Annotated in this window: 37 protein-coding genes and 1 pseudogene (1 of these 38 cut by a window edge); 17 read left to right on the plus strand and 21 right to left on the minus strand. The window is 42.1% G+C overall.

The genetic code is table 11. The features are described 5' to 3' along the window. Positions 1-36 precede the first annotated feature (36 nt). Positions 37-1094: pseudogene (locus tag BSCG_RS13710) on the plus strand (glycosyltransferase family 9 protein). Here the strand turns inward: BSCG_RS13710 and BSCG_RS13705 are convergent. Genes BSCG_RS13705 through BSCG_RS13695 form a run of 3 tightly spaced genes read right to left on the minus strand, consistent with a single transcriptional unit; the run spans position 1077 to position 3851 of the window. Continuing rightward, complete coding sequence (locus tag BSCG_RS13705) at positions 1077-2153, minus strand: glycosyltransferase family 4 protein (RefSeq protein WP_008776084.1); 1077 nt, start codon at positions 2151-2153, stop codon at positions 1077-1079. The pseudogene BSCG_RS13710 and the gene BSCG_RS13705 sit on opposite strands and share 18 nt — an antisense overlap. Positions 2154-2210: 57 nt before the next feature. Beyond that, positions 2211-3242, minus strand: coding sequence for a glycosyltransferase family 9 protein (locus BSCG_RS13700; protein ID WP_004308020.1), 1032 nt, complete (start codon positions 3240-3242; stop codon positions 2211-2213). 3 nt (positions 3243-3245) lie between these two features. Further along, positions 3246-3851 (minus strand): DUF4254 domain-containing protein, encoded by a 606-nt coding sequence (locus BSCG_RS13695; RefSeq protein ID WP_004307438.1) that lies wholly within the window; start codon positions 3849-3851, stop codon positions 3246-3248. 117 nt (positions 3852-3968) lie between these two features. On the opposite strand from BSCG_RS13695, the gene pdxB reads away from it, so the two are divergent. Further along, entirely contained in the window at positions 3969-5009 is a 1041-nt protein-coding gene (gene pdxB / locus BSCG_RS13690; RefSeq protein ID WP_004308015.1) for a 4-phosphoerythronate dehydrogenase PdxB, read from the plus strand. Positions 5010-5115: 106 nt separating this feature from the next. Here the strand turns inward: pdxB and purN are convergent, their stop codons facing one another. After that, a complete protein-coding gene (gene purN, locus BSCG_RS13685; protein WP_004324324.1) occupies positions 5116-5742 on the minus strand; it encodes a phosphoribosylglycinamide formyltransferase in 627 nt (208 codons plus the stop codon). 98 nt (positions 5743-5840) lie between these two features. Between purN and BSCG_RS13680 the strand changes: the two genes are divergently transcribed. From BSCG_RS13680 to rnc, 3 genes are read left to right on the plus strand one after another with little or no spacing between them, the layout of a single operon-like run. Continuing rightward, on the plus strand, positions 5841-6077 hold the full coding sequence (locus tag BSCG_RS13680; RefSeq protein ID WP_004291965.1) for an acyl carrier protein: 237 nt from the start codon (positions 5841-5843) through the stop codon (positions 6075-6077). 15 nt (positions 6078-6092) lie between these two features. Continuing rightward, a complete protein-coding gene (fabF, locus tag BSCG_RS13675; protein WP_004307441.1) occupies positions 6093-7355 on the plus strand; it encodes a beta-ketoacyl-ACP synthase II in 1263 nt (420 codons plus the stop codon). Further along, positions 7321-8379, plus strand: coding sequence for a ribonuclease III (gene rnc, locus BSCG_RS13670; RefSeq protein ID WP_004298308.1), 1059 nt, complete (start codon positions 7321-7323; stop codon positions 8377-8379). Before fabF ends, rnc begins: the two co-directional genes overlap by 35 nt. Here rnc and BSCG_RS13665 read toward each other — a convergent pair. Beyond that, positions 8321-9331: an ATP-dependent 6-phosphofructokinase gene (locus BSCG_RS13665; RefSeq protein WP_004298309.1), complete on the minus strand. Its 1011-nt coding sequence runs from the start codon at positions 9329-9331 to the stop codon at positions 8321-8323. The genes rnc and BSCG_RS13665 overlap by 59 nt on opposite strands. A 137-nt stretch (positions 9332-9468) precedes the next feature. Here BSCG_RS13665 and BSCG_RS13660 point away from each other — a divergent pair, with 137 nt between their 5' ends. Then, the gene (locus tag BSCG_RS13660) at positions 9469-10995 is read left to right on the plus strand and encodes a GH3 auxin-responsive promoter family protein (RefSeq protein WP_004308011.1); all 1527 of its coding nucleotides are present in this window, start codon (positions 9469-9471) and stop codon (positions 10993-10995) included. A 180-nt stretch (positions 10996-11175) separates the two neighbouring features. On the opposite strand, the gene mnmA is transcribed toward BSCG_RS13660, so the two are convergent. Then, complete coding sequence (gene mnmA, locus BSCG_RS13655) at positions 11176-12333, minus strand: tRNA 2-thiouridine(34) synthase MnmA (RefSeq protein ID WP_004308010.1); 1158 nt, start codon at positions 12331-12333, stop codon at positions 11176-11178. A 53-nt stretch (positions 12334-12386) separates the two neighbouring features. Between mnmA and BSCG_RS13650 the strand changes: the two genes are divergently transcribed. The 5 genes from BSCG_RS13650 (at position 12387) to cysS (ending at position 22690) form a co-directional block, all read left to right on the plus strand. Continuing rightward, positions 12387-15227 carry a DEAD/DEAH box helicase gene (locus BSCG_RS13650; protein ID WP_008776087.1) on the plus strand — a complete coding sequence of 947 codons (2841 nt, stop codon included), beginning with the start codon at positions 12387-12389 and terminating at the stop codon, positions 15225-15227. A 145-nt stretch (positions 15228-15372) separates the two neighbouring features. After that, positions 15373-17976, plus strand: a complete 2604-nt coding sequence (locus BSCG_RS13645; RefSeq protein WP_004308007.1) for a DUF4955 domain-containing protein — start codon at positions 15373-15375, stop codon at positions 17974-17976. A 21-nt stretch (positions 17977-17997) separates the two neighbouring features. Further along, on the plus strand, positions 17998-20001 hold the full coding sequence (locus BSCG_RS13640; protein WP_004307448.1) for a PL29 family lyase N-terminal domain-containing protein: 2004 nt from the start codon (positions 17998-18000) through the stop codon (positions 19999-20001). Positions 20002-20164: 163 nt separating this feature from the next. Continuing rightward, the gene (locus BSCG_RS13635; protein ID WP_008776090.1) at positions 20165-20977 is read left to right on the plus strand and encodes a Cof-type HAD-IIB family hydrolase; all 813 of its coding nucleotides are present in this window, start codon (positions 20165-20167) and stop codon (positions 20975-20977) included. 231 nt (positions 20978-21208) lie between these two features. Then, positions 21209-22690, plus strand: a complete 1482-nt coding sequence (cysS, locus tag BSCG_RS13630) for a cysteine--tRNA ligase (protein ID WP_008776091.1) — start codon at positions 21209-21211, stop codon at positions 22688-22690. 139 nt (positions 22691-22829) lie between these two features. Here cysS and BSCG_RS13625 read toward each other — a convergent pair whose 3' ends face one another. From BSCG_RS13625 to BSCG_RS13585, 9 genes are all read right to left on the minus strand, one after another. After that, positions 22830-25691 carry a chondroitinase family polysaccharide lyase gene (locus BSCG_RS13625; protein ID WP_008776092.1) on the minus strand — a complete coding sequence of 954 codons (2862 nt, stop codon included), beginning with the start codon at positions 25689-25691 and terminating at the stop codon, positions 22830-22832. Positions 25692-25804: 113 nt separating this feature from the next. Then, on the minus strand, positions 25805-27355 hold the full coding sequence (locus BSCG_RS13620; protein WP_004298319.1) for a sulfatase: 1551 nt from the start codon (positions 27353-27355) through the stop codon (positions 25805-25807). Positions 27356-27506: 151 nt separating this feature from the next. Then, positions 27507-28709: a glycoside hydrolase family 88 protein gene (locus BSCG_RS13615; RefSeq protein ID WP_004298320.1), complete on the minus strand. Its 1203-nt coding sequence runs from the start codon at positions 28707-28709 to the stop codon at positions 27507-27509. Positions 28710-28991: 282 nt separating this feature from the next. Beyond that, entirely contained in the window at positions 28992-30800 is a 1809-nt protein-coding gene (locus BSCG_RS13610; protein WP_008776093.1) for a glycoside hydrolase family 2 protein, read from the minus strand. A gap of 39 nt (positions 30801-30839) precedes the next feature. After that, a complete protein-coding gene (locus tag BSCG_RS13605) occupies positions 30840-31916 on the minus strand; it encodes a metallophosphoesterase (protein WP_008641764.1) in 1077 nt (358 codons plus the stop codon). 3 nt (positions 31917-31919) lie between these two features. After that, a complete protein-coding gene (locus BSCG_RS13600) occupies positions 31920-33005 on the minus strand; it encodes a family 43 glycosylhydrolase (protein WP_004307466.1) in 1086 nt (361 codons plus the stop codon). 26 nt (positions 33006-33031) lie between these two features. Further along, positions 33032-34864 (minus strand): RagB/SusD family nutrient uptake outer membrane protein, encoded by a 1833-nt coding sequence (locus BSCG_RS13595; RefSeq protein ID WP_008776094.1) that lies wholly within the window; start codon positions 34862-34864, stop codon positions 33032-33034. A 20-nt stretch (positions 34865-34884) separates the two neighbouring features. After that, positions 34885-38385, minus strand: a complete 3501-nt coding sequence (locus tag BSCG_RS13590) for a TonB-dependent receptor (protein WP_004307468.1) — start codon at positions 38383-38385, stop codon at positions 34885-34887. Positions 38386-38442: 57 nt separating this feature from the next. Beyond that, positions 38443-40167 (minus strand): hypothetical protein, encoded by a 1725-nt coding sequence (locus tag BSCG_RS13585; protein WP_008776096.1) that lies wholly within the window; start codon positions 40165-40167, stop codon positions 38443-38445. A gap of 405 nt (positions 40168-40572) precedes the next feature. On the opposite strand from BSCG_RS13585, the gene BSCG_RS13580 reads away from it, so the two are divergent. The 3 genes from BSCG_RS13580 (at position 40573) to BSCG_RS13570 (ending at position 42706) form a co-directional block, all read left to right on the plus strand. After that, positions 40573-41169: an RNA polymerase sigma-70 factor gene (locus BSCG_RS13580; RefSeq protein ID WP_004310927.1), complete on the plus strand. Its 597-nt coding sequence runs from the start codon at positions 40573-40575 to the stop codon at positions 41167-41169. 101 nt (positions 41170-41270) lie between these two features. Further along, a complete protein-coding gene (locus BSCG_RS13575) occupies positions 41271-42263 on the plus strand; it encodes a FecR family protein (RefSeq protein WP_004310926.1) in 993 nt (330 codons plus the stop codon). Positions 42264-42295: 32 nt separating this feature from the next. Continuing rightward, entirely contained in the window at positions 42296-42706 is a 411-nt protein-coding gene (locus BSCG_RS13570) for a PaaI family thioesterase (RefSeq protein ID WP_004298330.1), read from the plus strand. Between the two features lie 169 nt (positions 42707-42875). Here BSCG_RS13570 and BSCG_RS13565 read toward each other — a convergent pair whose 3' ends face one another. Then, the gene (locus tag BSCG_RS13565) at positions 42876-43751 is read right to left on the minus strand and encodes a DUF3108 domain-containing protein (protein ID WP_008641759.1); all 876 of its coding nucleotides are present in this window, start codon (positions 43749-43751) and stop codon (positions 42876-42878) included. Beyond that, entirely contained in the window at positions 43696-45612 is a 1917-nt protein-coding gene (locus tag BSCG_RS13560; RefSeq protein ID WP_004298332.1) for an Ig-like domain-containing protein, read from the minus strand. The genes BSCG_RS13565 and BSCG_RS13560 overlap by 56 nt, the downstream gene beginning before the upstream one ends. Positions 45613-45949: 337 nt before the next feature. On the opposite strand from BSCG_RS13560, the gene BSCG_RS13555 reads away from it, so the two are divergent. The 3 genes from BSCG_RS13555 to BSCG_RS13540 all read left to right on the plus strand — a co-directional run bounded on the left by BSCG_RS13555 (position 45950) and on the right by BSCG_RS13540 (position 48195). Beyond that, positions 45950-46561 carry a DsbA family protein gene (locus tag BSCG_RS13555; RefSeq protein WP_004307474.1) on the plus strand — a complete coding sequence of 204 codons (612 nt, stop codon included), beginning with the start codon at positions 45950-45952 and terminating at the stop codon, positions 46559-46561. Between the two features lie 477 nt (positions 46562-47038). Next, positions 47039-47383 (plus strand): hypothetical protein, encoded by a 345-nt coding sequence (locus BSCG_RS13550; protein WP_004307475.1) that lies wholly within the window; start codon positions 47039-47041, stop codon positions 47381-47383. A 335-nt stretch (positions 47384-47718) separates the two neighbouring features. Next, positions 47719-48195 carry an HU family DNA-binding protein gene (locus BSCG_RS13540; RefSeq protein ID WP_004310403.1) on the plus strand — a complete coding sequence of 159 codons (477 nt, stop codon included), beginning with the start codon at positions 47719-47721 and terminating at the stop codon, positions 48193-48195. Positions 48196-48291: 96 nt separating this feature from the next. On the opposite strand, the gene BSCG_RS13535 is transcribed toward BSCG_RS13540, so the two are convergent. The 4 genes in view from BSCG_RS13535 to BSCG_RS13520 are tightly spaced (at most 27 nt apart) and all read right to left on the minus strand, a layout consistent with a single transcriptional unit that may run on beyond the window. Further along, positions 48292-49947 carry a RagB/SusD family nutrient uptake outer membrane protein gene (locus tag BSCG_RS13535; RefSeq protein ID WP_004310401.1) on the minus strand — a complete coding sequence of 552 codons (1656 nt, stop codon included), beginning with the start codon at positions 49945-49947 and terminating at the stop codon, positions 48292-48294. Positions 49948-49955: 8 nt separating this feature from the next. Further along, entirely contained in the window at positions 49956-52727 is a 2772-nt protein-coding gene (locus BSCG_RS13530; protein ID WP_008776099.1) for a SusC/RagA family TonB-linked outer membrane protein, read from the minus strand. 27 nt (positions 52728-52754) lie between these two features. Beyond that, positions 52755-54551: a RagB/SusD family nutrient uptake outer membrane protein gene (locus BSCG_RS13525; protein WP_008776100.1), complete on the minus strand. Its 1797-nt coding sequence runs from the start codon at positions 54549-54551 to the stop codon at positions 52755-52757. A gap of 11 nt (positions 54552-54562) precedes the next feature. After that, positions 54563-57671, minus strand: the 3' portion of a protein-coding gene (locus tag BSCG_RS13520; RefSeq protein ID WP_008776101.1) for a SusC/RagA family TonB-linked outer membrane protein. The gene runs 17 nt beyond the window's last position; 3109 of the gene's 3126 nt are visible here — the last part of the coding sequence; the start codon falls outside the window, past its right edge — the gene reads right to left on this strand; its stop codon occupies positions 54563-54565.

Raw genomic sequence — 57671 nt, forward strand, 5'->3', positions numbered from 1 at the left:
ATGTTTGCACGATAAAAAGCATAAGGAAGTTTAAGCATGAAACCAATCAAAAGAATTCTAATTATTCGATTTAGACAAATAGGCGACTCAATTCTGGCTGTTGCATTGTGCAGCACGCTGAAAAAAGTTTTCCCGATGCAGAGATACACTTCGTGCTTAATAAAAATATTGCTCCACTCTATGAGGGGCATCCGGATATAGATAAAGTCATTACATTTGACAAGAATGAGAATAAACCATTCACTGCTTATATAAAAAAAGTATGGCAGGTAATGCATAAAAACAGATACGATGTAATCATCGATATGCGCTCTACTATCCGGACCCTTTTTTTCTCTCTTTTTTCATTAAGAACTCCTTTCCGGATAGGACGCATTAAAGGATATACACATTTTCTACTGAACTACCGGACAGACACTTACAGTAAGAATCTGACAACTGACATGGTACAACGCAATCTATTGCTTGCAGCACCATTAGAAAAGATCAGACCTATTCAATACACAAAAGAATTCAAGTTATATCTGACTGACCGGGAAAAAGAAGATTTCCGATATTATATGGAAAAGGAAGGGATTGATTTTGCACGCCCTGTGTTATTAATAGGAGTCACAACCAAACTCATCCATAAAAAATGGAATACGGAGTTCATGGCAGCCACACTGAAAAGAATATTAGAGGAATACAAGGACATACAAATGATCTTCAACTACGCGCCGGGGTACGAAGAAGAAGATGCCAGAAATATCTACAAGGAATTAGGATGTCCGGAACGTATCAAGATCGATATACAAGCTTCTTCATTACGACAACTGGCAGCACTTTGTGCCAACTGTTCATTTTACTTCGGGAACGAAGGAGGAGCCAGACACATCGCCCAAGCTCTTGGAGTTCCTTCATTTGCCATTTATTCACCAAGTGCGTCAAAGTCAATGTGGTTACCCGCCAATTCCGTACTCGCCGAAGGAATTAGTCCTGACGACATTCTTCCACCGGAACAACAGGCGACATTACCCTATGAGGAGCGTTTTGCATTAATTACTCCCGAAAAGGTATACGAGCAATTGATTCCAATACTAAGGCAATTGAGCTAACTCCCGATATAAATCAAGGTAGGCTTGTATATGCTTCTCGTAACTGAATGAAGCGGCATGTCCCTTGATTTTCTCCAAGCGTTCCTTATCTTTATAAAAATCAGGTAGATGCTCCCGGATACTTTCCACCATAGATTCTGTATCCAAATGTTCCCACATGATAGCGTGTCCATTACAAACTTCCGGCAAACTAGTGCGATTAGCAGCAAATACAGCCTTCCCAAATTGCATAGCTTCCACCACCGGCAATCCAAAGCCTTCTCCCTCACTAGGAAACAGGAATGCCTCACAGTTCCGATATAACCAGATCTTCTCGCTTTGAGAAATAACATCCGTCAAAAAGACATTAGTGAGCTGATTCTCACGGATCAGATTGCGCACTTCTTCAGCATAAGCAAAATGAGCATCGCCACAAATATATAGATCATATTCCGGGAAATGACGCATTACGTCAACCAAGAGATGGAAGTTCTTTTTTCTACGGATTTGTCCAATCGTAAAAAAGAAAGGACGCCCTGTAGCAAACGACGGCTTTATTCCTTCCAATGTATCGATTCTCTCCACTCCATTATAGATGACCCGGATCTCCTTCCCTTTCAAATCTACATGCTGCCGAATGACATCTGCCACATAATGAGAGATCGTAGTCACGACCGCTGCCTTATTGACCTTATTCTGCATCCGGCGAAGATACATTTTTGCCTTCCAGGGCTTTTTCTCTGTTAAAAAATTAAAGTCGTGTATAGTAAAGATAAACTTTGTCCCACCGGCAATACGCAACAGCTTGCGCTGTTGATTCACCGCATGCCATACATCTACCTTGGGAAGGGTAAAAGGAAAAAACTTATTGATACGACGTACCGGAACAGAGGTCACATTCGGGCCAAATTCCTGCATATATTTCTGCCGCAATAAATATACAAAATGAAGATCATCTACCAGCATAGACGAAAAGGCGGTTGCATAGTTGGCCGCAATCTGCCCGAAGCCGGCTGTGAGACTACCATAATTCGTAAGATCTATCAGTACCTTTTTCTTTCGTTGTATCTCTTTCATCATTATTTGATTCTACGCTCTTTCGGCTCAATAAACAGCTAATTTGAACTTCAGCAAGGATTAATCTACAAACCCTTCTATTTTCGCAATGACCTGCTCCGGCTTTATATCCCTCAAACAGGCATAATCACCTCGCCAGCAAGGCTTCTGACCATATACAGAACAGGGACGGCATGACAAATCGAGTTGCACGGTATTGACCGGCAATTGTTTCCAACCCATAAAACCGGCATAAGGATGGGTGGCTCCCCAAATAGAGACAACCGGAATATTGACCAGGGATGCCAAATGCATATTGGCAGAATCCATTGAAAGCATCACGTCCAGATGGCTCATCAGATTCAGTTCGGTACGCATATTCAGTTTACCGATCATTGAAACGACAGAAGGATATTTAGCAATCCATGCATCAAATACGTCCTGCTCGCTTTTACCGCCTCCAAAGAGGAAAACCTTTACTTTGGGATTGGCAGCAAAATGTGCTATAACTTGCTCCTGCAGTTCTAACGGATAAATCTTACCTGCATGTTTGGCAAAAGGAGCTATACCAATCCACTTTTGATCTTCTTTAGGCCCTGTGACTGGTTCTATTTCCGCAAAGTCTCCTTTTCCTTCGCCATAAATAGAAGAGAAATTTAATAGTACCGGTAAACCTAGCTTCTCAAGTACATCGGCATAACGACGAAAAGAACTCTTCTGATTTTCCATCACCTTATCATGACGGCGAACCAGCTTCTTTTTGCCTGCCCTTCCTTTACAAATGGAAGCTACCGGTTTATTGGCAAGACGGAATCGCAAACATAAATACTTAGAACGAAGTACATGATGAAAATCAGCAATGTAATCAAAATGCATCGCTTTCAATTCCGAATAAAGGCTATTCAAGCCCCAAAGCCCCTTGTGCTTGCCTGTTAAATCAGCTCCGACAAAACCCACATTGGCAGGCAACCCCTGAAAGAGTGGCTGCCATACAGCACGACTTAACACTGTTATTTCGTGCTGCGGGTATTGCACAGCCAGCGAATGTATTACCGGGATTGTCATGGCTACATCGCCAAGAGCTGAAAAACGAATAATGAGAATACGCGCCATTCGTTATTTTTTCGCATAAAGCACCGGATTTAATGCCGGGTCATTATACATCTTCATCTGTTTATATACTTTCATATATTTTCTTCCGGCTTCGATATCAGCCAACAGCTGTTCAATAGCCGTAGAAAGGTCTTTGCGTTGTTCCAGCAGGATATTCAACTTAGCCTGGCATTGAGCACGGTGTTCCTCGGTAGTGTCCGTACGTTCCACCTCCTGCTGCATGTGGTAAATTTTCAATGCAAGAATTGACAAGCGGTCAATTGCCCATGCAGGGCTTTCCGTATTAATCGTTGCGTCAGAGAGAGGTTTTACCTCTTTGTATTTGTCTAAAAAGTAGCTATCAATTAATTCCACCAGGTCTGTACGGTCCTGATTTGATTTATCAATTCTTCTTTTCAAGGCCAATGCTTCTACCGGATCAATCTGCGGGTCACGGATAATATCCTCAAAATGCCATTGCACAGCATCAATCCAGTTCTTTAGATATAAATAATACTCAATAGTTTTCAACTCGTAAGGATTGTTCATCGGAGCATCCACACTATCCGTTACATGGTAATCTGTTGTCGATTTCCAAAAAATCTCGTTGCAAAGGTTACTAAATGTCATAATCTTAACTAGCTAATAGATATATAATAGGGCAAATCTATGTAATATTTTTCAGACAAGCAACCGTTTCTTACTTTTTTATTTGTTACCTTTGTGGGTATAAAAGATGAATTGTATATGAAAATTATTATCGACAATAAAATACCTTATATAAAAGAAGCGGTGCAGAGAATAGCCGATGAGGTAGTTTATGCACCGGGGAAAGATTTCACTCCGGAGCTCGTACGGGATGCGGACGCACTTATTGTCCGTACCCGCACACATTGCAACCGGGATTTATTGGAAGGTAGTCGAGTGAAATTCATAGCGACGGCAACCATAGGTTTCGACCATATTGATACGGAGTATTGCAAACAGGCCGGTATCGAATGGACGAATGCACCGGGATGTAATTCGGCTTCTGTCGCCCAATATATACAGTCATCGCTTCTTGTATGGAAGTCCGTCAGGAATAAAAGACTGAATGAACTGACGATTGGAATCATAGGAGTAGGAAATGTCGGGAGTAAGGTAGCTAAAGTTGCCCAGGATTTTGGCATGCGTGTTTTATTGAATGATTTGCCACGGGAAGAAAAAGAAGGTGCAGAACGATTCTCTTCACTGGAGAAAATAGCGGAAGAGTGTGACATCATCACTTTTCACGTACCTTTATATAAGGAAGGAAAGTATAAAACGTTCCACTTGGCGGATGAAGTTTTCTTTCAGTCACTCAAACGGAAGCCTGTTATCATCAATACCTCACGAGGAGAAGTCATCCAGACTGATGCTCTTTTAAAAGCCTTGAACAGCCAGATGATTTCGGATGCCATCATCGACGTATGGGAGCATGAACCGGAAATCAACCGTGATCTATTGGAAAAGACATTTATCGGAACTCCTCACATTGCAGGTTACTCTGCAGATGGAAAAGCAAACGCCACACGTATGTCATTGGATGCCATCTGCAAATTTTTCCAAATAAAAGGGGATTATGAAATTAACGCACCCGCACCTGTCTCCCCCATTATTCATGCAAAAAACCACGAAGAAGCAGTCCTCCAAATGTATAATCCAACCGAAGACAGCAACCGGCTAAAAAATCAACCGGAGCTATTCGAAACCCTACGCGGAGATTATCCTTTGCGGAGAGAAGAGAAAGCATACATTATTAAGTATTAGGTATTAAGTTTCAAGTAAGTATCAAACATTAATCGCATTGACCGAAAAATTTAATAAAATTCTGTCAAAGGATTATCTGTACGACGTAATACTTAATACCTGATACTTAATTCTTATTATTTAGTACTTGTTCTATGATTTGAGGGAAGTGTTCATATTCCAAAGCATGCACCTTCTTAGCTACATCATCCGGAGAATCAGTCGAAAGAACAGGGCAAGTAGCTTGAAAAATCGTATTTCCTTCGTCGTAATGCTCATTTATATAATGTATAGTAATGCCGCTTTCTTTCTCACCGGCAGCCACTACCGCTTCATGTACCCGGTCACCATACATTCCTTTGCCTCCGTACTTCGGCAGAAGAGCAGGATGTATATTTATAATTTTATCGGGATAAGCATGCAAAAGCAAATCCGGCACGCGAACTAAGAAGCCGGCCAACACGACAAAATCAATGCGGTACTCCTGCAAAATAGCCAAAATTTCATCTCCGGCTATCCAATCCTCCTTTGGAAACACGTTAGAAGGCACTCCCAAGCGATGCGCACGTTCCAAAACATAGGCGTCACTTTTATTAGAAAGCACCAACGAAACCTGAACGGAATCGTTTTTTTGGAAATACCGGATAATATTCTCGGCATTTGAACCGGAACCGGAAGCGAAAATTGCGATGTTTTTCTTCATAACTCTCAAATTCGATGCACAAAACAGTGAAAAATGTGCAAAACATTGCATTTATTTAGTCAAATATTTGCGCAAAACGATAAATATTCATTCCTTTGCACCGCAAATTTAAAGAAATAAAACTAATTATTAATTAAAAACTTAAAGTTATGTCTGAAATTGCATCAAGAGTAAAAGCGATTATCGTTGATAAATTAGGCGTAGAAGAATCAGAAGTTACTAACGAAGCAAGCTTCACTAACGACCTGGGAGCAGATTCTCTTGACACTGTAGAACTTATCATGGAATTCGAAAAAGAATTCGGTATCTCTATTCCTGATGACCAAGCAGAAAAGATTGGTACTGTAGGTGATGCTGTATCTTATATCGAAGAACACGCTAAGTAATTCGATTTCATCAATATGGAATTAAAAAGAGTGGTAGTAACAGGCCTTGGCGCCATTACTCCCGTTGGCAACAGCGTTCCCGAATTTTGGGAAAACATTGTGAACGGGGTTAGTGGAGCAGGGCCTATTACTCATTTTGATGCGTCGTTATTCAAGACCCAATTCGCATGCGAAGTGAAAGACTTCGATGCAACGAAATACATAGACCGCAAAGAAGCAAGAAAGATGGACCTGTATACTCAATATGCCATCGCTGTTGCTAAAGAAGCGGTGAGTGATTCCGGTCTTGACGTCGAGAAAGAAGACTTGAACAAAATCGGTGTTATTTTCGGCGCCGGTATTGGTGGTATACATACATTTGAAGAAGAGGTAGGCAACTACTACACTCGTCAGGAAATGGGTCCGAAGTTTAATCCGTTCTTCATTCCAAAGATGATTTCGGATATTGCAGCCGGACAGATTTCTATCATGTATGGTTTCCATGGTCCTAACTACGCGACTTGTTCAGCATGTGCTACTTCAACCAACGCTATTGCAGATGCCTTCAACCTGATTCGTTTGGGTAAAGCAAATGTAATTGTATCCGGTGGTTCCGAAGCAGCAATCTTCCCGGCAGGTGTAGGTGGTTTCAACGCTATGCACGCCTTGTCAACACGCAACGACGAAGCTTCTAAAGCTTCACGTCCGTTTAGCGCAAGCCGCGATGGTTTCGTTATGGGCGAAGGTGGCGGTTGCTTGATCCTGGAAGAACTGGAACACGCTAAAGCTCGTGGTGCAAAAATCTATGCAGAAGTTGCCGGTGTAGGTATGTCTGCAGATGCACATCACTTGACTGCTTCTCATCCGGAAGGTCTGGGAGCGAAACTGGTGATGATGAATGCACTGGAAGATGCGGAAATGGATCCGAAAGAAGTAGACTATATCAATGTACACGGTACATCTACTCCGGTTGGTGATATTTCAGAAGCAAAAGCAATCAAGGAAGTATTCGGTGATCATGCGTTCGAGTTGAACATCAGTTCAACCAAATCAATGACAGGTCACTTGCTGGGAGCTGCCGGTGCGGTAGAATCTATTGCAAGCATCCTTGCCATTAAGAACGGCATTGTTCCTCCGACTATCAACCACGAAGAAGGTGACGACGACGAGAACATCGACTACAACCTTAATTTCACGTTCAATAAAGCACAGAAACGCGAAGTTAATGTTGCCTTGTCCAATACATTTGGATTTGGTGGTCACAATGCGTGCGTTATCTTCAAGAAATACGCAGAGTAATATCGTGTTACGTAACGAAATAGATAAGATAAGGCTCTTGTTCCGCAAGGATAGAGAGTCTTATCTTTGTTTTTACCGGATACTCGGGTTCTACCCGCGCAATATCCAGCTTTATGAGCAGGCTCTCCTGCACAAATCGACTTCTGTCCGCTCCGACAAGGGACGTCCTCTCAACAATGAACGGCTGGAGTTTTTAGGTGACGCCATCCTCGACGCCATCGTGGGAGATATTGTCTACAAACGTTTCGAAGGGAAACGGGAAGGTTTCCTGACCAATACACGTTCCAAGATCGTACAACGAGAGACGTTGAACAAGTTGGCCGTTGAAATCGGCCTGGATAAGCTCATCAAGTATTCTACCCGCTCCTCTTCTCACAACAGCTACATGTATGGAAATGCTTTTGAGGCGTTCATCGGAGCTATTTATCTGGATCAGGGATATGAACGCTGCAAACTGTTTATGGAACAACGGATCATTAACCGTTATATCGATCTGGATAAAATATCCCGAAAAGAGGTTAACTTCAAATCCAAGCTTATCGAATGGAGCCAAAAGAACAAAATGGAGGTTTCCTTTGAATTAATCGAGCAGTTTCTCGATCATGACAGTAACCCTGTATTCCAAACTGAAGTACGTATTGAAGGACTTCCGGCAGGAACAGGTACGGGGTATTCCAAGAAGGAATCTCAACAGAATGCCGCCCAGATGGCTATAAAGAAAGTAAAGGAACCGACATTTATGTCAACCATCGAGGAGATTAAAATACAACATTCGGCAACTGAAACGGAAACAGAAATGGAAGTTGAACTTGCGACAGGTTCTGATACTGAATTGGCAACCGAGCTTGAGAATGAACTCGAAACCGAACTGAATGCAAATCCCGAGATAAAACCAGAGAATGTTTCAGAAGAAAACATCCTCGTCGATGAGATTTCCACAGTACAGGACACAGAAGCTCCGGCAACTAACCAAAACAAATCCCCATGCGACGACCCTGAATCACCAAATCGTGATCTTCAGTAACCAATTTCAGTTTTCCTGCAACTTCTTCAAGAGGAATAGATGCTATATCGTCTCCTTTTAAAGTCACCATACGCCCGAATTGGCCATTGGCTATCAATTCTGTTGCATGCCCGCCCATGCGGGTAGAAAGATTGCGGTCGAAAGGAGTAGGCGAACCACCACGCTGAATATACCCCAGAACTGTTTCGCGAGTTTCTATACCAGTTTCATATTCAATTTCCTGCGCGATATATTCAGCAGCACGTTTACGCCCGTCAGTCTGAATTCCTTCCGCTACCACTACAATAGAATAGGGTTTGCCTTTCTTTAGTCTTTCCAGAATCGTATTGCCAATATTTTTAATGTTATAAGCGATTTCAGGAACGAGAATCACATCCCCTCCTCCTGCCATACCGGAATACAAAGCAATCCAGCCAGCCTTATGCCCCATCACTTCAATCACCATCACCCTTTTATGAGAGCTTGCGGTGGAATGTAGACGGTCGATGGCATCAGTAGCAATACTTACCGCCGAGTCGAAACCAAAAGAGATGTCCGTGCCCCAAATATCATTATCAATGGTTTTAGGAACAGATACGATGTTAACTCCCATTGCAACAAACTTGGCTGCAGTCTTCTGCGTTCCATTTCCACCGATACAAACGACACAATCCAGCCCAATTTCATGGATATTCTGAAGAATTAAAGACGGTTTGTCAACATCAGAGACAACGCCTCCTTTTTTGAAAGGCTTCTCACGAGAAGTTCCTAACATCGTTCCACCCAGATTGAGCAAACCGGAGAGCGACTTGTCTGTAATAGATTCGACATCTTTAGTCAGCAAGCCCTGAAAACCGCTGTGAATACCTACCACTTCCATTCCGTAATAATTGATGGCAGTTTTGCACACGCCACGAATCGTGGCATTAATACCGGGACAGTCCCCGCCGGATGTTAAGATTCCAATTCTCATTGTCGCATTTTTTAGTCTAAAACTCGGGATTTATATGAAAGTCGTCAATTTTTAACGATTATTTCCGTCGTAAAGATAGAAAAAAAAGATAAATAAGTTACTTTTGCACGACTAAACATTATTATGTTAAAGCAGAAATGAATATTACAAAAATTATTAGTAAGACTTTCGATTCCCGTTTAAAACAGATAGACCTATATGCTAATCAGGCTAGTGAGATACAGCATCGTGTGTTAAGCCGCTTAACACGCCAGGCCGCTCAGACTGAATGGGGAAGAAAGTACGATTATTCCTCTATCCGTAACTATGAAGATTTCCGAAAACGTGTTCCTATCCAAACATACGAAGAAATCAAACCTTATGTAGAACGTTTGCGAGCCGGGGAACAGAATCTGCTTTGGCCATCGGAGATACGCTGGTTTGCAAAATCCTCCGGAACGACTAATGATAAAAGTAAATTCCTTCCCGTCAGCAAAGAGGCACTGGAAGACATTCATTACAGAGGAGGAAAAGACGCGGCAGCTCTTTATTTCCGCATCAATCCGGATAGCCATTTTTTCTCCGGCAAGGGACTGATTCTCGGGGGTAGCCATAGTCCGAACCTCAACTCCAACCATAGTTTAGTAGGAGATTTATCCGCTATTCTGATTCAAAATGTGAATCCGCTTATCAATTTCATTCGTGTACCTAGCAAGAAAATTGCATTGATGAGCGAATGGGAGACCAAAATAGAAGCAATCGCCAACAGCACTATTCCGGTAAATGTGACAAGCTTGTCCGGCGTACCGTCGTGGATGCTGGTACTTATCAAACGTGTTCTTGAAAAGACAGGAAAACAGGCTTTGGAAGAAGTATGGCCCAACCTGGAAGTTTTCTTCCACGGTGGAGTGGCTTTCACTCCTTATCGTGAGCAATACAAGCAGGTAATTCAAACACCGAAAATGCATTATGTAGAGACTTATAATGCTTCGGAAGGATATTTTGGAACTCAAAACGACCTCTCTGATCCTGCCATGTTATTAATGATCGACTACGGAATCTTCTACGAATTTGTTCCGCTAGAGGAAGTAGGAAAAGAGAGTCCACGAGCTTATTGCCTTGAAGAAGTCGAGCTCAACAAGAACTATGCAATGGTTATTTCTACTTCTTGCGGCTTATGGAGATACATGATTGGGGATACAGTGAAGTTTACCAGCAAGAATCCCTATAAGTTTGTCATCACAGGAAGAACAAAGCATTTCATCAACGCATTTGGCGAAGAGCTGATTGTCGATAACGCTGAAAAAGGATTGGCAAAGGCTTGTGCCGAAACCGGAGCACAAGTTAGTGAATACACCGCGGCACCTGTATTTATGGATGAGAATGCCAAATGCCGGCACCAGTGGTTAATAGAGTTCGCTAAGATGCCGGATTCAGTAGAAAAATTTGCAGCGATACTTGATGCCACACTGAAGGAGGTCAACTCCGATTATGAGGCGAAACGATGGAAAGATATAGCTCTGCAACCATTGGAAGTAATCGTTGCCCGTGAGGGATTATTCCATGATTGGCTGGCACAGAGAGGAAAGTTGGGAGGACAACACAAAGTCCCCAGATTAAGTAATACGCGCGAATATATAGAAACAATGTTAGCGCTGAATGACAGCATTCTTTCGGAAGAATAACCAAAAACCAAGACATAACCGACACTAGTTTTCTTTATTACAGAGATTACTTGTACAAGGAGAGCGTTTCGAAGCACCTCTCCAATTTCTTCCAGGCACGGATTATGCGAATTACATGGATAAAGTTTATTCTCTTTCCGTGTTTATCCGTGTAATCCGTGCCTAAATTATGTCGGCTAATTACCGGGCGTTGACTATTATCCCTCCTCCCAATAATAAGCCATCTTTATAGAATGCAGCAGCTTGTCCCGGAGCAATGGCGGTTAAAGGCTCATGAAGTTGCACATGCAGTAGATGATCTGGTGTAATGGTAATCGTAGCATGGTTTTCCTGTTTGCGATACCGTATTTTCACAATGATGTCAGAATGCCCTAAAGTACGCTCCTGATTGACAAGATTCCAGTCTTTCAACCACATTTCTGTTTTCTCCAGAGCTGAAAGAGAAGCTAATACTACTTCGTTCTTTTCAGGATTAATCTCTTTCACAAATACGGGACGGTTCAAATGAATGCCCAAGCCACGTCTCTGTCCAATGGTATAAAAAGGATAACCCTCATGCCAGGCAATAAAATCTCCCTTTTCATCGACAAACCTTCCTCGTTTCACTTTATTGAGTCCTGCCTGATTGCTTCCAACCAATACTTGCCAATCTCCAACCAATGCTTGATTCTCCCCCATCATCTGCTCTTCTTCTGCCAATGCCTCATTATTTTGAGCCAACCAGTTTTTCAGAAAAGTTCGATAGTCCATTGGGCAAAAACAAACGCCTATACTATCCTTTTTAGTTGCCACCTTCCGGAACCCATGTTCCGCAGCCCAGACACGAGCTTCCACTTTCGTAATATCCCCCATCGGCAACAACATCCTGCAAAGAATATCTTGTTTCAATCCCCATAGAAAGAAGGTTTGATCCTTATCCGAGTCGGCAGCGTATGTTATATAAAAGGTATTATTTAGTTGTATATTCTGTGCATAATGCCCGGTAGCGATGTAGAAAACGCCCATTTCATCGGCAATTTTAGCAAGCAGAGGCCATTTCAGGTAATTATTGCACAATATACAAGGGACTGGAGTCCGTCCTGCCAGATACTCCTGCACAAAATATTCAATAATCTGTTTACTGAATATTTCACGGGCATCGTATGTTATATGCCGTATTCCTAAACGTTCTGCCAGATTACGGGCATCTTCCAGATACTCTGTCGAGCCATTCAATTCATAAAAACGGAAGGTTACTCCGATCACTTCATAACCGGCTTCCAGCAATCGCATAGCAGCAACAGAACTATCTGTACCGCCACTCATTCCAAGCAATACTCGTTTGTTTTCCTCCATCATGCTGCAAAATTAAGTATTTTCCCGTATCTTTGTTTGTTAAAGTCTAAAAGAGAATGAAAGAGAGACCAACTAACGGACAAGTTATAATCGTTTTCACAGAGCATCCGATACTCGGCATATTGCTGACTCCCTATATTGCGGAAAAGCTGGACGATGGTACCTTGCAATTGGTAGAACAAGCATTTCACGCCTCTCCCGAAGCTATGAGCAAGATGAGTGAGGCAGAAAGACAAGCTATTCATATCGCCTCTTATTATACGGAGAAGCATCTAATGAGTGTCTACTCCCGCGAAAAAACAGTATCGCGTTTTCTACATAAGTTATCCGAAGATCCGGAACGAATTAAAAATGATATCCGTCCGTCTATCGAAAAGAAACTGTTGGAGATGCTGGCACTGATACGCGACAATGGACTGCCTTTTTATCAGAAACAAGCCGGCAGTAAAATACTATACGCCCATCATGCCTATCACATAAATCCGCATAATGTAGAAATTCGTGTAACGTTTCATGTTGACAATAAAACGTTCCGTTATCAATTGCAGTGCTATTATGAAGGACAGCCATTCTCTTTGAGCGAGTTGAAACCTGTGGTTGTACTGACTTCCGCACCAGCCACGCTATTATTGGGAATGGAACTATACTTCTTTCCGCACATTGAAAGCGCACGCATCTTACCTTTTACAAAGAAAAGATCGATCAGCGTAGACGCTTCCCAAATTGAAAAATACATAGATAACATTGTTATCCCGATTGCTCGTTATCATGAAATCGAGACTCACGGTTTGAGTATAATGGAAGAGAAATGCCCCTGTGAAGCAATTCTCTCATTCGAAGATACCACGTACAACGGACAAGCATTGCAGCTTGGTTTCCGTTATGGAGATCAGACATTTACATCGGATAGTGCCCTTGAAATGAAAAAAATCATTTATCGGAAAACATCCGGTGAAATCTTCTTTTTTCGCCGGAACATTACTGCTGAAGAACAAGTCGTTCAGCTCTTAACGGATGCAGGCCTGCAACAACTCAATAATACACATTTCAGCCTATCCCCTGAAGCTCCGGAGAAAACGATCGTCGAATGGATCAACAGCCATCGGGAGATGTTGCAGCAGTCCTTCCATCTCACCAGCAATATGGGAAACACACCTTATTGCCTGGACGAGATACGCATCGAGCAAAGTTGTGACGATGAGGTCGACTGGTTTGAATTGCACATCACCGTTGTTATCGGCAATCTACGTATTCCTTTTTCACGCTTCCGCAAACATATCCTGGAGGAAAAGAGAGAATATCTGTTACCTGATGGCCGCATGATTCTCCTGCCAGAGGAATGGTTCAGCAAATATGCGAATTTACTAGAGATGGGAATTCAAACGGAAAAAGGAATCCGCTTGAAACATACATTTGTAGGTGCCGCACAGACCGCCTTAGGTGAAGAGGAATTAAAGAAATTTCCGGTGAAGCAACAGATACAAAATATTGCCGTACCCAAAAACCTCAAAGCAACGTTACGTCCCTATCAGCAGAAAGGATTCTCATGGATGGTACATTTGCATAAACAAGGATTTGGCGGATGCCTGGCAGATGACATGGGGCTTGGGAAGACACTCCAAACTCTTACTCTATTACAGTATATATATAAACCATCTACCCCCAGACAACCGGCTACCCTGATCGTTGTCCCCACATCGCTACTTCATAACTGGCGACGGGAAGCCAAACGCTTTACAGCACTCTCGATGGCGGAATACAACAACACCATGGCTATAGACAAGGAACAACCGGAAAAATTCTTCGGTCATTTTCACTTGATCTTTACGACGTATGGCATGATGAGGAATAACATTGATATACTCTGTTCATACCGTTTCGAATACATCGTGCTCGATGAAAGCCAGAATATCAAAAATAGCGAATCGCTCACCTTCCGGTCAGCCATTCGACTACAAAGTAAACACCGGCTTGTACTTACTGGCACTCCCATCGAAAACTCATTAAAGGACCTGTGGGCTCAATTTCACTTTATACAACCAGACTTACTGGGTACGGAAAATGCTTTCCAAAAGCAGTTTATAATGCCGATTCGTCAGGGGAATGCCCGTGCAAAAGTATTATTGCAACAACTGACAGCCCCATTTATCCTCCGTAGAAGCAAGAAAGAGGTAGCTCCGGAACTTCCGGCACTTACCGAAGAGACCATCTACTGCGACATGACTGAAGAGCAGAATACTTGTTACGAACAGGAGAAAAACAGCCTGCGCAACATCCTTCTTCAGCATCCTCAAAGTACCGACAGGCTTCATTCGTTTAGTGTATTAAATGGCATCTTACGTTTACGACAACTATCTTGCCACCCGCAACTTATCCTTCCCGACTATACCGGAACATCCGGAAAAACGGCACAGATAATCGAAACATTCGATACGCTACAGAGTGAAGGCCACAAAGTTTTAATTTTCTCCTCATTCGTCAGACATCTGGAGGTGCTCGCCGAAGCTTTCCACGAACGGGGTTGGAAATATGCCTTATTAACAGGATCGACCAACAACCGTCCTTCCGAAATCGCCCATTTCACCGATCAAAAAGACGTCCAGGCATTCCTGATTTCACTAAAAGCAGGAGGCGTGGGACTTAATCTGACTCAAGCCGACTATGTATTTATCATAGACCCCTGGTGGAATCCTGCCGCCGAATCGCAGGCGATCGCCCGCGCCCATCGTATCGGGCAGGACAAGCAAGTAATTGCTTACCGCTTCATTACCCAAAACAGTATCGAAGAAAAGATTCTTCACCTACAAGATGAGAAACGGAAACTGGCAGAAACATTTGTTACTGATAGTGAGCCATTACCTATATTAAGCAACGAGCAATGGGTAGACCTGCTCTAATAATACATAAAGTCGCAATCTATCACAGAGACGTGTAAAATGTATTATTTCATCGTATTCCTGAATTTTTTTATCCATATACTCTTATTTTATCCGGTTATCTTTGCCATTGTGAAAATTATAAATAACCCGAAATAATAAACGTATGAAAAACAGGAGCATTACCTACCTATTACTATTTGGTATTTGCAGCATGTTGGCAATCATGCAATCGTGCCAGAAAACAGATGACCTGGAAGCAGACATCAATTCTCTGAAAGACCGTGTCGCTGCTTTGGAAAAAGCAACGGAAGGACTGAATACTTCATTTGCCAGTCTGCAAGCCCTTATGCAAAAAAACAAAGTCATTATCGGAATTACTCCGACTAAAGATGGTCTGGGATATTTGCTGGAACTTAGTGACGGAACAAGCATTAAAGTCATGGAAAGTGAAGCAGTACAGGCGTCTGTCCCTGAATTTTCCGTAGACGAAGAAGGCTACTGGATATATAAAACAAGTAATGATACCGATTTCAAATATCTGCCAGGAGCCGATGGAGAGAAAGTATCAGCATGGCCCCGTGATGAAGAAGGCAATGTGGTGGCAACTCCATTAATCAGCGTATCTTCCAGTGGATATTGGCAAGTGAGCTACGATAATGGACAAACGTATACAAGCTTAGGAACTAAGGCCGAAGGTGGAAGTCAGGGAGGAACCAGTATATTCAGTAAGGTAGAATATAATGAAGCAAACCATACTTTCTCATTCACATTATCCGATGGAGGAAAAACATATACCTTTCCGGTAGATGACACCTTTGGACTGATAATTTATGGTCTCAATGATGCCAACAGCGAACAAGCTGTGCAGGTTTTCGTCCCCAATGAGAATCATAAGGAATATAAAGTAGAACAGAATGACGTACAACAAGCCGTAGTACAAGCTCCCAAAGGATGGAATGTTCTTTTATCCGAGAACTTGTTAACTATCACACCACAAGCAACTGCGACAAAGGATGTGGAAGAAACTATTAAAATTGTACTGACTTCATCAAAGAATTATATCCGTATTGTATCTATTGAAGTTAAACAACTTTCCAGCGAAGCTGGAGCAGAAGCCTGGCAGCAGTTTGTTAACGCTGACCAACAGAATGTGTTATTAGACTTTTCATACGCCGGCTATAAGTATGGTGAAATGGCTCCTCCCGAAATAGAAACGCTAACAGCGCAAGGATATAAAGTATACGATGTTACAGATCCCAAATATGGAGCTATCCCCAACGACGGCAAATCTGACAGAGTAGCTTTCATGAAGGTTTTGGAAGAAATAGCGAGTCAAACAAAGCAAGAAGACAACAATATGACCGACCGATATATCAAAGAAAATGCTAAAGCTATTATCTACTTCCCCGAAGGAAATTATATCCTGCAAGATGAGGGTTCTAAAGATCGCAGGATTCGTATATCGATGAGTGATATTGTTTTAAAAGGAGCCGGAAAAAACAAAACGACACTCGAAATGACCGCTGCTAATAATTCTCCCAAACCAACCGAAGAGATGTGGAATGCTCCTGTCATGATGGAGTTCAAACACAATACAGGATTAAAAGAATCAATAGGTGTTATCACTGAAGATGCTCCCATAGGCAGCAGAACCATAACGGCCAGTTTAACCGGAGTAAGCGCAGGCAGTTGGGTATGCCTTGTACTGGGAACCCCAGAGTTGGGAAACACGAATGATGATGTTATTAATTCCGAACTATCTCCCTATCGATGGCAAGATATTAAAGTACAGCAAGGCACTACTCCCAATATCAAAACAAATGGTATTCAAATATTCGAATACCATCAGATTGAAAAAATCAGCGGCAATAGTGTCACCTTCAAAGAACCGATCATGCACGCCATCAATAAAGATTGGGGATGGAATGTACATAAATTCGCCAATTATGCCAATGTTGGTGTAGAAGATCTTACATTCAAAGGACATGCCAAAGAGAAGTTCATTCACCACGGCTCTGACATTGATGATGGTGGTTTTAAGCTCATCGATTTTGTGCGTCTGACCAATTCGTGGATGCGCCGGGTTAATTTTGAGAGTGTTAGTGAAGCCATGTCAATCACCAGTTCTGCCAACTGTTCTGCTTATGACATCACTATTGGCGGTAATCGTGGACATGCCTCTATCCGTTCACAGGCTTCTTCCCGCATTTTTATTGGAAAAGTAACTGAAAACAGCAATGGCTACACACTTAGAAAAGGAGAAGGTGAAAGCACATTGATGGAATATAAAACGAACGTTGGCCAATATCACGCTTGCGGTGTTTCAAAGCAAAGTATGGGTGCTGTAATATGGAATGTTAGATGGGGAGATGATTCTTGCTTTGAATCACATGCCACACAGCCACGTGCAACACTAATCGACTGCTGTTCCGGTGGTTTCATGCATTGGAGACAAGGAGGAGACTCTGCTCAAATGCCTAATCATATGGAGAATCTGACAATATGGAATTTCTACGCAACAAATGCACAAACAGACCAGGACATCGATACAGAAGGTAAATTTACCTGGTGGGATGGTAACGGCTTTTGGTGGAAATTTATGCCTCCTATCATTGTCGGTTTCCACGGAAGTCCTTTAGATTTTGATGATACTCAAATGAAGCGACTCGAAAGCAACGGAACTGCTGTGGAACCATATTCACTCTATGAGGCTCAATTACGTAAACGTTTGGGATATGTTCCTTCCTGGCTATCCTCTTTAAAATAATAACTTTAAAACAATATAATCATGAAAAAAGTATGGAGTATGTTCATGTTATTGGCTGTATGCCTGGTAGCATGTACCAACATTGACGATTTGGAAGATGATGTAGACGCACTGAAAAAGCGCGTTACCGCACTCGAAACACAAGTACGTGATATAAATAGTAATACTGAAGCTCTTCGCGAACTTTATAATGAAGGAACATTTATTACTAATATAGAGGAAAAGTCTGATTCTTACACACTCACTTTGAGCAATGGAAAGACAGTAAATCTATATATGAAAAACGATAATAACCTGTTATGCCCTATTATCGGTATTGATTCAGAAGGCTACTGGACTGTTCTTTACAACAAAAATGAAACTCCGGAGCGTCTGACTGTAAACGGACAACCTGTGAAAGCTAATGGAGAGAGTGGCAAGACTCCTACATTCAATGTAGATAGTGAAGGTTACTGGCAGGTTAGCTATGACGGAGGAAAGAATTATAGTTATATATACAAAGAAGGAACTAATGACAAAGTCAGCGCAACCGGTGACGGTTCTGCTCCGACAGAAGACAAAAACTTCAAGAGTGTAACAGTAGAAAACAACGAACTGGTCTTAGTACTTGCAGGTGAGGATGCTCCAACCATACGTATCCCTATCGTTCGTGATTTCGAATGTAGTTTTGCAGCCGAAGATTTAAAACAAGTACAGGAGTTTTCGGCAGGTGAAGTGAAAGAGTTTACCATGACCGTGAGAGGAGTAGAAAATACAATGATTACTGCTCCCGAAGGATGGAGTGCTAAATTCTCTAAGGAAGCTGGAAAAGAAAATGTATTGGTTGTTACTGCCCCTGCATCAAGCGCAAAGATGATGACTCGTGCAACAGCTGATAACAGTACTGATATTGCGGTATTGGCAACAAGCGGAAAGTATGCTATGATTGCAAAGATTCAGGTTAAAGTTATAGATACCCCACAATCCAAAGACTTCTACACAGAGTATAATACAAATGGGAATATTACTATTGGAAATGTTTCTATAACAAAAGGAGCAAATGAAGCTATATTATTAGATGGCTCTGATGAGAGTGCTTCTAATATCAGAAACCTAATCCATCAAAAGACAGAACAAACTGTTATTTTCTTGGAAAAGGGAGCTTATGATTTTAACACACCATCCATTGCTGAAATCACAGGAACAGTTGTTATAATCGGAAGATATAGTGACAGTAAACCTATACTGAAACCAGAGCTTTTGTGGAAACTCAAATCTGGTAAATTGATATTCAAAAATATACAATTAGACCTAACTAAAATTGATGCTAGTGGAGGTAATAATAAGTATATGTTCTGTAATGCAGATGCTACTGCAGATTTTGAAGACTTTGTGTTCGAAGACTGTGAAATAACTAATATTCAAAAGAACTTTTATTATAACAATGTAGCAACTTATACAATCAAGAATATTTATGCAAAGAATTCACGTTTCCAATTAAATACTACAGTAGATGGTATTCTAATATTCAATATCTACAAAACAACACACTTAGACGCAATGCAAATGTTTACTTTTGAAAATAACATTGTATACAATAAAACATCTGTTGCCGGACAGATTCTTTCATGGGATAACAAGATTGTACAAACCCCCGACCAGCAACAAATAAAAGTATCCTTCTGTAATAATAGCATTGTAAACTATGTAGGGAAGAACTATCATCTAAAATTCTACGATGCTACAAAGATGACGATCTCGAAAAATATTTTCTATGCAGATCCCAACATGAATAGTGACGCTACAATGTGTGGTATTTATAAAACAGAAAGTACTCCAGAATTCGATGTGAAAGATAATATAGCATATGGACTTACCGAAACAAATAAATGGAATAGTTTTGGCGCAACAGTTAAGCCTACCAACCCAATCGAAGAACAATTACTTCGCCTGACAAATAGTCCGTTCACTTCAATGGATTTGGATAAAGGCATCTTTATACCAGACAATGCATATACAGGATTCGGGTCTACTATTAACCAATAAACTATAAACTCACGTTTCTCAATACAAAAAAGGATGCCCTACAGGTATCCTTTTTTTGTATATTGCACTATCACAGTGCAATTTCAGCTAAAACCACATCTTTTCCCCCACCACCTTGCAGAAAAACTTTTTTAATTTATCTTTGCATCCAAAACAACCCTACATGAAATACAAACTTATCGTGCTCGATCTTGACGGCACACTCACCAACTCTAAAAAGGAAATCACTCCCCGCAACAGGGAAACTCTGATACGTATGCAAGAGCAAGGAATACGACTGGTATTAGCTTCCGGTCGACCTACTTATGGTATTGTGCCATTAGCTAATGAGTTACGTATGAATGAATTCGGTGGATTCATCCTGTCCTATAACGGAGGAGAAATCATTAATTGGGAAACACAAGAGATGGTATATGAAAATGTGTTGCCTAATGAAGTTGTTCCAGTGCTCTACGAATGTGCCCGTACCCATCAACTAAGTATATTAACCTATGACGGAGCAGAGATAATAACCGAAAACTCTCAAGATCCATACGTATTAAAAGAAGCCTTTCTCAATAAAATGGCAGTTCGGGAGACAAATGACTTCCTGACAGACATCACGCTTCCCGTAGCCAAATGCCTCATCGTAGGAGATGCCGATAAACTGATTCCACTTGAAGCCGAACTTTGTCTCCGGTTACAAGGTCGCATTAATGTTTTCCGTTCAGAACCCTATTTTCTCGAATTAGTCCCGCAAGGTATTGACAAGGCCCTTTCTTTGGCCGTCCTGTTAAAAGAAATAGGAGTAGCGCGTGAAGAAGTTATAGCCATAGGTGATGGATATAATGACCTATCCATGATTAGGTTTGCAGGACTGGGGATTGCCATGGGAAATGCTCAAGAACCTGTAAAGAAAGCAGCAGATTACATCACCCTGAGTAACGAAGAGGATGGTGTAGCCGAAGCAATCAATAAGTTTTGCAATCAACAATAGCCAAACATTTACAGACATGCCGGCAGAGTTTTAGTTTCTCGGTGAGAAACCTTTGGTTTCAAGGAATGAAACTATTGGTTCCTCGGTGTGAAACTGTTAGTTTCATACCGGGAAACAAATCACATTACTGGTAAAAACGACCCGACACTTAAAATCAACCGATTAAAGATAGGGCGCATATTCAGATTTTATACTAACTTTGCGGTTCCAATAAAACAAATATAAAATGTTATGGAACATCAACTTACCATTTACAACACCTTAGATAGAAAGAAAGAGTTGTTTGTACCGCTTCATGCACCTCATGTAGGCATGTATGTATGCGGACCGACTGTTTACGGAGATGCCCATTTAGGACACGCCCGTCCGGCTATAACCTTCGATGTGTTATTCCGCTATCTCACCCACCTAGGATATAAAGTACGCTACGTACGAAATATTACCGACGTAGGTCATCTGGAACACGATGCCGATGACGGAGAAGACAAGATTGCCAAGAAAGCACGTCTGGAAGAGTTGGAACCAATGGAGGTTGTTCAATATTTCCTGAACCGCTATCATAAAGCAATGGAAGCGTTGAATGTACTTTCTCCAAGCATTGAGCCACATGCTTCAGGACACATCATTGAACAAATCCAACTGGTACAGAAGATTTTGGATGCCGGATATGCCTATGAAAGCGAAGGCTCCGTCTACTTCGATGTAGCCAAATACAATAAAGATTACCACTACGGAAAACTTTCCGGACGTAATCTGGACGACGTCTTGAATACCACCCGTGACCTCGACGGACAAAGCGAGAAACGCAATCCCGCCGACTTTGCCCTTTGGAAAAAGGCACAACCTGAACATATCATGCGCTGGCCGTCTCCATGGAGCGATGGTTTCCCCGGATGGCACGCCGAATGTACCGCTATGGGACGCAAATACCTGGGTGAACACTTCGATATTCACGGAGGAGGAATGGACTTGATTTTCCCTCACCACGAATGTGAAATCGCACAATCGGTAGCCTCACAAGGTGATGACATGGTTCACTACTGGATGCACAACAACATGATTACCATCAACGGAACCAAGATGGGTAAATCACTTGGCAACTTCATCACGCTGGACGAATTCTTCACCGGTACTCATAAGCTGCTGGCACAAGCCTACACACCAATGACAATCCGTTTCTTCATCCTGCAAGCTCATTACCGCAGCACGGTAGATTTCAGCAATGAAGCACTGCAAGCATCCGAAAAAGGCCTGCAGCGTCTGATGGAAGCCATTGACGCATTGGATAAGATTACTCCCGCATCGGCAACTTCAGAGGGAATCAACGTGAAAGAACTGCGCGCTAAATGCTACGAAGCAATGAATGACGACTTAAATACACCGATTGTCATCGCACAGCTTTTCGAAGGCGCCCGCATTATAAACAATATCATTGCCGGTAATGCCACCATCTCCGCCGAAGACCTGAAAGACCTGAAAGAAACATTCCATCTGTTCAGTTTCGACATCATGGGATTGAAAGAAGAAAAAGGCTCTTCAGATGGTCGTGAAGCAGCTTACGGCAAGGTAGTAGATATGTTACTGGAACAACGTATGAAAGCGAAAGCCAACAAAGACTGGGCTACTTCCGACAAAATCCGCAACGCACTGACAGCACTCGGATTTGAAATCAAAGATACTAAAGACGGTTTCGAATGGAGACTGAATAAGTAACAAGAAAAGAAAGTGCTCAACGCACCGTGTAAATACAAAGAAGACCGGCTCCCCATGAACCGGTCTTCTCTTTTTTCATAGAAACATGATGACTAATACCTCTCTTTAAATTCTTGTTTTCTCTTATCTTATTCACTAATTATTTATTTTCCATGAGCATTTCGACCGGCTGTCCATGCTGACAGGTTACTGTCAGTACGGTCTGGTCTCCCTGCTGTTCCAACCGGACATTTTCCATCGGGCTTGTCAATCTCCAATGTCCTTTAAGCCGTATCTCCTTAGTAATAGGACGACTGGGCTCTTTCGTTGTATACGTCTTCTCTTCTATATTCAGATTCGGATCACAGACGCTTAAACGGATACCCTTATCAGATTCTTTTGCATACATCACCATTGTTTCCGCAGGAATAGCGACGACCACTTTATCAGCGGCAGGCTGATAAGCTTCAAAAGCGGCATACGCCGTGATACCAGTCTTTTTATCATAAACAACGTGAGCAGTCTGATCGCGTTGCAACACCTCGTATGCAGGAGTTTTACGCAGTTCGTCGAGATCGGAAGCAGAAGGCTGTATCAATACCATATATTCATAAGTCCCCTCTTTCGGCGCCTTGCCATGTTCTATCCAGGCAGAAGAAAATTTTCCTTTGGTTATTTCACGCGTCTTTTCATGCCGTGATTCCTGTTCTGCCACCTGTGCGCGAACGGTTCCGTCCACTACATGATAATAATTGTCATAACCATCATGAAGCCAATAGTTATCCTCTCCTACTTTGGGCTCCTTACCATTATATTTTGTCTGGAAAAGAGTCGTTTCCGTAGGATAATCCGCATTGGAGTTCGCAATACCTGTTCCCAGGCAAACCATCCGGTTATCAAAACAGAAAACGGATTTACGGGCCACAAAGTCTGGTGTGAAGTTCTCATAATCCCGTTCTGCCAATTTCATAGCGAACATTCCATTTTTACCATCTAAAGAACTGCTTCCGGAGAAATTCTCTTTGGAGCGTGCCATAGTCGTTCCTTTCAATGGGCTATCAAGCAAGTTGAAAGGCAAATGAATGGTAGTTGTGCCCGGCAAACGGTTCCAGTCCCATCCCTCCTGCACAAAACCGCTTCCGGCACGTGACACGGGATTTCCTTTCCCCATAATCTGCACGGAGCCATAACTCTGATAACGTCCGTAACGGTTATCTTTCGTATAAATTTCAGAGCCCCATACGTCAGTGGTATACCCTTTCAATGTCACCATCCAGTCCGCACGACGGAAAATGCCTGCCGAACCATAGTTGTAAACGAAGAATCCCTGTGGAGCCTGTGCCGGTTGAATACCTTCCTTCTTGAAGAAACGCGCATTCGGAGTATCACTATTGCGTATCAGACGTAAATAGTCGGCAGCCAGACCACGATCAAACGTATTTCCCTGACCGGACAAATCGCCGGATAAAGCGATATTGGCAAATGCTTCGATATCATCGCTTCCCATCTTCCCTCCAAAAGGATGACGGCCACTGATTCCGATGCCCCATTCATAGAAATTGCAATAATTGCGCATAGCAATAAAGGCTGATTTCATGTGTTTGCGCGCATCTTCGGTCAGTTCAAAACTTGTACCATTGGTAAATGCAATATATTCTCCTACAGTCGCAAGTACTCCAGTGGTATATCCCGGATAGAAACCGCCATGATGGAAAGTCGTACCGTCTACCTTTATACCACCGATCGTTCCCGGAGTATAACGCAAAGAAGAAGATAGCCAACGTGACAAGCCGCTCAAAGCTTGCGCCTGTTCCCTTGCATCGGGAAACATCATAGCGGAAATAAATTTCGCCATCAATAACGTATGCCAGGAATCCAACAATTCATCACGTGTTGGAGAACATGGCTGACGAGTTTCTTGCAGAGCCGCCCAAAAACGCAATGTGGAGAGATAAGCATCCCGATGAGGATGTTTATAGATAGCATCACGCATCAGCCAGGCAGTTGTATATATCTTACGTACCTGATAACCATAATGATGATTGGTACCCATACCGCTACCGTATGCAAATCCCTGATCGATAGCATAGTCGAATACGGTAAAGTAGTTTTTCTTTGATGTTTCGTTCTGGTTATAATAAGCATCATAGGCAAAGCCGGAAAGCATCGTTTCAATATCGTTCCATGACATTTCTCCTTTCTTCTTGTCCTGTTCATCAGGAGCAACAATAGGAGTTCCTATAAATCCCGTCCCAGCGATGGATGGACTGATAGCCGCTTTCTCAAATGTTTTATAGGCAGCATTAATAGGCCCTTGCGGTGCCTTTTTCACTTCCAGAAAATCTGTCAAACGTTGTTCGATAGTCTTCAGCTCCTTCTTTTGTTCGCTTGTCAATTTAGAAGGCAGGGGAATATCATACGACTGTTGTTCCCATTTCCACACGAGACACCAATGCCACAGGTCACGATTAGACAGCCCATTATTGGTAGGCAACTGTTGGTCGGGAGTGGTACGAAGATTCATTTTCTTTTCCGGAAAAATCAGACGGTCAAGAAAGATACGTCCCTTCCGTTGCGGGGCAACCAGGCGATAGGCTACAATCTTCTTATCTTTCTTGTCGCCCTGCATATACTCAAAAGAGATCCAGCAAGCCCGCCAACCTGCTGCCTGCAAACGATAAGAGAACCAGTAAGAGACTTCTCCCTCCTTATTCAGAAACTCAAAACGAATAGAATCCTGCTGCGGTTTCTCATTATAAATCCACAAGGTAATGCCGAACTGCTTCTCGTTTCTCGTATTCAACGATAAAGGAGCAATTTGAACATCCAGCGTAGAACCAGGCTGAAAGTCCCATTCCAGACTACTTTCACCCTCCTTGTAAAAAAGAGAAGAGATTTTCACTTCTCCCTTTCCGGAAACTTTAAATGCTTCGGGCACTTCTTCTTCAAATCCGATGAGTTGGGCGAAAGCTGAAGGAATGATTCCCAAAAGGAATAATACTATAAAACAACTGTTTTTCATTACTATTTTCAATTTAAACGCGGATGCGGATTAACACCTATTATTGTCGCAGAGATTTACTCCTAAAATTGGCACTTATTTGCGTTAATCAGCGTTTTATAAATTACTAATCGCTAATAAGGTATCCGATCCGACAGAATCTTTTCCGTATACCAAGGATCATTAATTTCCTTCAACATAGCTCCCATTTCACCGCAAAGTTGTGCCACAATCTCCTTATTTTCTTCCAAAGGCAGGTTATGCAGTTGATATGGATCTTTTACATCATCGAATAAGAGGCTTTTCTTCAATTGCTTCGTATCACGGTCGATATATAACGCCAATGTATATTGAGCCGTCTTGATACCTCTTGAAGAAGGGAAGTAAGTCTGCACCAATCCATTTTCATCTTTATCGCCATCTACATTCTGAATATACAGTGCACCTGTAGGACGAACAATTTCAGCCTTTTCATCGAAGAAAAGAGGAGCGAAATTACGTCCCTGCACTTCCGCCGGAATAGAATCACCCAGTCCGCACAAGCCAAGCACCGTAGGCATAATATCAGGAGCGGAGAGCAATAAATCATCCACCCTCGGCTGAATCTTACCGGGAAAACGAACCAGGAACGGAATATTCATGGATTCAGAATAAGGGGAATTCTTCGGATCATCAGTGCGCTGGCTACACATCGTCTCACCATGATCGGAAGCAAAGATTACGACTGTATTCTTGTCCAATCCCAATTCTTTCAATGTCGTCAAAATCTGTCCGAAAGCACGGTCTACTCCGGTAACGGAAGCGAAATAATAACGTGCAGACTCCGCTTTCTTCATCTTCAAATCGACATTCGGACGAATCAACAGACTATCCAGAGGCTGATCTTTATAAAGATTAAAATCCTGCTCTTCACAGTCATTCAAGGAGCGATACGGGCTGTGAGGAGGATTCATGCCCACCATTATGAAGAAAGGTTTCTTGGTATCACGTACGTTACCGTCATTTTTCAGATAAGAAATGACTTTGCCTGATTCGTGCAAAGGTGACCATTCCTTCGGATCGTGTCTCTTACCATCCGTATCCCAATAATGCGGGTTCTTGTGTTCGTCAAATGTTCCGTAAGAATACCAGTAGTTAAAGCCGTGCCGGCGTTCTTTCGGTGTATAGGCATCCCATGCCGGACGTTTTTCTTCCACATACTGTCCCGGATGTTCGGGATCGTTCGGAGTCGGGAAGTCAGCGTGAAGTTTACCAAAATAAGCACAGTCATAACCTGCTTTGCTGAACACATCGCCGATACATTCCGCATCCTCGCGCAAGGAGCTGATCGGACGTGTAGAGTTGCAATTCAATGGTACACCACTTTTGTTCGGGTACATACCGGTCAGTAACATTCCACGATGAGGGCTGCTCAACGGGCAGTTACTCTGTGCAGACGACAAGACCATAGATTCACGTGCAAAGGCATCCAGATTAGGAGTATGCACGGGGTCTCCTTCAAAGTTTACTTTATCCCGGAATCCGTCCTGCCTCCAGAAGCCCATCGCCTGGTTACGGTATTGATCGGGAAATACATAGATTATATTAGGATGCTCCGCTTGTTGGGACGCTTGTTTCGGAGCCTTGCAACCTTGTGCGGCAAAGAGCGTCAAGCCTCCTACAAGAAGGTTTATAGGTTTATTCATGATAGTTTATGATAAATAATTAAAACAGGTAAATGACAAACGGTCAATAGAAAGTTATAGATAATAAGTAGCGAATGATAAACGGTAAACATGTTCCGTCAGAATCCGCTAAGCATTCACCGTTCACTGTTTACCGTTCATTGTCTATTTCTTATTTCTTTTCCAAATCTCTTTTACGCATCAGTCCTTCCAGGAAGTAATAGTCAGCATAGTTCAGAGGAACGTCAATTTCCTGACCGTGAGGAATACTGCCAACCGAATGCATCAGGATAAAGTTTCCATTTGTTCCAACTTCTGCGCGATAAGCAGGTGAGCCCAAACTTTCCATTATCTTATCAGCCGTTTCCTTGTAGTGGTTGCCCGGCAGATAGCCATCCAGTTCGTAAAGGGCAGAGGCTGTACAAGCTGCTGCAGAAGCATCACGCGGTTCGTTCGGAATATTCGGAGCATCATAATCCCAGTATGGTACGAGGTCTTCCGGCAGGTTCTTATTATTAAAGATGAAGTTATAGACTTTTTGTGCCTGGTCGAGATATTTCTTATCTTTGGTATAGCGATAGCAGGTAGTATATCCATACAGAGCCCATGCTTGTCCGCGAGCCCAAGCCGATTCGTCGGCATATCCTTGTGCAGTTTGTCTCTTACGCACTTCTCCTGTCTCCGGATCGTAATCTACCACATGGTAGCAGCTGTTGTCCGGACGGAAGTGGTGAGCCATTGTTGTATCAGCATGTTTCACTGCAATATTGTAGAAAGTAGAATCTCCGGAAAGAGCTGTTGCTTCAAATAAGAGTTCGAGATTCATCATATTATCAATAATCACCGGACATTTCCATCCCCGTGTTCCCTGCCAACCTTTATCGGCATCCCATGACTGGATAACGCCTGCATTCGGACGAAAACGAGTGGACAATGATTTGGCAGCTTCTATAATGACGTCTTTGTACTCTTTCTTATCTGCCATGCGATAGCCGTTCAAATAACTGCAACCGATCATGAAACCTACATCATGATGCCATTTCAGATATTTCACAGAATCAAGAGCTTCTGTATATTTCTCAGCCAGCGGCAACCATTTCTTATCACCCGTCAGATTATAAGTCAACCATATACTACCGGGAAAGAAACCGGAGCACCAGTCTTCCATCGGTATGTAAGAGATACTCCCATCTTCGTTGATTGTTCTCGGATTCAAGATTTTACCGGACTTCTCAATAATGTCCGTCTGGATTGTGTTCTGTGCCACAGCGTTGTCGATGTTGTCCTGAATAAAGTCTACTTCAACCTTTTTTTGTCCACCGCAACTCGTAAAGATCAATAGGGAAAGTCCTAATGCGCTAAGAATTGTTTTCATAATACAGGGATTATTTGTTAAGTGATTAATTTTCCTGATGGCAAAAGTAGTGCATTTAAATAGAATTGACCGACCTAAATAATCCAAATGAAGGACAATTTTGGTACATTTCACTGAAAAATGAAGGAATGGATAGAATTATATATTCAAAAAAAACAGAGTCCAGATACAAAGAAAGTATCTGAATTCTGTTTTCTCAATTATATAATATTGCAAACTATATCTATAATTCGAATGGCTACAGATGAGTTTTTTGTTCAGCCAAATAGCTAATCCGGCTTCTTACTTTAAACTTTCACAAATTTCCGTATTTGCCCTCTTCAATTTCTGTTCATCCAGTTTTATTACTTTGCGGTCGTATGTCATCAATCCGTTCACTTCGATCTCAACATCTGTAGTCTGTGTATAAACAGCAGCCGAGAATCCACGTGCAATCATATCCTTCAGCATATTAGCATACTTCAGATACTCATCAGTAGCTTCTTTGGAAGTACTAAACTGAACATACCCCCAATTACGATTCGGCTCCCAAAGATGCTCCTTCAGCACTAAACCAATTCCTCCATACTCTCCGAGTACAGTTGCACGCTGTGCGTCATATAAATACATCTCCGGACCGGGATAATTATGCAAATCGAGCATATCACCACAGGTATAATGATTACCTCCACTGGCAGGATTCACTAAACGGGAAGGATCATATTGCTTTGTCCATTCTGCTATTTCAGGGGTTTTAAACTGCCCCCAAGCCTCATTGAAAGGTACCCATGTGCCAATACAAGGATAAGAGTAAAGGCAGTCGATAATTTCTTTCCATTCTTTACGATAAATAGCCTCTGATTCAGCAGACCGTTTAAATTCTGTTCCCTCAAAATACTTCCGATTCTGCCACTCGGGATTCTTATCGCCACTCGGCATGTCCTGCCACACAATAACCCCTAAACGATCACAATACGTATACCAACGGGCAGGCTCTACTTTTATATGTTTGCGAATCATATTATATCCAAAATCTTTTGTCTTTTGAATATCATATACTAAAGCCTCATCCGAAGGTGCCGTATACAAGCCATCCGGCCACCAGCCCTGATCTAAAAGACCAAATTGAAACAAGTCCTTATTATTCAATTGTAGACGTACAATTCCATTTTTATCGCGTTTCGTTGAATATTTACGCATGGCAGTATAGCTCTTAACCTTATCGATCAACTTATTTTCTGAATACAGACAAATTTCCATATCATATAAAAACGGAGAATCCGGTGACCACCACTTTACATCAGACGGCATAGCAATTTCAACCGGAATACCATTTACGGAACTTCCTACAGCCACCAACTGCTTTCCTTCTAATACCTTCACCTCCAATTTATCTGAAAGCATCTGATGATCTGTCATAACCTCTACTGTCAACTTATTCCTGTCAATATCAGGAGTCGTTTTGATATTGACAATCGACCGGATTGGCACGGGTTCTAGCCAAACTGTTTGCCAAATACCACTGACAGGAGTATACCAGATACCTCCCGGCTTACTAACCTGTTTTCCTCTAGGCTGAGGACCTTTATCAGTCGGGTCCCACACTTTCACGATCAATTCATTTTCCCCATTCAGCAAGGCAGGCGTGATATCAAAAGAAAAAGGAGTAAATCCTCCTGTATGTTGTCCCACCTTTACCTTATTTACCCAAACATCCGCTTTCCAGTCAACAGCCCCAAAATGCAATAAGATCCTATGTCCTTTCCATTTGGAGGGAACCGAGAATTGACGCTGATACCAAAGTTCATTCTTCTCCCCAAGACTTTTCCCCACTCCGGACAAGCTTGATTCTACAGCAAAAGGAACTAAAATCCGACCATCATAACTTTGTGGCATAGCTTGACCTACCGGAGAAATAGCATAATTCCACAATCCGTTCAGATTTATCCAGTCAGCACGTTCCATAATTGGGCGGGGATATTCGGGCAACACGTTTTCAACATCTATTTTCGCCGCCCATTCCGTCATAATTCGACCGCCAACCGGTTTCCACTGTGCAAATAGATAAACACTATTAATAAGTATCACTAAAGAACATACAACTTTTCTCATCTACATTATTTCTATTAAGAGTATTTTTACTAGGTCAAGTTATTCCAATATAATATCAAACTGATCGTAAGGTGCCGTACGATGTGCCAGATGCCTGGTCAATTTTGAAATCCCAAACAAGGGAGAATAAGTACGTACTTTGATCGTTTTACCATCCGGCATAAATTCCAGAATGCGAAGCCAACCATCCCCTCCGTTCCCTTCCGGACCGCCTCCTACATATTGTACATTAAACGTCATTTGTGATACATCTTTCCCGGCACTGTTCTTATCCACCCGATAAGCCACATTATTCTCATATTCACCGGTGCCTCTTCCCACATGTCCGCAAAGTACGAGACGGATATTGGAAGAAGGATAAATAAGTTTCTCCCAAATAGCCTGCCCCGAGTTTTGTGGAGAAATCTTATACCCATCTTTCGTAACGCGCTTATTACCTATATCAAGATAAGAATGAGTGATAAAAATCACCTTATAATTCTTGTATCTCGGCTTGTTTACCAAATCTTTCGCCCATTGCAGAACTTCATCACGAGGCACAAACTCTACTGCTATAACCAAAATCTTTCCCCATCCCGGCTCATCAAACTCAAAAGCCGAATTCTCTAAAGACGCCCTGCCTTCACGATTAGGAAATTCACTGACACAGATATTCCGCCAGGTAGAATTTCGTTCAAAAGGAATATAATCAGGAAAATAAGTACGACCGTTTTCTGCGGCTTTGTATCCATAATCATGATTGCCTGCGGCAATAATATAAGGTACTTTGTTATCCAGTCTTTTCAAAGCCTGCGATGCTGCCTCCCACATTTCACGACTGGTCTGGTTCAGCATCTTACGGTTTAATACATTATTATCATTCTGCTCCACCAAATCGCCTGTACAAAGGACAGCTTTAATTTTAAGCGACTCTATATTGTCCGCAATCCATGCGGTACAAAGATCAAAAAGCGGCTGGTTAATATCATACTTGGTATATCCCTGTGGATCACCGAGCAAAATCATAGAAAAGGATTCCGGATTGACCAATTTCTGGGGATCAGCCCGATGCTGCGCCGGGAGACAAGTGACAGAAGCACACAATATCCCGGCCAATAAATAGTTGAATAGTTTCATAGATTACTCTTTTTCTTCTTCGTTTTTAAATACAGGTGCACGAGATACGGATGCCGGTGTGCCATTAGTAATATAAGGCCAGCCATCACTGCTCCATTGTATGCGGTCACACATCAATTGACGACCATTATCTATTTTCGCTTTCTGCCAGGCATGATAGAAGAACCAGTCATTACCCTCATCATCCGTGATAATTTCGGAATTGTGTCCGGTTCCGGCAAACAGGTTATTACCCTGTAGAATTACTTCATTATAACTACTATTTTCTTTCATCACAGTACCGTTTTTACCCACATAAGGACCTTCGATATTTTTAGAACGCCCCACCACTACACGATACGTACTTCTTTCCTCTTCACAACAACTACCCGTAGAGCCAAATAGATAATAATAATTCCCGCGTTTATGAACCATGATGCCTTCTATTGAAGGACCCGCTATCTTTTCGGAAACAGCCCCTTTAATGGATAGACCGTCAGCACTTAACTCTACATAACGGATACCTCCTTCATAGCCTTTAGAAGTACTATTATAACTTCCCCAGAAAAGATACTTCTTACCATTATCTTCAAAATAACAAGGGTCGATGCACTGCATAGTACCAGAATTGTAGTCAAGAAGTTTTCCGTGATCCGTAAAAGGCCCTACAGGAGAGTCGCTGACCGCCACCCCGATACAACTATTCTTAGGCAAGTCCCAGTGCCCAAGAGTATAATAGAGCACATATTTACCATTGATATAGTTAATGTCCGGAGCCCATAAGCGAGTGTCCGGCTGCCAGTTCGGTTTTTGCAGAAAGGCTGCCCCAGCATAAGTCCACTGTGTCATATTAGTAGATTTGTAAATCGGAATATAGATATTATCCTGTTGGGTAACATACAAATAAAAGTTCCCGTCTGCCGCATGGATTATAGTCGGATCAGGCAACTGTTTGCCGACTATAGGATTGGAGAATGAAACAGGATTAGGGGTACTCCCCCCACCCCCATTTCCATTACCGTTACCCGGCCCATCCGGTTGTTCGTCAGAGCCACCGGAACATGCCATGATACACAATGCTGTTGCAATTAAAAAAGATAATTTTTTCATATATACTTTATTAGTTAAAACTAAGATTAATTTATCCAACCTTCATTCTGTTCCAAATTCGAGTTCATTTCCATTTCTTTAGCAGGAATAGGCCAACTCCAGCACTGATCTCCCAACCAGTACCAGGTATAAGTCGTTTCACCCCACATCTGCATCAGACCGTTACGATTATTATCAAACTTCTTATCTTTCCACGTTCCCCAACGCAATTCATGGAAATACATGGAATCTTCGCCACCGATTTCCCAGTAATACTCATTCCGGATACGTTCACGCAAATCACTCTGCCCGTTAACTTTCGTAGCAGGATAAGTTGCATTATTCAATTCGACATGCCCTGCACGACGTCTTACTTCATTAACACATCTGATTGCTTCGCTTTCATGGGTACTTCCCCATTCATTTAGCGCTTCTGCTTTCAGGAGCAATACTTCCGCATAGCGTATTAATGGAATATCCAATCCATAAGTATCACGTTCTGTCTGTTCCAGACCTTCAGGTACAAACTTTCTCCATAGATAGTAAAACTTATCGTTTGTATCAGTACGGATATCAAAAGGCTCTGCACTGTCGGAGCCACGATAAGGCCAACGCAATGTATAAGTATGAGCTATTCCAGAAGAAGCACCATTGTATTGTGCGTAAGGGGTAATGACAGCCATTTGCAGACGTGGATCACGGCTCTCGTAAGCTTTTTTGATACGTGCTTCATTGCCACTATCCAGATATTTGTTCATATCTGCCCCATAGGCAGCCATACGTTCCTTTTCCGCCGCAGACAGTCCATCGCGTAGAAAAAACACCACACGTTCTTTTTCTTTCATCGCACTATAGCCCGGCAAGTAGTTATCCCAATTAAACTTTTCTCCGGTCGCCGTCTCAAAAGATTCTACAAAATGCGGATTAGGCAAATAGTTATTCCACATAGAACCTGCTGTACAACGGTTGCCGTAAGTGATGTTCCTTGTATTGGAGTAGCCATATTGCTTGATGCATTGCACAGAGAATATCATTTCTTCACATTGTTCATTTGCTATTTTCAACAACTGCTTATAACTGGTAGCACCGGCCTTAGTATATAACCCGAAGCCACAGTCAGCCACAGAATTAAAATCATCAACCGCCGCCTCCCAATTCTTCTGCCACATATATACTTGTCCGCGTAATGCATAAGCAGCTCCTTTGGTTACCCGTCCATAGTTAGAGTCACCCGAATTATATTTACCCGGTAGATTGGGTTCATTCACACAATCTGTCAGATCCTGGAGTATAGCCGCCCAAACATCCGCTTCTGAAGAACGGGCTTTGTTACCGTTTTCAGGACTCGTGATTGCATTCATATATAACGGCACTCCTTTATACAAGATATTCAAGCGCATATAAGCAAATGCACGCAAGAATTTACATTCGGCGATAGCCCGTTGCTTCTCTCCGGTCGACATATCAGGAACCTGACCAATATTATCTATCACATCATTAGCACGATAGATAAAAGTATAAAAACGTTTATAAATATCACTGAACAGGCCACTTGAGGGAGTAGCTGCTCCTGTACAATTAGGCATTCGCTTAATCCAGTTCTTGTCTGTATCCATCACAGAAGAATAAGCATCCCATGGAATCCGGTGCGAATCCAAAATGCCGGAGTTAGGACAATATTGATCCAGAAAGACATTATATACGCCGATAACAGCCTGTTCGGCCAAAGTTGCTTTCGTCCAGATACTACTACCGCTTATGTTATTGGTAGGAGTAGTATCTAAAAAGTCCGCACCGCATCCAGCCATAGAGAAAGACAGCAAGGCAATAGATGCACATCTTACTAATTTCCGAAATATTTTTATTTTGTTTTTCATCATAAAATCGTTTTAGAGTAAGTTTAGAAAGTGATATTTACACCGAATGCATATTGTCTCATAGTAGAATATCCCACTGCGGTACGCATTTCCGGATCCATTCCTTCATACCCGGTAATGGTAAATAAATTTTCACCGGAAGCAAAGAAACGGATATTCTGTGCATATACTTTTTTCGACAGGACAGCAGGCAATGTATATCCGATAGTCAGGTTCTTCAGTTTAATATAATCCCCTTTTTGCAAATGTACTGATGACTGTGTCATACCACTTTGGTCGTTACCGGAGTTATTTGTCAAACGAGGATTCTTTGAACTCAAGTTCGTGCGCGGATCATTGGGATTTTTGGGATCAAAGAAATAGTGATCGTTTGCTATTGCTTCCCCAATAGCATATCCTTTGATGGTAGCACTGCTGTTCAATGCCAAACGATAGTAGTAAATCTTGAAACCTGCCGCACCGGACCAGTTCATGGAGAAATCGAAGCCTTTCCAATTAGCGCTTGCCTGCAGACCGAAGTTATACTTGGGCACATTGGAGCATCCCTGAAACTCATTATCAGCGTCATTACCATATACACCGTCGCCATTTAAGTCAGCATAGATGTAATCACCATACCAAATGCCACTCTTACTGACGTTCTGACGCGGATAGAACTTATACCCTGCCCCTACCATAGCATTCAGCCATTTCATGTCGTCTACTGTACGGATCATTCCGTCTCTCGGACCACCGTTGATATTGACTGTTCCATCTGCGTTAAAACCGTTTCCACTGCCTTTATATGGTTGCAACATATAGTATTCATTAATCATTTTACCCTCTATTACACGGGTAGATCCTCCGGTAGAGACATCGCCGATATTGGTTTGATAAACACGGTTCCCGTTTTCATCTGTCACCCAGCCACGCTGCAACTCTCCTTTGTATTTACTGACCTTGTTCTGGTTATAGGCAAAGTTACCGGATACACGATATTCTACTTTACCGATACGGTCTTGCCAATTCAGGGTCATTTCAATACCGCGGTTAGTCACTTCCGCAATGTTCTGACGAGGGCCACTGGCTGTCCCGAGAGACATATACATATCAGGGCGATATAAGATTCCATCCGTTACTTTATTATAAAATTCAGCCTCAAACGTCAGACGGTTTCTTAAAGTTGCAAAGTCGATACCAATATTCGTAATGGCAGTACTTTCCCACTCCAACAGGTTGTTGGAAATAGAAGTAATTGCCAAACCATTATTAAGGCTACCTCCAAACGCGTACTTTGCCGAGTTGTACACAGCCTGCCATTCGTAGTTACCAATCGCATTGTTCCCTAACTTACCCCACGAAGCACGTAATTTCAGATTGTCGATAGGAAGTCCTTTCATAAATCTCTCTTCACTGATTCTCCACCCGGCAGAGAAAGATGGAAAAAGCCCCCAGCGATTATCCGGAGCAAAACGGGAGGAACCGTCATAACGCATATTAACCTCGAATAAATAACGGCTGTCGAAAGCATAGTTAATACGACCGAAGTAAGAACGGGATGTAAATTCCTCACCTGTACCACCTATGGAAGAAGGAGTAGTAGCAGAACTTGAATCACCCACAGACGAATCTATTAATCCAAGTTTGGCAGTGTCGGTAGTCCGTTTGACAAAACGTTCTTCTTCAAAGCCCAATAACATACCAATATCATGCTTATAAAAAGTCTGGTTATAGTTGAGCAAGTGCGTTAATTTCCAATGGTTTTCACGGACATACGCCATACGGGTATACAAATCGGCAGGATCTTTGGGGGCAGCTATCCACTGATCTGTACTAAAACTATATTTCCCATAATCCGTATTTACGGACATCGATTCATAACGGTAATCTTTATAGTTCAGATTAACATCGTATGAAAAGTGTTTCAGAAACTTCACGTTGGCATAGAAAGTAGTAAAGAACTGCGTGTTTTTGATATGCCCTTCCGATTGTGCCATGTCCCACAGAGGATTGTGAGATTGCGGATCTTCCTCGTTCGCTTCCGGCGCACCATATTTTCCGTCATAATATGGATATACGCCCGGTATCATTTTTTGGGTATTGATATTGGTGAGTGAACCGGTATCGCTTTTCTTCTGGTCAGTGTGATACCCCCATACGCGAGTACCAATACGTAACCACTTAGTAATATCCGAATAAACATTGGCACGCAAAAAATAGCGTTGGTATCCGGTATCCTTGATTAATCCCGGATTGTCAGTATAAGATATAGAAAGATTATATCCGGTACGTCCCTCCTGTCCAGTGACGGAAAGCGAATGTTTCATCATCCAGTCGTTACTATATATCTCATCGTACCAATCTGTATTAGGATAAGCTACATAATTAGGATAGCCGGAAGCCGAAATGCCATTCGGATCTTTTTCCGCCTCACGCCATTGATTGATGGTAATGTCGCTGAAAGGAGCAGATTCTCCTATATTAGTAGCAGCTTCGTTCATCAATTCCATATACTTGGCGTAGTTAGATACCGTTTTTATCAGTTTGGTAGGTTGATTCAGTGAAAAAGTAGCATTGTAAGATACGCTGACCTTTCCTGTTTGTCCGGTTTTGGTAGTAACCAGAATAACCCCATTTGCCCCCCGGTTACCATAAATAGCACACGAGGCCGCATCTTTCAGGATGGAAATAGAAGCAATATCGTTGGGATCTACATTATTCAGACTTTGTTCCATCCCATCCACCAACACGAGTGGTGAAGAACTGTTCAGGGTACCTACTCCCCGAATATTGAAAGAAAAGCCTTCATTATATGGAGTCCCGGAGCTTTGCATCACCTGCAAACCGGCTGTCATACCGCTCAACGCCTGCGAAGCACTGACCAAAGGACGGGAAAGTGATTCCTTTTCCAAATTTACCGTAGCAACCGAACCGGTCAGGTTCACCTTCTTTTGCGTGCCATAACCAACCACTACTACTTCTGAAAGCATTTTCACATTCTCTCCCATTACAATGTTGAATGTCGTCTTGCCGGGCGACAATGAAATTTCCTGCGTGTCAAAACCGATATAAGACACTTGCAATTTCTTAGCGTCCTCCGGTATTTCCAATTCAAATTTCCCTTCCATATTACTCACCGTGCCAATATTAGTACCGGGAATTGATACCGATACTCCAATTAACAATTCATCATTGACATCGCTGATGACACCATTGATACGCCGTTTCTTATCCGATTTCTGAACGACAGGCCGGGTGATAATAATATGATTATCTTTTATTTTATAAATCAACTCCTGCCCTTTCAGAATCTGATCCAGTGCCTTGCTTATCGGTTGATTATCTACCTTTACAGTTACCTTACGGGTCAGGTCCACATCATTTTTCTCATATACTAAGGATACATTTCCTTTGACCTCCAACTCCCGGAACGCTTTGCGCACCGTTACGTCTTGCAAATGTAAGGTCACCTGTTGTGCATGAACCGACAGTGGAAGAACTGCAGCTAATAGCACGAAGAACATGCATTTGATGATTTTACTCATTGATTTAAGTTTTTATGTGTATATCTTTTGTTACTAACTCATTGTTTTACAATATTCTTATTTAAACATTATCCAGGATTGCGAACTAGCCTCATTATCCGCATTTTTAACATTGCCGTTCGTTTCCCAGTCGTATCTACCGGCTACCTTTCCTAAAGGCACCCCTCTACTATCATCCCGAATAACAACAGGACTATGATAGTTCTCACCAAACACAATGGCATCCGTACAACCCACTTCCTGCAATGCCACAGCAACTTCCCGTAAAGAAGAGCCATCACTAAAGACATTCCAAGCTGCTTTTACCGAGTTATAAGAATTCGTAAAACGATTACTTACAAAAATGACCAAGTCTCCTTCTTCCGTGATACCGACAGCCCGGCGTCCTACAGGCTTGCCATCAAAAGTCCAAATGCTTACCGGATTAGCAGCCCATGAATTACTTCCTGACAATGCTCCATCCATTCCTCTGTTACGGGTCGAAGTATTTCTTCCTTCATTAGTAGCAAATGTCTTGTAAAGTTCTGCATTTTCTCCGGCAATCATGATCTGCCCTTTTTGCAACGGATAGGAATATCCACTGACAGCACTGGTTGGGGACCACTGTACTCCATTGGCAGCTTGTTTGCCGGCTCCGCCGCTGGTAAACTTATACAAGTTATTATCTATCACTTCTGCATACGAAATCTCCGCTTTTCCATCAGCTGTAATTCCCAGAGTTCCCGGACAATACTTCAAAGAAGTAGATAGGTTATATCCGAGACGCGGTGCGGATAGCAGCCCACTATCATTCCACCCGAGGCTATAAAATATCGGTACCCAGAATTGCCCGGACAATCCCGGAACAAACAATGAATAATCCATATTATCATTCATGATAGCTGTTGTACGATGTTGAGCAGTGGGTTCAGCCCATGTTACATTGTCTTTATTCATATCCCAGCTAACCTTCATATTTATTCTACCGGCAGGAATAGTTATCAACCATCCCGTATTACCGCTCCTTCCATGCAAGTTTTTATTTTCATAGACAATCATGAAATCAGGAATACAAATACTACTGTGTTGGCTTTTTAGATCAGCAGTAATATTTTTCCAGTTTACCCCTGCGTCAATAATTCCATTTACAGCACTCAACTGATATTTTTTAGTCATGTTGTTCGTATTGTCTTTTACAGTAATAGTAAGTGTGCTACTTAGGTCAACAATCAGGTTTCCGTTTTCATCCTTTTGACTGACGGGATCCGTAGAGATGATTTCTGCGTTATCTGCCAAAGTCGGCATCAACACAACGTTTGCAAATGCAGTGTTTTGTTTGAAACGTAACGAAGCGATGCCATTAATAAAGTTAGCACTAACCTGCTCTGTGTTACAAGTAGCCGTTACGCCTCGAAGTAGCTGAGTAGAAGTGCTGAAAATGGTATATTCGATATCATCTGCTCCATCATTCACTTTAATACGGGTGATACCGCTGCTCAAGTCCAGTACAGCATCAGTAGTAAGCGGATCAATGGGCTTTGCCCATTCATCCGCCAGTTTGAGTTTCACATTCACCGCACTTTGGTCGTCCAAAATGCGAAAATCTAAGGCTATGACCCTACTGTTCTGGTCAATAAGACCATTTATCCAGTTCCCTGTGCCATCTTCTGCCTGTATGGCTACCAATGGTTCTTTTACGTACCCCGGATCTTCGGATAAGACAACACCTTTCAGTTCATCTTCTCCGCATGACGTGAATATAAACACAAGGAATGTGCTTAATAGAAAATGTAGTTTCTTCATACAATATTATTTAAATAAGAAATAGCTTATTTTCTGTTATTCCTGAAAACAATCTTTATCCTGCATGACTAAACTAAAACAGCTGTTTGTATACCTTATAACTTAAAAAAGAGTGTCGCGCTATGCTCTTTTACAATCCTTCTTTTTACCATTCATAGAGATTCAGGTTAAAATATGCTTTATTGGCCTATTCATTAATATGACAGCCAGACTAATAAAAAGTATAGTGAGAAATGATTTTTTTATTCGTTCAGCCCTTCAACTCATCTTTTTATTAGTGAGTTTGGTCATCTTACATTTTTTCAATACCTTGCCCCCGAATTATCCATCGGAGAAACAGAACCTGTGAGTATTCACCTTAATATATTAACTAATAAATCAAATATACGATTTCTGAAAGACATAATGGAAAAAAACCTGGAAACAGAGATTATCGAGGCCCTGAAATCGGGTAAAGAGGAGGCATTCCGATACATCTATAAAACTTACTATACAGATCTTTGCCGGATAGCGAGAGGGTATTTGACAGACTCTTATCTATCAGAATCTATAGTAGAAGATTTGGTGTATAGTCTATGGGAAAACCGCTCTAAAATAACAATTAACACCTCATTGAAGAACTACCTTTTCAGAAGTGTAGCCAATAAGTGTATCAATTATCTTCAGCTTGAATATGTGAGAAGGGAAACGGCCTGCTCGTCAGAAGACCTGGTCATTTACAGCGATTTATGGTCCTTGGGCGAAAATCCGGTTGAGCATTTAGAGGGTAAAGAGCTACATTCTATTATCCAGAAGACGATTGACGGCTTATCTCCGGAAACCCGGAAGGTATTTTTATTGAGTCGTTTTGAGAACAAAAGACAAGAAGAAATTGCCGAAATCATGGGAATCACTATTCATACAGTGAAATATCACATGCGAAGTGCACTGGATAAACTGAAGGAAGCAGCAAGATCTTATCTTGCCCTGATTGTAATGTTTATTACGAATATATTTAATTAATATTAAAAAGCAAAGTAATTCACTATACTTCTTCTATTGACAAACTGTCCTGATGATAGCGCAGGTATATGATTTTCAATAGATATTAAGTTTAAGATGGTATGAAAGAAGAATTTGATAAACTGATATATGATTTCCTCTCGGGAAGTATCGCTAAAGAGGACTTACATAAGTTGAACGAATGGATATACTCCGATCCGGAGAATCAGAAATATTTTGAACAGCAGAAACGAATCTGGCTTCTGTCTGCCGAGTATAAAAATGTATCTGTACACGAAGAACAAGCCTATAACAGATTTGCGAAACGAATCCGCAAACATAAGAGTGCTCCGGCAGGAAAGATGAGAAGAGCCTTATTTGTGAAGTATGCAGGTTACGCAGCGGCAATCATTATATTACTGTTTACCACTCCTTTTATAATTTATAATTTTACAACACCTGATGATTCTTTGATTTCCGAAGTATACGCTCCAAGAAAATCGAAATTAAAAATGAAGCTTCCTGACGGTTCTATAGTGTGGTTAAACGCAGATTCCAAGCTTTCTTACTCCGAGAGTTTTAGTCGAAAGAATCGCAATGTCCGGCTGGAAGGCGAAGGGTATTTTGAGGTAGAGCATGGAGAGCATCCATTTGTTATACAAACAGACTCCGCACAGATCAAGGTACTGGGTACTAAGTTTAACGTTAAAAATTATGGTGATGAGAATTATATAAAGGTATCACTCCTAGAAGGTTCCATTGTCTTATTGTGCATCAACCAAGAGTTTATAATGAAGCCTAATCAAACGATGACAGTTAATAAGCTTGACCAAACTTATAAGCTGACCGAGAGTGCTGACTATGCTGAACAGTGGATCAACTGCAAAGTATTCTGGGATGAAGTTCCTATGTCGATCATTTCTAAAGAGTTGGAGCGCCAGTTTGATGTGACATTCGCATTTGAGTCAGAGCAACTCAAGAATTTGATTTTCCATGGAAGTTTTATTATAGAAACAAATAATTTGGAGAAAATATTGGATATTATGTCTGAAACAAATAAATTTAGCTACTCAATTGAAAAAGATAAGGTATATATCCATTCATTGAAAAAATAAGAAACGATTAAAGAATCTTCAAAAATAATATCATGACCGCACAAGAGTTTTTTAAGAACGATCTGTTTGCCGAAAATGCAGGAGTAGTACTGCTGGAAGTACGCAAAGGTTACAGTAAAGCCAAATTAGAAATAAAACCCGAACATCTTAACGCAGGTGCCCGCACACAAGGAGGAGCGATCTTTACGCTGGCAGACCTTGCGCTTGCCGCAGCTGCCAACTCGCACGGCACACTAGCTTTCTCTCTCTCGTCCACTATTACTTTTCTGCGTGCCAGCGGCCCCGGAGATACTCTCTTTGCCGAAGCACGCGAACGCTATATCGGTCGAAGTACAGGTTGCTATCAGGTAGATATAACAAACCAAGACGGAGAGTTGATTGCAACTTTTGAATCTAGCGTATTCCGAAAGGATCAGAAAGTGCCTTTCGAAGTTCAGGAATAAAACAGGAAAGCGCATCAACACTTTTAAAAGTATACCTTTTAGAAACAGATAACGCGGATGATACGGATAAAAAGATAATAAATCCGTGTCATCCGCGTTATCCGCGTCTAAAAAATAACAGGTTGGCAGGGCCATTTACTTCTGATATGCCTTCGTTTTTTCTCTATATCTATTTAACGATAGAAGTCAGCGGATGCCGGTTACCCGTCACATTATTCAGGAATGCTTTTGCCGAACCGAAGTTCAGGAATAAATCCAGACGGACAGGAAGATGGTTCAAGTCGTCCGTCACGAAGAAAGTAATCACCTCCTTTTCTTTTCCTTTCTTATCATATTCTACCAATGAGAAGATCAGGCAACGGTAAGTAACTCCATTCTCCGCTTTCACATTTTCTTTTCCACGGTAGATAAGCGTTTGCTCTTCCACTTTACGGCCCGTAGCCATCGGGAACTTGATTTTGTCTCCCACCTTATAATCTGCAGGGTCGTAAGAACGTGCCTGCGCCAAGATGCTTAACATATCGTATATACAACGGCTATCGCTAGCTTCAGATTCATCAAACGCTCCATCCCGATAAGTACGTTTCTGGTTTACGAGGCAAAGACCGTCCTTATAAGAAAACCAAGCCTCATCAACCGTGTAACGTTTTCCCTCTTCAGCACCTTTGCGGAAATAGCGCGGTTCCAGTTTTTCACCGATCACACAAGTCAGCGTATCGCGCATCTTGAAAAAGAAGTCTGCCCGTTTACTGCCCAAAGCAAGCAGATTGATCCGGTAGGCAGGTTGTGAATGATAAGTAGTAGCATTCGTCGTCAGACTGGCAAGTCCGGCTTTCACCCAGACAAACTTCCAGTTAAAATATAAATCATACATTACGTGTTCGCCGGATTGAAACGCATCATTCTTCGCTTCACATTGAGCACTGGCTGGGAGGGCGAAAGCTCCCATCAGTAAGGCCACTAATCCGATAATAAAATTGCGTCGAACGCTAACGACGGCGGTTCTGACTATTTCGTTCCCGATCCTTTTTCTTCTTGTCTTCATCTGGTTTTTGTTTTTTAAGTTCATCCAGCTTTTGCTTATCCAGCGGAACTGCATGAATATCCCAACTTTGTTCTAGATCCCAGTTGGCTTTCGGCTCTAAAATCTGATTATAATAATACACCTCTTCGGGCTGCACCCCTTTTTCAAAATTGCCGGTATCCCATTCACCGTTTCCATTCCGGTCGTTAATCAACCGGGCGGAGTACTTACCGGGATTTAAGTAATAAAAGTCGGCATAACCTCCTTCCTCTACTCTTCTTCGGCGTACCACTTTATCCTGCGCATCCAACAGTTCAACGAAAGCATTAGGTTCCGCTCCCGTCACCACAAACGTGATTTTGGCATATTCTTCCAAACTACGCACCTTGAACCCTTGTTTTATTTTGTCTGTAAACAATCCGTATATACCATGAAATGCGGTCGAATCCACCGAAAATTCATATTCCAGCGTCGGTTCCCAATCATAATACACATTAAACTTCTTCAGATTTACGGAATCCTGCTCAAATTCAAACGGTATATCCTTCCAGAGCGTATCCACCTTTTGCCGCAGATGTATGGCGGCAGTGTCGTAGCTGGCTATCGGTTCTTCAAAATTCAAAGAAATATATCCATATACATCCATTGACGAAGGGGCACTAACATTCACCGGCAAGAATTTCGTCGGTTCGGGTTCATCCTCTTCCCCTTTCTTTTTCTTCTTTTTCTTTTTGTCCTTATCCGACTCCTCTTTCTTATATTTCTGCTTCGAAACAAGATTCAGCGTATCTGTACGGGGTACTAATTGGTTTAAAGTATCTGTATAAAGATAAGTCAGACTCATGGCAAGAGTATCCTGTTTGAAGAGCAAAGAATCTTTCACCCAATAATGGATTGTATCGTTCCGCTGATTCTTTTCGATGACAAAAGCATCCTTTTCATCGAAGTTTAAGCCTTTCAAGACTGGCAAAGTGTCCGCCTTACCGGCAAAATAAAAAGTGAACTTATGAGGAACCAGTCTTTCCGACTTGATAAGATATTGCGAATAATTAAGCTCTTTAAAGGCACGGAGGATGACATCATCCGGCAAATAATGCATATATTTCTTCTCAACAATCGTGTCGTAGGTCAATGAGTCCACCCAAGCAGTATCCATGCGGATACGTTCTTCCATGCGGGGGATAATCAACGAATCATGGAAAGCGATCATCTCGCTCTTCTGATTAAAAGTAAAGTTTTGGTCGGCATCCATCAATCCATAGATGCGATATTTGCCGGGAGCTACACCACGGATGGAGAAACGTCCACGGCTGTCTGTACGTGCCACACGGTCGAAAGGCAATTTGTTGAAAGCCGAATCATTCAGGTTGGAATGTAGTCCGACAAGCATACCTTTAATAGGTTCCAGGTTAGAGGCGTCGAGCATTGTTCCTGCTACTTCCATCGTATCGATTTCCGTACCGGTAGAAAACGTAAATGCAAAATTCCCTAGCGGGTTACCTTCATTATTGTCGACAATTGCATCCGAGAAGTCAATCGTATAGGTCGTGTTAGGCTTCAAAGAGTCGAGTAGGTTGACTTGTATTCTCTTGCCGGAAGCCTTGATTTCCGGTTGCTGTATCTGGGGAGGAGAAACAACGACTTTTTCGGTTGCTTTCTCCAGCTTAATAAACTCATCAAACATCAAAGAAATTTTAGTCCTTTCATTATTCAGAGCGCCCGCAGCAGGAGTACTACCGATGAAACGGGGCGGCGTCTCATCATAAGGGCCTCCGTCCGGCCGTCCAATACTGGCGCAGGAATATAACATAGCTCCCAGCGTTACTACCGGAAGCACCTTGCGAACTATTTGCTTTATCTTTTGATTCTCAAATTGTAACATGCTGCAAAAATAAGGGTTCTTATTCAATAAACACCACACTTTCTAGCTAATTTATTAAAAAAGGAAAGGGTGACTTAAGGTAATAAACAATATTTGCGACGTTTTTATTTCTTTCCTGCTAATATAATTAGTTTTATTGCCTAAAGAGATTACCTTTGTTGCCTAATTTTTTTTCGTTCCACTATAGTGTTCCGCAAAGAACACTATAGTTTCCCTTGCGGAGCACTATAGTGGGACGAAAGAGAAACTATAGTGGAACGAAATAAAAGTAGCAAGTGAAGTAAATCCGGATAGGCAAACGGATTTATCAATGTGCCTACACTAAATAAAAACGAATATGAGTATACAATATGACCTTTACGACACGCCTGACATTCAACAAACAGGCGACGCACAACCGCTTCATCCCCGCGTAGTATTCAAAGGAACCGTTGATCAGGAAGAATTTCTAGACCGTGTACACAAATTCACAGGAATAAGCCGCAGTTTACTGGCGGGCGCCATGCAGTCTTTCCAAAACGAGTTGAGAGATTTGATTGCCAACGGATGGATTGTGGAACTGGGAGATATCGGATATTTTTCAGTGTCTTTAAAGGGACCTCGTGTAATGAAGAAAAAAGATGTGCACGCACAATCTATTGAGCTGAAGAATGTCAATTTCCGGGTAGGCAGCCAGTTTAAGAAAGAAGTAGGCCAGCAAATGAGACTAGAACGTGGAGAATCGATGACTCGTCACCATGGGAAAGGGCACAGTGAAGAAGAATGTTTGACAATAATCAACCAGCATCTGAACAAATATCCCTGCCTGACCCGCACCGACTATAGCCGATTGACAGGACACGACAAAAAACGTGCTTTGAAAGAACTGAATGCTTTTATCGAACGTGGACTCTTAATCCGTTATGGAACAGGCAAACAGGTGGTTTATGCAAAGAAAACAGAAAGTTAAGTTAAAATCATCTAGCAGAATTACCTAGAATTCCAATTCTGAACTGAACAAAAAAAACAATAATTCAGTGTAGGGTTCTTTTTATATTAATCATATTTATACTGACTTTTAGTAAATCAGAACTATCTATGAAATTATAAAACAAGATTACTTGCTTTATCAATATTTATTGCTACTTTTGTAGCGGTTTCCTTTCATACGTAGAGAGGAACATTTTATTTTTTTATAGAGAACGATTATTTATTGCATTCAACCATAAATTCGGCAAAAATTTACCGCGAATGGCAATAAGTGATGTCAGGTCTCGCGCACACTTCTGTATATAATTTGTTTATATACCCAATGGGCGTGGGACTATCACTTATGTCGCGGAGGGTCTTTGCCGAGCCTATGGTTGGCGTACAGTTGGTAGTTTCCCACGCTCTCTTTTTTAAACCGCGCACCACAGGGAAATGATGCGACAAACATAACAAAGATATGTACGATGACCTGAAAGAAAACATTATTCTAGTAATGCAGCACCCTATCGCGCGCCGCCCCATCTCCAACTTATCAGATGAAGAACGAGAAAAAGCATTCGACTTGTTGAACTATCTTTCAACTTTATCCGTTGACGAAAACTATACCTTATTAGATTACATCCAAATGGCACGTCTTGAATATGCACTTGGAGAGCTTGAGTATAAAACAACCAATGATACAGAAAAAGTAATACGACATTTTAGAACCGCCCTCCAACATCTGGAGAAAGGAGGGTTCGACTTAAGTATAAGCAAGTGGACAGAGTTAGTCAGCCTGCGAACCAAAGAAGATACGGAATAATTCAGAATCATAACCCTTACCAGTATATATAGAAGATAGACAACAAAGCGAAAAAGATTGCTTGTGCAAGTAGTCCTTTCGTTCTATCTTCGAAGAGGATGCCTTCCCCACACTTGATACCCCAATATCTTGATCGGCATCCTCTTTTTCTACCTTTCTTCCGAATCTTTTTTTTACATAAAATTCCCCAATACAGCAGCATTCTACTTATTAACTAATTTATTAACGCACAATTCTTTTTCAGCTTGGTCATGAATTTCGGAAACCATATCTTTGCATCGTGATCACAAAACAACAATAAAACAGATTAACTAACTATTAAAAGAAGAAAGACTATGGCATTAAAGTATGTTGTCAAGAAAAGAGTTTTCGGCTTTGACAAAACAAAGACTGAAAAGTATGTAGCACAGAATGTAATTACCAATACGGTAAATTTCAGAGATTTATGCAAGGAAGTATCCATGTTCGGTATGATTCCCGAAGGCGCAGTGAAACACGTGATTGACGCACTGATTGATACATTGAACACCAATCTCAACAAAGGATTGTCTGTACAATTAGGCGATTTCGGATGTTTCCGTCCGGGCATGAACTGTAAAAGTCAGAATGAAGAAAAAGATGTAGATGCCGATACCGTTCGTCGGGTGAAAATTGTATTTACTCCGGGATATAAATTTAAGGATATGCTGGATAATGTAAGTATCTACAAGACGGAAGGAAACGGCGGCACCTCTTCCGGAAATGGAGGGGGAAATAAACCGGAAAATCCGGACGAAGGCGGTAGCGGTGAGGCCCCGGATCCTGCAGCATAAAACTGGAACAAGGGACCACACATAGAAAAGGACTTCTTCCCATAAAAATGAACCCTAAAAGTTAGACAAAAACTTTTAGGGTTCGCTTAGTCATAGTTACCAGCCTGTATTTTGACCTAAATTAGGATTCTTATAATATTCAGTCTGTGGTATAGGATATAAGTACATCTTATCATCCCAGTTACGTGTTTCAAGCAATTCTTTCTTATAAACAGGCAAGCCGTTTTCCATAGTGATCTTGATGCAATAAATAGCTTTGGTTTTATCACCGATTTTCCAACGGCGGATATCCCAGAACCTATGGTCTTCGAACGCAAGTTCCACTCGTCTTTCACGACGGACGCTTTCAGTAAACGCGTCGCCGCTTGTTGTAATGGCAGGCATATCAGCAGCAGCACGCACCTGATTCAGTGCCGCACGTGCAGACAACGGATGGTCATTATCCGTATAATCAGCGTCTTTCCAGGCATCCATTGCTTCCGCATAGTTCAGGAGAATTTCCGCATAACGGAATATGATGAAATGGTGCGGTTTCTTTTTCTCATTGGAAGGAGCTAGAGAAACAGTCTCATTCATATACTTCTTCAAATAATAACCTGTGGTAGTCGCTCCGGTTGTTCCGGCACCGTCTTTTCCTCCTTCATAAGACTGGATGGTCGAGTTCATCCATGTATCGCCATTGCAAAGCACCGTTTTATAGAATCTTGGGTCTCTGCCTTCATACGGATTCTGCCCCGGTGTAATCTGTTCCCAGTCAAAGTCTTTTCCATTAGTCATCTGGAAGGCATCCACCAGGTTCTGGGTGGGCACGTTGCCTGTTTTCCCCTTTTCATAACTGATAGGCAAATTGTTAGCTTCAAAATCAAAGCTTTCCCCATTTCTACGTTCAAAAATTAATTGCGGAGATTTCAATACATCGTTTCCACCATTCTTGTCATACAAAGGATCTACATTCGTCTTCGGCAAACTGTACCAGTTCTCTTTTATGATAGCATAAGCCGCATCGGCAGCCGCTTTCCATTTATCGGCATCCTGTGCGGGATTATGCAACAAACTCGCCGCATAAAGAAGAGCACGGGATTTCAATGCCAACGCTGTACCTTTGGTCACACGTCCCGTCTCCGCCCAAAAGTCCTGATGACTGACAGGCAGAGTTTTGGCCGCGTCACTACATTCGTCACAGATATATTTTATCACTTCATTGAAAGAAGTCTTTTCCACGCCGTTGATTTCATCCAAAGCATACGTACGTGTCAAAAGTGGAATATCACCGTATCGTTTAGCCAGTTCGAACAGATAAAAAGCTCGCAACACCCGTAATTCTTCACGATACATGGTAGCTTTGGCAATGTCTTCTTCATACGTGTCGTTCCAGCGGAAACGCTCCAGTTTTTCCTGTGAATAGTTTTCAAGAAATGAATTGACGGAACGGATAGCTCCATAGCACTTCGACCACATATTATCGACTGCATTGTTGGGACTCCAGGCATTGTTATAAAAGTCGTGAACACTATTATCACTCCAGACATAAACAGAATTATCCGTTGCAGACTCCCTCAAAGCCCCGTCGAGCACTCCGAGATCTCCGGGCAACTGGCTATAAACGTAGGTAGCCAAACCTTTCACATTGCTAAAGTAGGAATAGGCCTCTTCCCTGTCCAAGCCTGTCGATTCGTCCAATTCGAGCAAGCTACACCCCGATACGGATAATAGCAAACCTGTATATAATAGGATATATTTTCTCATGGTCATCTCACATTTTAGAAGTTAATATTCAACCCGAAATAAACAGAAGTCATATCCGGATAATTGATTTTCAGATCTTCACAGTTCATATACTTCACATGATCGAGCGAAAAAAGATTGTTAGCTCTCGCATACACCTGAATCTTCTCCATTTTCACTTTCTTCGCCCAAGAGGAAGGAAGGTTATAGTAGACATTCAGGTTACGAAGTTTGAAATAGCTCCCGTTTTCCAACCACTGTGTACTGTTTCTGAAGTTATTGGCATTATCCAGCGTGGTCAGACGGGGGACATTTGCGATGTCTTTCGTTTCTTCCGTCCAGCGGATTCTGTCATTCAGATACCAGTTGGAAATATTCGTGTTGTTTCTCAACGGCCAGTATACGCTGGCAGTGTTCAACATCACACTATAATGGGCTACTCCTTGAAACAGAGCATCCACGCCGAAACCTTTATATTCAAATCCCAAATTAATGCCATAATAAATCTCCGGTATGGCAGTGGAATATCCTATCGCCTTCTGGTCATTGTTGTCAATCACGTTATCGCCATTCAGATCCCTGTACTTGACATCACCTGGACGTACTTCCGAGAATTTCTGCACCGGACTGCTCTTTATGTCCGCCTCATCTCTGAAATAACCGATAGCCTCCCAGCCAAAACACTGCCCGACAGGGTAACCTTTTTTAGACAAATAGCCATACGGCTGATATCCCTCACCATTTTCTACGACTTTACTTTTGGCATAGGAGAAGTTGGCTCCGATATAATAGTTGAAGTCCTTGTATTCCTTTTTCCACATGGCAGAGAGTTCCGTTCCTTTTGTTTCCACCTTTCCTGCATTCATCTGCGGAATAGTAACCCCGATTGCCGATGAGATCAGCCCACTTCCGTCAATCAGGATATTAGTGCGCTTGTCATAAAAACCGTCAATAGAAAAAGTCAGTCCCTTGAACAGGCTCATATCCAAACCGATATTATATTTATCCGCAACTTCCAGATCCAGTTGTTCCATTGCCAACACTCCTTCCTTCAGGCTACTTCCGGCAGAAGTATTTCCGGCCTGAAAATAGTAAGCACCGCTTCCTACCCAATATTGCTTATCCATGTCATAATCATAAATATCATATCCGGAGCGTCCGTAAGAAGCACGAAGTTTCAGATAGTCAAAAGCGGAAATTTCTTTCATGAAATTCTCGTTCGAAAGTATCCAGGCGGCAGAAATGGCGGGATATGCACGATACTTATCGTTCTTCCCCAATACGCTACTTCCAAAACAGTTGGCTACGATATCCACCATATAACGGTTGTCAAAATTATAACCTGCGGTTCCGATGATGTATTGACGGTAACGACTGTTATTAGCCCCTGTCAACGTCATTGATTCTTGACGAAACATAGCACTGGCCGTAAAATCATGTTTATCCCATGTCCGGTGATAATTGACCTTCGCTTCAAAATTGGCATGTATGTATTGATTGGCCAATCCTTTGTTGCTGATTTCCAGTTCATCGTTAGGATTTCCGTAATTCGTGTAAATCGGTTCTCCGTCTGTGCCTTTTTCAATGGTCTGGTACATAAAACTTTTCTTGGCTGTTTCCTGATAGGTCGCATTATTATCATAAGCAATAGCGAGTTCCACACTCAACCCGCGAGTCAATACAGACAAATCCTGCACCAACCGCAAATCCGCCTGCAACATACGCTGATTCAGTTTATAATAACCTACGTCCGCCAGATTGGCTATCGGGTTTGTTTTCAGCACATTGTTACTGCCCCAGAATCCATTCTGTGTCTGCACGGGAAATGCGGCGGACGGGGTGTTGAAAATCTGTTCAAACAAAGTAGCTTCCGACGTGGTGGGACGCTTGGTCTCTCGCAGCATACCGAGCATACTCAATTTCAATTTTGTCGCGTCCGTAATATCCACATCCAGATTCATGCGAAGATTGAGGAAGTATTTCTTCATCTGGGAGTTATAGCGATCTGTATAATCAGTGTACTTGCTATTCAGCAGTCCCATATCGTTTTTGTAATTGAGGACACTGAAATAACGAAGCCGCTTGCCACCTCCGCGGAAAGTGATGTCCAGTTGATGACTGGTTGTATGATTGCGTAACGCTTCTTTCTGCCAGTCCACATTCGGATAAAGATCGCTATTGCCTCCGGACAGGAAAGAAGCTTCATCCATGTCCGGTTGCAAGCCATCATATCTCAATGCTTCATTACGGGCTTTGGCATAGGTATAAGCATCGGCAAATTCCGGCTGATTAACAGGGAAGCCTAAACCAAACTTATAGTCTACTTTTATATCCTTCTGGCTATATATACCGCGTTTGGTAGTTATCAATACCACTCCGTTGGCGCCTCTGCCTCCCCAAAGAGCAGTAGCAGCACCGTCTTTCAAAACAGATATTGATTCTATTTCCGAAAGGTTGATATATTCGAGAGGGCGTGCAAAACCATCTACTACAAATAAAGGTGTATCTCCATTCAAAGAACCGCGTCCCCGCACATTGAGACGAGATTTATCTGTGCCCCAACTAGTGTTCTGCATCACACTCAATCCCGGCAACAAGCCATAAATGGCATTGTAAGGACTAGTGGCGGCATTTTTATCTAATTCATTCGAATAAATGGTAGAGACAGCCTGTGTCTTCCGTAATTCGGTGGTCGTCTGTGTGCCCAGATCGATTACCTTATCTTGTCCTTCATTATTTTGCGCTATACCCGTAGTGGCAAACGCCAACGAGAAAGCTACGATATAAAGTGATTTATTCATAATCATTCTTCTTATTGTTCAACGATTTGATTATTACCAACCCGGATTCTGAATCAATCCATATTTCTTGTTTATCTCATCTATAGGCAGAGGCAACAGGAAATACTTGTCGTTCCACTTTTCAGGTTTTGCATACTGACGCGTTTCCGCCATTGCATGAGATACGGTATAAGAAAAGCCGCTTGGCTCACCGGCCGCTTTTTTAATAATCAGACGTGACAATTGTCCGGTAAATATATCTGAGCGTTTCCAACGTACCAGATCGAAATAACGTACTTCTTCATAGCCGAATTCAATGGCTCTTTCGCGTAATATTGCTTCACGCAACGGTTTGCCGGCCGGAACATCTGTTGCCGAAATCGCAGGCATACCCGCACGCAGTCTGGTTTTATTCAGATAATCATAAGCCGTATTACCAAACTCATCACGGACTTCCGCCTTATTCAATTCGTTCATCGCTTCGGCCATATTCAAATAAACCTCCGGAAGACGGATCAACGGACAAGAATAAAATTTACCATTCACTTCGTCATTGAAGTTCCGTATGAATTTTCTCATGGCAACCCCATTGTAACTCATTCGTCCGTCTTTATAAGGCGCCTGGGTGGCTCCTTCGTAAATTTGCACTTTCTGGGCGCCCCTAAACTTATCTCCATTCACAGCAACCGTTTCATATAAGCGGATGTCTCTTCTCGGATTTCCGTCCTTATCAAAGAAGGGGAATTTTTTATGATCAGGATTGTTCCAGTCGAATTCTGTCCCGTCTTTCATCTGAAACATATCGACATAGGTCAGTGTAGGAGAAGCAACTCCATAACGTACCTGGGCGAACGGTGTCTTTCCCGTAGCATAAGTGGTGAATCTTCTAGAAGAAATCAAGACTTCACCGTTATGGCGATTGAAATATCCTGCTGCAAAATCATCGCGGGGATTACCTGTATTCACCAGTTGATAAGCGTCTGAGTTCTTTTTATTAGCCCGCATAAATTCTAATCCGGCATCCAACGCCTTCTGCCACCTGTCCGGTGAATAGTTGCCATACCAAGTAAGGAACTGAGACGAAGCATCTCCTTCCAGATAGGGCTTTTCAGCATTAAATAAAGGACTCGCCACAAACTGAAGCACTCTGGACTTTAACGCTAAAGCAGAAGCAGCCGTCATTCGTCCGTCATTATCTGCATTCACCTGCCAAGGCAGTACAGAGGCCGCTGCATCCAGTAATCCAACAATCTTCTGTACGGTTTCTTCTACTGTCATACGAGGAAATTTCATCGCATCTTCTGCCGTATATGCATGGTCTATCCACGGCATACCACCATAATAACGGAGCATTTGAGAATAATGATAGGCAATGATTACTTGCGCTTCCGCTTTTCCTATCGCTTTCTCATCCGCAGTCATATCCGGCACTCTATCCACATTCTCAATGTAAATGTAGGCTCTTCGAATACCATAAACCGGCCCTACTCCTATCGTAGTATTGGCGACATCCAACCGATATGGAAGATGTTCCAGATATGTATTTGTTCCGTCCACTGTTCCTGTATAGAATTTAGGCGCTCCCTTTTTCGTCCAGTCACCCAGATCGGTTAGCATTTCCAGAACGCCATATCCCAGACGTCCTTGCATCGGCAGATAATCCGGCAGGGAATGATAAGTTTCCGCCAGTGCCTGCTCAGCATATACCTTTTTGTTAAAAACAGAATCGATATTCTGTTCGTTACTTATCGGCTTATCCAGAAATTTCTCTCCAAATTTAAGGTCTTCGCACCCTATCAGTGTCAATACAGAGAGAGAAAGACAACCTATATATTTTTTATAGTTTTTCATTGTCAGCACTATTAAAAGGTTAGATTAATACCTAAATTATATATTTTAATGATAGGGTAAGAATCCGCATTATTCGGATTACATTCAGGGTCCATGATGTCAAACTTATCAAAAGTCAGCAGATTATAGCCTGTCAGTTTTATGCCTAACTGCTGGATACCCAGTTTCTTCAACATCTTCTTATCTGTGAAGTTATATCCTATTGTCACATTCTTCAGCTTCAAATAAGAACCGTCTCGCACCCACAAAGAGGAGGAACGCATATTATAGACTGCATTTGTCTCTGTAAACCGCGGTGTAGTAGCTGTATTAGCTGTTTCCGGTGTCCAGCGCGTATCTGCATGGAACTGCATCAAACCACGGATTTTACCATTACCAAAAGGTTCTCTGAAAGCTCCGTCCAGCAACAAAGAGCGTTGTGCAGCACCAGTCCAGTTCATCGTCAGGAAAAAGCCTTTGTAATTGATACCATAATTCAATCCGAATGTATAAGCCGGACGAGTCGGGTTTCCAATAATAGTCTGGTCGTCGGAAGTAATTTCCTCATCACCGTTCAAATCCCGGTATTTCACATCACCCGGCTTCACAGACACACCCGGATCGGGCAGACCTGCCACCAGTTTGCCGTTCTCTCCGAAGTCCGCTTCTGTATAGAAACCGTCCGCCACATACCCGAAGAGTGTTCCGACCGGATTTCCTGTCCGCCACATATAAGGTTCATTAGGCTCAACTTCGTCTTGGAAAATAATCTTATTCTTTGAATAGGAAACGTTTGCCTGAACATTATACTGAACCTGCCCGATCTTGTCATTCCACCTCACTTCTACCTCATATCCACGGTTTTTCACTTTACCCATATTTACAGCAGGTAGAATAGATGAAGTCAATCCCGTTAATAAAGGTACTGTCTTACGATTGATGAGAATATCCTTACGTTCTTCGAGGAAATAGTCCAAAGAGATTTTCAGACGGCTCTTCAAGAAATGAACGTCCAATCCATAGTTCTGTTTCAGCGCAGTTTCCCAAGTCACGTTCGGATTGCCCAGACGCTTCTCCAATGCACCCAGAATTAACGCCTTGCTGTTATAACCAAAGTTGAATCCATACTTATTGTTATTCCACCCGTCTACTCCGCTCAGATTCACATCATAAGAATCCGGCAGGAACAAGAAGCGGTTATTTCCAAGATTGTCATTTCCGACCAAGCCGACAGAAGCACGGAATTTCAGATAATCAACCACCTTCTGTTTTTTCATGAAGGCCTCTTCCGACAGGATATAACCGATGGAACCGGCAGGAAACGCACCGAATCTCTTACCCGGAGCAAAATTCTCAGAACCATTATAACCGAAGTTAACTTCTGCCATATAACGAGATTTGTAATCATACGTCAGACGGCCTACAAAACCGATGTAAGCAGACGGTACTCCCACCCACTGAGCGGGATAGTATTTCTTACTCTGATTGTACAAGAACAATCCCCCGACATTATGAAAACCAAACTTACGGTTATATCTCAAGCTTGCTTCCAGATACCAGTCTCGTGCCCGCGAAGAAGTTTCCTCATATTGCAAGTTCTTATTTTCTCCTTTGATCTTATAAACAATATTCTTGTTGAAATCCGGCGAATCATAACCAAGTGACGGATCTTCCAAAGAAGATTGATAGAAAGGCATAAATTGTTCCACTTGCCCTTTACGTTTTTTGGTAAAGCCATAACTCGTATTATAAGCACCTTTTATTTCCGCCGACAACCCTTTGGTTATGAAGTCTAACTTCTGATTCAACAGAAGGTCCAGATTCATCGTATTATTAATAGCTGTTGAGTAACCTGTCCCATAACACTTAGGCAAAGCACTATTGCCCAGATTGATTTTATTATCAAAACGTTCTTCAGGGGTAACTATGAGTTGTCCGTCAATCACACCCGGACTACTGAACGGAGTTGTCTGATTAATCAGTGTCCAAATCGAATTAGTCGCATCATTAATCATCGGCTCATTTCGGTTACCTACAATCCCGCCGATACCGATCTTCAGCGTGGTAGTCTTAGTTACATTAAAGTCTAAATTCGCGCGATAATTATATCTTTTGTATTTATAATTATTATCATACCCCACTCCTTCAAACTGTTTCAGCAAGCCATTCTGATATAAGAAACCTAAAGATATGAAGTAACGTATATCCTTTGTTCCTCCGGAAATATTAAGGTTATGCTGCGTTTGCACAGATGTTTTATTAAGCAGGTACTTTCTCCAGTCGATACTGGGGTACATAATAGGTTCATCATTCAATCTGAACCGTTCAACTGCATAATTATTAAACACCAAATCGTTCTCGGTAGCATTTGGCTTATCATTTGTTATAATCTCATTTCTCAAAGTAGCATACGTATAGCTATCTGCCATTTTAAGCATTCGGGTAGGCATCTGGATACCAACTGAAGAATTCACTGAGATTTTCGCTTTACCTTCTTTACCACGACGTGTAGTCACCAAAATTACGCCATTTGCACCACGCACACCGAACACGGCAGTAGCAGAAGCGTCTTTCAGAACCGTCACGCTCTCTATTTCATTCGGGTCCATTTGATAAAACGAACGTTCTATACCATCCACCAAAATCAAAGGAGAGGAAGCACTTTCTGTTAAGGAACCCACTCCGCGAATAAATACCTTAGGGTCCTCCTGCCCCGGCTGACCGCTAGTCTGAACGGATGAAAGTCCTGTAATCTGGCCCGCCAGCGAATTGGCCACACTTGCATTCGGCGAACGTATCAACGCTTCATTGTTTACAGCAGAAATAGCTCCTGTCAGAGTTTCTTTCTTTTGTGTACCATAGGCCACAACTGTAACTTCCTGAAGTTCATTGGCCGTTTCTTTTAAAATAATTTTCAGTTGTTTGCGTCCATTTAATGGCACTTCTTGAGGTTCATATCCCATGAACGAAATTTGCAGAACTGCTTTTTGAAGATTGCTTACTTTTAAATGGAAAACACCATTCATGTCAGTAATAGCACCGTTAGCCGTGCCTTTTTCCTTTACATTGGCACCAATCACCTCTAAGTTGGATTCATCCAATACAGTTCCCGTTACTGTATTTTGCGCCCATGCCAAGAGC

The sequence above is a fragment of the Bacteroides sp. 2_2_4 genome (assembly GCF_000157055.1).
In the GTDB taxonomy this organism is placed as follows: Bacteria; Bacteroidota; Bacteroidia; order Bacteroidales; family Bacteroidaceae; genus Bacteroides; species Bacteroides ovatus.

Excerpts from the sequence above, each read along its gene's own strand:
- rnc (WP_004298308.1), top strand. The coding sequence starts at position 7,321 with ATGCGTGCGTTATCTTCAAGAAATACGCAGAGTAATATCGTGTTACGT.
- purN (WP_004324324.1), bottom strand. The coding sequence starts at position 5,742 with ATGCAATGTTTTGCACATTTTTCACTGTTTTGTGCATCGAATTTGAGA.
- BSCG_RS13530 (WP_008776099.1), bottom strand. The coding sequence starts at position 52,727 with ATGATTATGAATAAATCACTTTATATCGTAGCTTTCTCGTTGGCGTTT.
- BSCG_RS13625 (WP_008776092.1), bottom strand. The coding sequence starts at position 25,691 with ATGAAAAACAGTTGTTTTATAGTATTATTCCTTTTGGGAATCATTCCT.
- BSCG_RS13570 (WP_004298330.1), top strand. The coding sequence starts at position 42,296 with ATGACCGCACAAGAGTTTTTTAAGAACGATCTGTTTGCCGAAAATGCA.
- BSCG_RS13590 (WP_004307468.1), bottom strand. The coding sequence starts at position 38,385 with ATGAGTAAAATCATCAAATGCATGTTCTTCGTGCTATTAGCTGCAGTT.
- cysS (WP_008776091.1), top strand. The coding sequence starts at position 21,209 with ATGGAACATCAACTTACCATTTACAACACCTTAGATAGAAAGAAAGAG.
- BSCG_RS13605 (WP_008641764.1), bottom strand. The coding sequence starts at position 31,916 with ATGAAACTATTCAACTATTTATTGGCCGGGATATTGTGTGCTTCTGTC.
- fabF (WP_004307441.1), top strand. The coding sequence starts at position 6,093 with ATGGAATTAAAAAGAGTGGTAGTAACAGGCCTTGGCGCCATTACTCCC.
- BSCG_RS13620 (WP_004298319.1), bottom strand. The coding sequence starts at position 27,355 with ATGAATAAACCTATAAACCTTCTTGTAGGAGGCTTGACGCTCTTTGCC.
- BSCG_RS13705 (WP_008776084.1), bottom strand. The coding sequence starts at position 2,153 with ATGATGAAAGAGATACAACGAAAGAAAAAGGTACTGATAGATCTTACG.
- BSCG_RS13600 (WP_004307466.1), bottom strand. The coding sequence starts at position 33,005 with ATGAAAAAATTATCTTTTTTAATTGCAACAGCATTGTGTATCATGGCA.
- BSCG_RS13595 (WP_008776094.1), bottom strand. The coding sequence starts at position 34,864 with ATGATGAAAAACAAAATAAAAATATTTCGGAAATTAGTAAGATGTGCA.
- BSCG_RS13615 (WP_004298320.1), bottom strand. The coding sequence starts at position 28,709 with ATGAAAACAATTCTTAGCGCATTAGGACTTTCCCTATTGATCTTTACG.
- BSCG_RS13565 (WP_008641759.1), bottom strand. The coding sequence starts at position 43,751 with ATGAAGACAAGAAGAAAAAGGATCGGGAACGAAATAGTCAGAACCGCC.
- BSCG_RS13645 (WP_004308007.1), top strand. The coding sequence starts at position 15,373 with ATGAAAAACAGGAGCATTACCTACCTATTACTATTTGGTATTTGCAGC.
- pdxB (WP_004308015.1), top strand. The coding sequence starts at position 3,969 with ATGAAAATTATTATCGACAATAAAATACCTTATATAAAAGAAGCGGTG.
- BSCG_RS13700 (WP_004308020.1), bottom strand. The coding sequence starts at position 3,242 with ATGGCGCGTATTCTCATTATTCGTTTTTCAGCTCTTGGCGATGTAGCC.
- BSCG_RS13550 (WP_004307475.1), top strand. The coding sequence starts at position 47,039 with ATGTACGATGACCTGAAAGAAAACATTATTCTAGTAATGCAGCACCCT.
- BSCG_RS13680 (WP_004291965.1), top strand. The coding sequence starts at position 5,841 with ATGTCTGAAATTGCATCAAGAGTAAAAGCGATTATCGTTGATAAATTA.
- BSCG_RS13665 (WP_004298309.1), bottom strand. The coding sequence starts at position 9,331 with ATGAGAATTGGAATCTTAACATCCGGCGGGGACTGTCCCGGTATTAAT.
- BSCG_RS13695 (WP_004307438.1), bottom strand. The coding sequence starts at position 3,851 with ATGACATTTAGTAACCTTTGCAACGAGATTTTTTGGAAATCGACAACA.
- BSCG_RS13650 (WP_008776087.1), top strand. The coding sequence starts at position 12,387 with ATGAAAGAGAGACCAACTAACGGACAAGTTATAATCGTTTTCACAGAG.
- BSCG_RS13635 (WP_008776090.1), top strand. The coding sequence starts at position 20,165 with ATGAAATACAAACTTATCGTGCTCGATCTTGACGGCACACTCACCAAC.
- BSCG_RS13560 (WP_004298332.1), bottom strand. The coding sequence starts at position 45,612 with ATGTTACAATTTGAGAATCAAAAGATAAAGCAAATAGTTCGCAAGGTG.
- mnmA (WP_004308010.1), bottom strand. The coding sequence starts at position 12,333 with ATGATGGAGGAAAACAAACGAGTATTGCTTGGAATGAGTGGCGGTACA.
- BSCG_RS13555 (WP_004307474.1), top strand. The coding sequence starts at position 45,950 with ATGAGTATACAATATGACCTTTACGACACGCCTGACATTCAACAAACA.
- BSCG_RS13525 (WP_008776100.1), bottom strand. The coding sequence starts at position 54,551 with ATGAAAAACTATAAAAAATATATAGGTTGTCTTTCTCTCTCTGTATTG.
- BSCG_RS13610 (WP_008776093.1), bottom strand. The coding sequence starts at position 30,800 with ATGAGAAAAGTTGTATGTTCTTTAGTGATACTTATTAATAGTGTTTAT.
- BSCG_RS13585 (WP_008776096.1), bottom strand. The coding sequence starts at position 40,167 with ATGAAGAAACTACATTTTCTATTAAGCACATTCCTTGTGTTTATATTC.
- BSCG_RS13660 (WP_004308011.1), top strand. The coding sequence starts at position 9,469 with ATGAATATTACAAAAATTATTAGTAAGACTTTCGATTCCCGTTTAAAA.
- BSCG_RS13580 (WP_004310927.1), top strand. The coding sequence starts at position 40,573 with ATGGAAAAAAACCTGGAAACAGAGATTATCGAGGCCCTGAAATCGGGT.
- BSCG_RS13540 (WP_004310403.1), top strand. The coding sequence starts at position 47,719 with ATGGCATTAAAGTATGTTGTCAAGAAAAGAGTTTTCGGCTTTGACAAA.
- BSCG_RS13640 (WP_004307448.1), top strand. The coding sequence starts at position 17,998 with ATGAAAAAAGTATGGAGTATGTTCATGTTATTGGCTGTATGCCTGGTA.
- BSCG_RS13535 (WP_004310401.1), bottom strand. The coding sequence starts at position 49,947 with ATGACCATGAGAAAATATATCCTATTATATACAGGTTTGCTATTATCC.
- BSCG_RS13575 (WP_004310926.1), top strand. The coding sequence starts at position 41,271 with ATGAAAGAAGAATTTGATAAACTGATATATGATTTCCTCTCGGGAAGT.